A 53,570-nucleotide genomic window follows, 5' to 3' on the forward strand; every position below is an offset into this window, starting at 1 on the left:
ATGCCCGTGTCCCGCAGAGTGCCGGAGGAGACTAGGCTTGGCGATGACCAGTTCCGCCAATTATGCTTAAGCGCGATGCCGCGCTCGTCCTGCCATTACCCAACCAACTGCCATGCCGCGGGCCGCGGCGGTCCCTGCCGCCGCTGCGACGCCAAGGCCATCGCTCAGCGCGCCGTTGAACTGCGTCAGCGCATAATGGCGAACAAAGCCGAAGGCCGCCCCCTCTATGCGCCGCGCAGTACCGAGCGAGGAACCGGACCGAGCAACTGATGTCGTTCGAACCGTCCTGTTGGGTGAGTGGACCTGAACGCAGAACAACGGGACTTTCGCCCCGCCGTCTCCTTGTCATCGGATCGCCCCAACATGAAGAGGCGTGCAACCAGCCTAGAGCCGTGTCCGTTCAGGTTGGATCATAGGCATCGTATCCAGCGGCGGTGAGATAGTTTCGGCATTCGTCAGGTCTGAAAGCCGCGAAGACGTCTCGGATGGCGATGGTCAGGTCGTCGGCGGTTCGCGCTGCGGCGGTCCGGAGCAGGGCTTTCGCTTTGGCGAAGACCTGTTCGATGGGGTTGAAGTCCGGACTGTAGGGGGGAAGGTAGAGCACTCGTGCGCCAACCGTCTCGATGGCTTCGCGCACTCCAGCGACCTTGTGGGCGTTCAGATTGTCAAGGATGACGGTGTCGCCGGGCTTGAGCACAGGAGCCAGGATGTCGGTGACGTAGGCCCGGAAGCGCAATCCATTCGTCGCTCCATCGAAGACGGACCAGGCGATCAGGCCCGTGGCCCGCAGGGCGGCGGTGATGGTGGTGGTCTTGTAATGCCCATGGGGCACGGCGATCCGGCAGCGCTCGCCGCGCGGAGCGCGACCATAGCGGCGGACCATCTTGGTCGTGGCGGCCGTCTCGTCGAGGAAGACCAGACGATCCGGATCGAGGTCGGGTTGGCGTTCGAACCAGTCCTCGCGCGCGGCCCTCACTTCCGGTCGCTCCTGCTCGGCCGCGTGGACAGCCCCTTTTTACGGGTGATCCCATGCCGGGCGAAGAAGCGTGACAGGCTGCTCGTGCTTGCCCGGACGCCGCGTTCCGAGAGCCTGTCGCGCAGTTCCCGCAGGAAGGAGAGCGGTTGCTCTTCGTAGGTTCGAAGGATCAGGGCCGCCTGCGCTTCCAGGCGCTGCGAGTTGCGGTCGCCGCCCATGGGCTTGGGTGCGATCCGTCCTTCCCGTCGGAAGCGCTCGTGCCACCGGATCGCGCTGGCTGCCCCGATACCGAAGCGTTGGGCTGCCTGACGCCGCGATGCGCCCGCTTCAATCGCGGCGACCACGCGCGCGCGCAGATCGACGGACAAGGCTGAAGGCATGCTAATCCTCCCTCACAAGTCCACTCAGTGAATCACACGTAATCCAGACTGCCTACCCCAAGCGATTCAACCCGCTAGGGCACGGCTCTAGTAAGCCGATGCGTCAGCGACGATGCGCCGAGCCGCAGGTGCCCGCGGGGTCAGCGAGGGCGTGGTTGTCAGCTCGGAGGCCGGGCGCACTGCGGCGGTGGCACGGGCCTGCTCGCGATAGAGCGTTGGCGTGATGTTGATGCGCTCATCGGCCATCACGGTGCCCGCCAGAGTAACGGACGCCAAGGCGGCAAGGACGAAGGTACGAACGGTCATGATGTCGGCTCCTCTGGTGGTCCGGGGCCTGCCCCGTTTCATGAAAGAAATATGCTTCGCACTGCACCATCACTCAAACAGATACGATCGATAGCCGTTATCGACGTAATCAATGCTGTTTGCATATTTTATGTGTGAAGGGCGTCAGCGGGGGTCGTTTCCGGTATGTGATTGAGCAAGAATGAGTTTTACCAATCGCAGATGCTACAATCCGTAGGCTTGCCAGCCATGGGGCGTTTTCAGCTACGGACCTTGCGTCGTCCGCTGAACGGCCAAGGTCCGATTGAAACTCAGCATGCGTGGGTCGAGGCAACCTCTGCCGAGCAGGCTATCGCTCAGGGGTCGTTTCTGTCCGAAGCCGCGCTGGAGGGGTGGTCTGGCGTTTCGACACTCACCAACGAGACCGGCGCCATGATCTGGTCGGTCCGCAAGGACATGCCGCGCCTTGATGGACCGGGCTCGATCTGACCGCCCAACGCTCGTTCTGGATGAGTGAGGGCGAAGCCTGTAATTGCGCGTACCGCGGCGGGCGGTCGTTCGATGTGTAGCGTCCACAGTCGCCATGGCGTTACCAAAGGCAGGAAATCAGCCTCGTCGAGAATGTGCTCCGAGTGATCGGCGTGTGCGATGGCCATCCGGAATGGTACGTCTCGGGGCTGTCCGATCAGTACCACCGTGAGGGTGTTGACCCCGTCATGGAGCCACGAGGTCACGTCGTAGATGAATCCGTCCTCAGCCGGGTCCAGGCCCTCCAAAGCGGGCTGCGTCACACCGTAGGTGTTGAGACTGACCATAGCACGGCCCCCCGCGCCCCACAGTGTGAGACGCAGCCGTTCCCCGGCTCGAATGTGCATGATGTGCCCCGCTTCAAGGGTCAAACTGACTGCTTCGCGGGTTTTCCACAACGGGAACATGTTGCGAACGGTTACGTACCGTTAACCATGTTGCAGCGGCGCAAAAGGATTCCCGCTAAGCCGGAGGAAGAGCCATTTGGAGGGTCCGGGGATAACACCCGCTGAGTCCCCGGCCATGCTGTTCGTGCGATGCTGCAACGTTGAGGGGTGGGCGTCGAGCCGGTTTCTCGTCCCTGAGGCGCCCCCGATCCGCCGAGGCCGCGATCTGTCTCTGGAGCAATGATCAGCGGGTGCCTATTTCAACGTGATGCGCCTCGCTATCGTCGTCCCTGCATTGGTTCTCTTCGCTGTCGGGAGCGCTCCATTACGCGCGCAGCCGGCCCCCGATCCGTTTCCCATGGGGGAACTGGAGCGCCTCAAGGCGTGCTTCGACAAGAACCTGGCGGATCTTGTTCCGTCCGGTGAGCCGATCGCCACCATCAGCAAGGCGATTGAGGTGATCTGCGAGGAGGACATTCAGACCGTCGCCAGGAAGATGCTGCGAGACGCCATCGTTGAGCGAGGCAAGCGGATCTCGACGCGCGAGGCCGACGACGGCGAGCGGTTCCTGAAGGACAAGGTTCGATCCCTGTTGCTCGCCTATGGCCTGCGGTTCAAGGCGAAGGGCGGCCCGACGACCCTCACCGACTGAGGGCTACTTGGCTCGCGCGTCCTCGGCCGCCTTGCGGGCCCTCGATTCGTTCTCAGCGTCGATCGTCAGTGCGTCGTTCATCAGGGCGACGTGGGGCAGGTCCAGCGTTCCATCCACCAACGATTCGAATCGGCACACACCGCGCAGGGCCGGGCGAAGGAGCCAGGACCGACCGCCAGGAAGGCTCACCGACTTGAAGGACGGTCCCTTGGCCCCGCGCCGTTCGATCTTCGCTGGCTCGTAGGAGAAGAAAGCTGTCAGGTTGTCCACGAGGATGTGCGGTAAGCCTGCGGTGAAGGCCGCGGTTGTGGCTCTGACGGGGTGTCAGGCGGCGATCTGCCGGGGCTGAAGTTGGGTCCAGTTCCAGGGGAGCAGATCATCGATACGCTTGGCGGGATGGTCGGGTAGCCGCGCGAGTATGTCGGCGAGCCACGCCTGCGGGTCGATGCGACTGAGCTTGGCGGTCTCGATCAGGGGGTAGAGGGCCGCGGCGCGATGGCCGTCTGTGTCGGAGCCGGCGAAGGTCCAGTTGCGGCGGCCTACCGCGATGGGGCGGATCGCGCGTTCGGCGGCATTGTTGGAGAGGCAGACGCGTCCGTCGTCGAGGAATCGGTTGAAGGCGCTCCAACGCTTGAGCATGTAATCGATCGCCGCGGCTGTCGGAGCCTTGGCTGAGAGCTTGGCACGGTTCTCCCGCAGCCAAGCCTCCAGGTCGGCGACGAGGGCAGCCGAGCGGGCTTGGCGGTGCGCCCGGCGTTCATCCAACTCAAGGCCGTTGGCGGCGCGCTCAATGGCGAAGATCGCATCGATCCGCGTGACGGCCTCGATGGCGATCGGAGCTTGTCTCAGATCGGCCAGTTCGAAGAACTTGCGTCTTGCATGCGCCCAGCAGGCTGCCTCGCGGATCGGACCGGGTTTGCGGCCGGGTTCGTACAGCCGGCCGAACCCCGAGAAGGCGTCCGCCTGCACGATGCCGTGGAAGTCGCCGAGCCAGGTCTCGGCATGCGCGCCGGAGCGGTCGGGGGAGTAGAAGTAGGCCGCGGCCGGCGGCTCGGGTCCGCCGAAGGGGCGGTCGTCGCGCACCACCGTCCAGAGCCGGCCGGTGCGGGTCTTCCCCTTGGCCAGGACCGGCACCGGCGTGTCGTCGAGATGGAGGCGCTCGGCCGCCCGGACATGGGCCTCGATCCGGGCGATTAGGGGCGACAGAGCGGTGGTGACGGCCCCGACCCAACCGGCCAGGGTCGAGACGTCGATTGGCACGCCTTCATGGGCGAAGCGCTGGCTCTGGCGATGCAGCGGCAGGTGGAGGCCGAACTTAGCCATCATCACCTCGGCCAGGAGGTTCGGCCCGGCCCGGCCCCGCGGGATCGGATGGAAGGGGGCCGGATGCTGCGCGATAGTTTCGCAGTCGCTGCAGGAGAAGCGCTCGCGCACGTGCTGGATCACCACCCAGCGCGCCGGGATCCGCTCCAGGGTCTCGGTGACGTCCTCGCCGAGAGGGCGCAGGCGTGCCCCGCCGCAGCAGGCGCAGGTCGTCGGGCTGGGATGAACGATGCGCTCGCGCGGCAGATGCTCGGGCAGGGGCCGGCGGGCGGGCTTGCGCCGGGAGGACGTGGTGGCGGCATGCGCCTCGGGCTCGGCGGCCGCCTGCGCGACCGTCTCGGCCAGTGTCTCCTCCAGATCCTCCAGGGTCAGTTCGAGCTGGTCGATCCGGGCGCTGCGTTCCGAGGAGGCCCCGAAGCGCTCCCGTCGCAGCCGGGCGACCTCCAGCTTCAGCCGTTCGACCGCGATCTCGGACACGAGCCGCGCCGCCCGCTCGGCCAGGATCATGGCGTGGGCGGCGGCGAGATCCGTGGGAAGCGGCGGGGGCTCGGGCGCGTTCGACACGCCCGAGAGAAGAGCATATTCATCTGCCTTTGTAACGCGTTATCCTCACCGGAGAGCGCCAGGACGCCAGCTCTCCTGAGGCATCCGCCAATCGATACCCGAGAGCAGGTAACCGAGCTGCGCCGTCGAGATCGTCACGGCTCCGTCCGCCACCGAAGGCCACAGGAAGCGGCCGCGGTCGAGCCGCTTGGTGTACAGGCATGCGCCCTGGCCATCGTGCCAGATCACTTTGATCAGGTCGCCGCGCCGGCCCCGGAACACGAATAGGTGCCCGCCATGGGGATCGCGCTTCAACGTCTCCTGGACGATCAGCCCCAGGCTGAAGAAGCCCTTGCGCATCTATGGACGCCCCTCGCTATGCAACGGCTTTCTGCTCGCGTGCGGATCGGCTTCGGCTGCTGCCATCTATCCGGCCTCGGCGATAACGGTCACGCCTGGCCTTGGTGAGATCCGCCCGTCGACGTCCCATCATATCGTCGGACTCGAAGTCCGATGCGCAAGCCGGGCTTGTCGACGCCGGTCACCGACCGGTCCTGCCACCACAATCAGATTGCCCTCACAGTCTCGTTGGCCGGTCCCTCCTGATCGGTTAGACCGGCTGCCACCGTGTCCCGCGCGCCTGGATGGCCCACACGATCCGCGCCAACTTGTTGGCAACGGCGACGGTGACCACGTCGAACGAGCGTCGGTTCAGCAACGCGTTGATCCAGTCCCAGAGATGCCCTGTCCGACCCGGTGCGATCCGGACGAGTGATCGCGCTCCGTTGACGAGCTGTCGACGCATGTAGGCATCGCCACGCTTGCTAATTCCGAGAAGGCGCTCCTTGCCTCCGCTGGAATGCTGCTTCGGCGTCAACCCAATCCATGCCGCAAAGTGCCGGCCGGACGTGAACCTCTGCTTGTCGGTCACGGCAGCCACGACGGCGGTCGCGATCAGCGGTCCGACGCCGGGCACCTTGGTCAGCCGCCGACAGGCCTCGCTCGCCCGTGCCGCCTGCTTCATCCGACGATCGAGCTCAGCGATGCGCGTATCGACGGCCTGAATCTCCTCGATGAGCATCCGAAGCAGTGGCTTCAGATCGACCGGGATGCCTGCATCATCCTCATCCATCACGCGACCGAACAGCTCTTTGAGCCCCGTCCGTAGCAAGGGTGCAACGATCCCGAACTCGGCCATGTGCCCGCGCAGCGCGTTGATCGTTCCTGTTCTCTGACGGACAAGATGATCGCGCACGCGATGCAAAGCCGATGCGGCCTGCTGCTCGACGGTCTTCGGAGGAACGAACCGCATGCCGGGGCGCTGAACTGCCTCGCAGCAAGCTTCGGCGTCGGCGGCATCGTTCTTGTTGGTCTTCACGTAAGGACGTACGAACTGAGGCGGCATCAGCCGCACCTCATGACCAAGCTCAGAAAGCTGCCTCGCCCAATGATGAGCGCCTGAGCCTGCCTCCAAGCCGATGAGGCACGGCGGCAAATCCTTGACCAGTTTGAGGAACCCATCTCGCGTCACCTTCCGCCGAAGTACGACAGCTCCAGCGGTATTTACTCCGTGAACTTGGAAGTAGCGCTTTGCAATATCGATTCCGATGATTCTGATATCCATCTCGCCCTCCAATGATATCTGAGGCCAGTCATTCTGGACCTGGGGCGCGAGGGGCGTCCATCACATCATGTCGGTGTGGCTGGTCGCCAGCCAGACCCGGGAACCGGAGGGGACCGGGATCATCGTCCCAGCAGCGCCGCGATCACGCCCTGCAGGAGGGCGACCTCAGCGCCCGCCTCGGCGCGCAACCGATGACCGCCGGCCAGCTCGATCTCGATGGCGCCGGAGCGGGGCGGTTCTCCCCGGACGCCGGATGGGGGCGCTGGCAGCGCAAGCGGAATGAAGCTCGGACGAGACGACGTCTCCGGTGCAGAGACGTCTGCCCGCAGGGCACGCCGCCAGCGGAACAGCAGGCTGGAATGAAGCCCGTGCCGGCGTGCCACCTCGGAAGCCGTCGTCGCCGGATCCTCCGCCTCGGCGAGGATCGCGCGCTTCTGCTCGGGCGACCAGGTCCGTCGCGTGCCCGCGACGACGATGTGAGGAGCGCTCGTCATAGGTCCAGACACAGGGCCGATACAGCGCCATCCCGCGCCAGCACCTGTATCCAGACCCAAGCCCTATCCGCACAAGGCAGCCGTCACCGAGCGCTTACGGATCAAGTGAAGAAGGGGTTTAGGTGATGGTCGTCCCCAGCTCGCCAATGCGCTTCAAGGTCGGTTCGGTCTCAGTCAGAGCGCGGCGGCGAACCTCATGCGGTGGCTGGAGGCGGCATGAGCTCGGCGGAGGGTTTTTCCCGTCTATAAAAAAGGACGCGCCGGCATGCCGAAGCCAAGCATGCTGTTCCAATTCCAGCTGCACGCCTTCTCACCCTCGCCGAGGCGGCCTCGTATTGTGTCGTCAGCATGTCGATGTTCGAATGGACGGCCCCTTGGAGCCGATCAGCCTGGTCTCAGACGGTCGCGAGGGCCGCACGCTTATGCGCTGCGTCGTGATCGCATTTGTCTGCCGCTGTTCAGAGTCGATCCCAGCAGCTGAAGTGCGATCATCCGGCCGCGGTTAAACCCTTCATTTCTGCCGAGGCAAGCCCAAGTCCAAAGCGCGTGGCGAACGCGTCCGCTGGCATGGGCTTACCAAACAGGTAGCCTTGTCCCTCCTGACAGCCCTCATTTCGCAACAGCGCATGCTCTTCCTCCGTCTCGATCCCCTCAGCGATCACCGCAAGTTTGAACCCGCATCCAAGTTGAAGGATCGCTTGCACAATTGTCACGTCCTCGTCCGATGCGAGCATCCCGGTCACGAACGAGCGGTCGATCTTCAGTCTGGTTAGCGGGAAGCGCTTGAGCATGCTGAGTGAGGCGTAGCCCGTGCCATAGTCGTCGAAGGCGATCCCTACCCCGTATCCTCGGAGTTCATGTAGCGCCGCGACCAACTCGCCGTCATGATGCAGCGCGATCGTCTCAGTAATCTCCAGTTCCAAGGCGGCGGCAGGCAGACCGGTGTCGCGCAAGATTGCGGCCACTGTCTCGGCGAGATCCCCACGTTGCACCTGTGCACCGCATAGGTTCACACCTATGCGGAAGTCAGAGGCTCCTGCCGCGCGCCAGCGCACCGCTTGGGCACAGGCGGTTTTGAGCACCCAGTCGGCGACCGGCGCGGCATAGCGGCTCGCGTCGAGCACACTGAGGAATGCGATCGGTGCGAGTATGCCGCGCTTGGGGTGCCGCCAACGGATCAGCGCTTCCGCTCCAACCAATACGCCATCACTCAGCCGCACCTGCGGCTGGTAGAACAGCATGAACTCGCCGCGCTCGACTGCCCGACCCAGTTCATCGCGGCAGGTCCGTACGCGGCATGCCTCCTGTCGCAGCACAGGTACGAACAGCCGGTGACAGTGCTTCCCGTCGCTCTTAGCTTGATATAGTGCGAGGTCAGCGCAGGACAGCAGCTCGTCGGCACCCTCCCCGTGAGCCGGCGCCAGGGCGATGCCAATGCTCGATCCCAGTCGCAGTACCTGCCCCTCCTGCTCGAACGGTTCGGCGATCGCAGCGATTACGGTCTCCGCCACCTCGGCGGCCCGCAGCGGGTCACCGAGGTCATGCAAGAGCAGCACGAACTCGTCGCCGCCGAGCCGCGCGGCGGTGTCCGACGGACCAATGCACGCGAGTAGACGGCGGGCTATCGCCCTGAGGGCGGCGTCACCCACTGCATGTCCATAGCTGTCATTGACCTCCTTGAAGCCGTCGAGGTCGAGCATTAGTACCGTTACGGGAGAGGCTACGGCCATGATCTCCGTCAACCGCCGATGCAACACCTTACGGTTTGGAAGTTCGGTTAGCGGGTCGAGGTGAGCCATGCGGAACAGGCGTTCCTCGTCGGCGCGCCGCTTGCGGATATCGCGGACGATGGCGCCGAATGCTGCCGTCCCACCTTCTTTCCACATGGACAATGACAACTCGATCGGAAATTCGGTCCCGTCTCGATGGCGGGCCGAGAGTTCGACGGTGGTGCCCACGAGTCGGGGCTTTCCCCCGGCTGCGATGCGATGAAGTCCGCAGCCGTGGCCGCCGCGGAGGCGCTCGGGGACGATGAGATCGACGGGCTGTCCCGCGGCTTCGGCGGCGCTGTGACCGAAAAGGGCCTCGGCGCTTCCGTTCCAGAATGTGATGAACCCCTGTGCATCAGCGCAGATGATGCCATCTGGAGAGGTCGCGGCAATGTGCCGGAACCGAGATTGGCTGCTTCGATCAGCGACCTCTAAGCGACGGAGTTCCAGGCGATCGAGGGCGAGCTTTGCCAATTCATCCAGCGTCTGCAGATCAATGGCGGAAAAGTATTCTTTCGGCTTCGTATCGACGAGGCAGAGTGTGCCGATTGCATGTCCTGATGGTGTTCGTAAAGGTATACCTGCGTAGAACCGAATAAATGGTGCACCAGTAACTAGAGGGTTGTTGCAGAACCGCGCGTCGATAGTCGCGTCTAGGACGATGAGTGCTTCGAACTGAGCAATCGCATGTGAACAGAACGCGACGTCACGATTGGTCTCGCACACGTCTAGACCGACCTTGGCGTGGAAAACCTGCCGGTCGCGGTCGAGGAGGGAAATGAAGGCAGTTGGAACCTGGAACAGCCGCGCTGCCAGCGAAACGATCTGAGAGAAGGCCGGGGCCGCCTCGGTGTCGATCAGATCGTACTCAGCGAGTGCTGCGATGCGCGCAGTTTCCCCGGCGATGAGAGGTTCGGATCGGACAATGGATGCCATGATTCGTGCTCGTTCGAGAACTTTTCGTCGAATTATTTCGAAATTTTGACTACGTCGTGAGTAGACGAAAGAATGCAGCGGCTATTTGTGGGCTAACTGCTGCGCCGAGCTTGGCATATTCATCCGACGGCACGTGCCGCCTCGCGGACCTGACGGGTGGCTTGGTCAACCCGCTCGCTTGCCTGAGCGATCGTGCCCATGCCGGCGGCGATGGCCATCACTCCATGGGAGGCCGTCTGCATGCTGGCCGACATCTCTTGCGTCACCGCGGACTGTTCCTCGACGGCGGCCGCGATGGCCGCTGAGACGCTATCGAGCGTTCGGATCGTCGCCTGGATCGATCCGATTGCCTCCACCGCCTCGCGGGTCGCCGTTTGCGTCGCCACGATCTGCCCACGGATTTGATCGGTCGCCCGAGCTGTCTGTTCGGCCAGCGCCTTCACCTCGGCTGCGACGACGGCGAATCCCTTGCCGGCAGGGCCGGCGCGCGCCGCCTCGATCGTAGCGTTGAGAGCCAGAAGGTTCGTTTGTGCCGCGATGCCCTGGATCAGAGCTACAACGTCGCCGATCTGTGCCGCCTGACCGCTCAGCCCAGCAACGATGCTGCCTGTGCGCTGCGTCTGCTCGACGGCCTCGCCTGCCATCTGGGCCGCATGGCTCACCTGCTGACTGATCTCCCCTACCGAGGCCGAGAGTTCTTCTGCGCCTGAGGCCACGCTCTGGATGTCGCTAGAGACCCGACCCACCGTGGCCGCGGCCTCGTTCGTCTGCCGGGTAACATCCTCGACCGCATCGCCGATGGCATCGAGATCCGTCCCTATCGTCTGCCGGGCTTCGGCTCGACGGTGGCGCTCGTGCACCTGCGCGGTAATGTCTGTCGCGAACTTGACCACCTTGATGGTTAGTCCATCCGCGTCCGTAATCGGGTTGTAGGTCGCCTGGATCCAGACCTCCCGCCCGCCCCGAGCAAGGCGGCAGTACTCCCCTGACTGGAACTTGCCCCGCGCAAGGGCGGACCAGAAATCCTGGTAGGCCGGGCTCGTGCGATCCGTCTCCGTCACGAACAGGCTATGATGCCGTCCCTGGATCTCCTCCAGCCGATAGCCAAGCGTGTCGAGGAAGTTCGAATTGGCTGTCTGGATGGTGCCATCGGGGGCAAAAGCAATGACTGCTTGCGACCGATGCAGGGCAGCGATTTGGCCTTCGAGGTCCAAGGTACGCAGCGTCTGGGCAGTGATATCACAGGCAAATTTGACGATCTTCATGGGCTTGCCCGCTCGATCGAGTACGGGACTGTAAGAAGCCTGGAGCCAAATCTCGCGGCCTCCCTTGGCGATGCGCCTGAACACCGCTGCCTGAGTCTCGCCGCGGCCGAGGGACTTCCAGAACTCCTCATAAGGCCTACTCAGGCGCTGGGTCGGATCGACGAACAGACCGTGATGCTGGCCTTTGATTTCGTCGAGGGTGTACCCCGTCGTCGAAAGAAACTTCGCATTGGCATCGAGGATCGTGCCGTCGGGGCGAAATTCGATCGTCGCCTGTGCCTGATTCAACACCGCGAGCTTGGCGCGCGAGGCATGGCCTGGAAGGTTGAACATGATGGATCCGGCAGCTGATGATGCGACGTGAAAAGCCGGGCTCAGCGCCGTTAGGCGAATAGCCGAATGGCGGGTCCGTCCAGATGATCTGTGTACGAAACCGAACGAAAAAATAATGAATAGTATAAAATATCACGAAAACGTGATGCAAAATATTTGATGCAGAACAATTTGCAAACCGATCAATTGATGGGCCAGCTTGGGCTGGCCCGTGTTTTGATCATTTGGCGTCTTTGGCAAAGTCTGGTGCAAAATATCAGGGCTGGGCCCTCATTTTGCCCTCTGATACATTTTTAGACGATCAGCTGATACCGAGTATCAAGCGCGATCACACCCAGGACCGCCTCACAAGGGCCGTGACAGCCATTCGACCTCGGCGTCCAACTCCGGCCCGTGACGGTGCCGAGGGGTTCAGGCGGGCCTGCATCACAATTCCAGGCTTGAACACCGGCAGCCGCCTAGTTCCCATTTGCACCGCTTCGCCGCTCATCAGGGTCCTGACGGTTCGCACCATCCGATTTTTTGACCAATGAAGAGCGCGCATTGAGCGGTCATGAGGCAATTAGGACAGCGAACATTCTTCGATAGTTGATTTCGATAAAATAATCGAAATTACGTCTTATGATGATTTTATAGACTCCAATATGTGCATAAACCAGATTGTTGGACGGCAGACGAACGGCGTCTCATCATCGCATCGAGCCTCTCTGATGGATATCTCCTCCCAGATACTTCGCCTCGCAGTCTCAGGACTTGCGAGGCGTTTTTGATACGTCTGCGGGCAAAATCTGGCCCGTATGCCTCATCAACGAGAAGGGCGCAGGAAGAGATCGCCTACGAACGCGAGACGGCGATCAATCGCAAATGGATCGCATACATTATCTTATCGACCGTCGTGTACGAGTTGATTGGTTTCGTCATCCTGGGGTGGTGAATATTTGCAACCAATATCTCGCCGCCTCACATTCATGGGGGGCAGTGATGTTCGAAGATGTGAAGATGTATTCCGAAATTTTGTCTGAGCCGAGATCTCCAATCTACTATGTAATCTTACTGACTGACTGCGGCAAAGTGCATAACGTTTTGTGTCTCAACGCGGACGATGACGAACTGGCCATCGAACGCGCGAAGATGATGGTTGATGGTTCGCCACCGAGTTATGGGACGGCCTGCGCCTCATCGAACATTTCGCACCCGTGATGTGAGGCTGTGGCGATGACACAAAATCAGATAGCCCAAAATCAGGCGACGTCCCTCAGAGTAAGGGTCGAGGCCACGGGCGAAAGGCCGCGCGGGTGGGCGTGGGCGATCTATCGCGACGCGGATCGGCTTCTCATAGCGCGATCACGCTCGCTGTACTGGAGCCACCGCGAAGCCGAAGAGGCCGGAAGCGACGCCGCCGCCACCGTGAAGCGGAACCTCCAACTGCGTGCGTCCCGGCTGGGTCGGCCGCACCCTGGCGAGGAATGATCCGCGCGCCACGCTTCCTCACCGAGAAGGCCCCAACCCCCGCAACGTGTTTACGATCCGCTCGACACCGGCCCCGTCGAGGTGCGGGTTCTCGGCCGCGACGCGGAGGATCAGTTCGGATTTGATCATGGCGGCACCTTTGGCCGCGTGATGGCGCTGGTTTAAGCCGGCATGGAAATGGTACGGCCCGCCAGTCTCCCATCCGAGCCCCGCCATGCCGATCCGGCGCGAGCACCGGTTCTTCTACCCTATCGACTGGGCGCAGCTTTCGGCTGTAATCCGGTTCCGCAGGGCTGGCGGGGCATGTGAGGGCTGTGGTAGGCCGCACGGACGGTTCGTCTACTGTCTCAAGGATGGCCGCTGGTGGGATGCGGTCTGCGGAGCATGGCGAGACCGCCAGGGGCGTTCCGTAGCCGCCCTGCCCCGCCTGGACGAGCTTGAGGGCCTACGGCGCACGAAGGTGGTTCTGGCCGCCGCGCATCGCGACCACGACACCGCAAACAACGCCGACGCCAACCTCGTCGCGCTCTACCAGCGCTGCCACATCCTGCACGACCGTCCCGAGCACAAGCGCAGGCGGAGGCGGACGCTGTTCCGAAGGCGGGCCGATGGTGACCTGTTCGGTTGAAGTCTCGTTTCGGGAGCGGTGCTGGCCGGCACAAGGCTGGGAAGGGTAGGACCGGGCACCTGCGGACACAGCCGGGAAAAGGCTCGACTCGCCGCTCCAGTCCGTGCAGCAATTGCAATCGGCAAAAAGGAGAATGAGCATCCAATGCTCGCGAGGGTTAGTCCGGTTGATTTCGTCCGCGCCACTACGTCAGGCCGGACCCAGCCAGCGCTTCTGAACTGCGAGCGGCCGGACGGTGAGTTCATTGAGGTCATCGCCAAGTTTTCGAGTTTTTGCGATGAAGGAGTCGCCAACCTCGTGCGTGAGGTTATCGCCGCTTGTCTCGCTGGAGATCTCGGGCTTCCAATTCCCTGACCCTGACCCAGCAAACTGGTCCGCGCTGAGCGCAAGTTTTTCGGGCATCCTGAACCCTGAAGGAGGGTGGATGCCATGCCTCGCAAACACTTCACGAACGAACACGCTAATCAGCAGTCGTTGCTGCCCGGCTTCACGACCTGACCCTCGGTCGGCTTCTTCTCACCAGCGCCGATCTGGGTGTTGCCACCGACGTTATTCATGGCGCCGACGGTACCCGGGGACTCGGCCTTGGCGCCAGGGGTGACCTTCGTATCCGAAGCACCATCCGCCTTCGAGCTCTTGTCAGTCGAGGCGCTCTGGCCCTGGGCGTTAGTGGTCGTACCGACCGCACAGGGCGCGGCCATTGATGCCGACCCCGCGGCGATTAGAGCCACGGTGGCGAGGGTGATCGTGCAAAAATTCTTCATTGGTTTTCTCCGGGACGTTTCCTGAAGTTCCCAACGTGACGGGTCTTCCCACTTTCCGACGAAGCGGCCTGATGTGGCACCCGATCCCTAGCCGCATCCACCGTACCCGCCTATCCCGTCCGGCCACCAAGCACCGGACCTCATGTCAGCCGCACCCAAGATCATCCCCGCCGACGCCCAGGCCTGGCGACAGGGCTTCCTGAACCTCCGGCCGAGCGTCGTGCCGTGTCCCGGCCTGACCATGCAGAGTTGGGCTGGCGTCCATGAGAAGTGCGTCGACTTCCTTGACCGCCGGGCCGATGAGGCTGCCGCATTGTGCTGGACCACGCTCGACTTGTTCGGTGTGCACCCGGAGGCGGGGCTGATCCGCCCGGACTTCTGCGGCAGCATCGTCATGTCGGGCGACAAGGTCTCGACGCTGACCGCCAATCGCATCGTATTCGTCAACACCGCACACTACCGGGACACTCCCGGCCGGCCGACCGGCGCTGTGCCGATATGGCTGTTCGGGCGTTAATATATTAAATGACGTGCAACCTTTGACCGCAGATCACTCTTTTGTTAACTCGCGGGCGGGCATGCCGTCCGTCATCGAGCGGGCAAGGCAGCCTGAGACGAGCTCATGTACAGGGTAATGCAAAGAGTATGGGTGCCGAGGCCAGGACGGCTCACGCCCTTCATTGCGGGCATCGTCGCGGCCCTCACCGAGTTCTACCCCTTATCCCCGGCTAACCTACTACCCAATCGGATTGCGGAGGCGTTACAGGCCTTGTCCTAACGAGCAGATGATTGCCATCGTCAGTTTCATCGGTCGTTGAGACGCGCACCGCAGTTTGTGCGAAGCCCTGATGTTTAAACGTCAACTCTCTTCTCATGCATTCAAGTGATTGATCAGCCATAGTGTTGCTTCGTCTAATGTAGTGAACGGATGCGGTCTATGACCCGATAGTCGAACAAATCCAGCTTCCAAAAACGAGCTATCATGATCTTCGTGTTCGCTGCCGAGGCGCACTAAAACCCCAACCAGCAAGCGTCGGCGATCACGAGCATACCCTCCCGATCAGAGCTGGCCGTGTCAATAGCAATAGGCTGGGATACCACCATCACCTCAACAGAGCATTGTTCTACCATTGGCTAGCCCTATTGCTCCCGGTTTATCCAGGACACAGAACGCCGGTCACCCCAGCGCGTGTTCCGCAGGTGGAGATAATTTGGCGTGAAGTGGCAGTAGGCCTTGATCCTATCGACATCGAGGATGGTCAGGGTGCGCTGCTTCAACGTGATCAGGCCGAGAGCCTTGAGCTCGCGGATCGTACGGTTCACGTGGACGTTCGACAGCCCCATTGTGTCGGCGAGGTCGATTTGGGTGAACGGGAACGAGAAACTGTTGTCGGTCACGCAGCCCACCGCTTCAAGGCGCGTGTGAAGTTCGCATAGAAGATGGGCGATGCGCTGGTTCGGCGGCCGGCCACCGATGTTGACCAACCACTCACGCAGGACTGCCTCATCAACGAGGGCACACCACCAAAACGCCTTGGTGATGTTGGGGTAGCGCGCTGTGATTTCATCAATGGATCGCCGGGGGATATCTACGACCCGGCAGGGCGAGATCGTGCCGATGTTGTGGTCCATTTCGTCGAGGATGAAGACGTTCAGATCGCAGAAGTCGCCCGGCACGAAGTAGGCCATGATTTGCCGCTGCCCGTTCGGCAACACCTTATAGCGGCAGGCGAACCCGTCGAGGATCAGGTGGACGTTCTCGGGCGCCTCCCCCTCCCGGATGAGGTCGACATGAGCTCCCACCTGTCGGGTTCGTAGTACAAGGCCGTCCAGCGCCCATCGATCCTGATCGCTCAGAGCCTCGTAGCTATCAAGTTTTTGGGCCAGGGCATGAGTCATGATGCTACTCGCGCGTTCGGATCACAAACGCTGGGTGCGAAAGCGTACCGAGTACGAAACACGCGATAACCGCGTATGTTCAAAAGCAAGCGCTTCACTAAAACGGTGAAAAATTAGGCAGTTCGGCGATATCTCGAATGATTTCGCCGAGAGCCTTCAGGGCGGCTATTATGACCGTGTCGGTCAGACCGAACCCTGCAGCCCCCTTCCTTGCCTGCATGGCATCCGCAATCCTTGTGAATTTCCTAAGCCTAGACGTCGCCATGTGCGGCACGCCAAGCAGCCATGGCATCCGTATGAGCATTAAAGAGCTTACGAAGTTTGCTGCCAGGCTCCCCTCTACCTTCAACGCTATGCGTCATGTCATTGAAGTCGACTGCTAGATGTGTTGTAGATATTTCTGTCATCCAGGCTTTCCTAGATGATACAAGCCGCGCATCGGTTGCAACGCGTATGTGATCCATAAATAGCGCGAATTGATCTTTATCCATCTTGGCGCTGTGCCCTTATCTTCATGGCTTCCAAAAAAGCCGCCCAGTATTGCCTGGGCGGCTATAAGTTGGGGTCCTCGGGAAGATGACAATCACACTAAGCGTACGTTTTTTTTGCTGTGCATCGTCATAAGTTGTGTTTTGCATTGATAGGATGGCATCGAAGCGTGTAAATTGGTTTTCACCATTCGGAAGAGTCGCAATGGTCCAAATGAAATCCGCCTCAGATTGCTCGGGCGGGTGAAAGCTCACATCAGGTTAGGGATCGCCTAATGGCCGGGTGTTACCGGCTCAACTTCGGGCACTGCGAAGCGCTGGACGAGGCCGTCTTCTCCGTAGAGGTCGGTGCGAATGTCCGCGCCTCTCGCCGTTACGATCCGTATCGCTTCCGCGTCGCTGTCGGCTCTTAAGTCCCGTACGTGGATGATGCGGCCATCGGTATGGCGCGTAATGGCACGATAAGATCGCGCCGAGCTAAGGGGATCTGAGGAGGTTTCAAGCACAGGATTAAACAGCGCTGTCGTCCTACAGGGAATATGGACTCCCGCGCCCATGATCGGGCGAAAGAGCATTCTCAGTTTTCGCACAGCCGAAAAACTGGGAACCATCATTTGATCGTTTGCCGATCACATCCATTACTTTGTTTATTGCAGCGTTAATATAGATTTACAGCAAAAATTTAGAGGACGCGTGACGCTCTCTACAGCGCCTACGTTCCAACTTTCATGCGCCTTCCCGCCTCCCCGGTCCATAGAAAACCCGCCGCGGCCGGAGCCGGGCGGGTGAAGGTGGTTCGTGGAGTTCCCACCGGTGAACGGCTGAGCGGTGCCACGGTTCCGACCTACCGCTTGGCCATGCCCCCGATGATCAGCCCGACGAGCAGCACGATCAGGCCGTAGACCGCCCCCAGATCCTGAGGCTCGCCCGGCGGGCAGGTCACGAAGGCGCCTTCGGCAAGATCTCGAACTCCAAGGGCTGGAGCATGGAGATGATCGACCAGCCCAGCGCGCGCTGCAGCGGGTTGCAGTCGTAGGCGACCACGCTGCGCAGGATGCCTTTAGCTGGCATGGCGTCGAGGAGGCTCTCCATCACGGCGAAGGTCACCGTGGGCATCGAAGCGCAGGCTCACTCGCTCCTTACCGTTGACTTAACCGTGCTCCCCGGCCGACATGCCATGTCCGGCCTCATTCGTCTCGTGCGAGTCGTGAGCCGGCGTCAGGAGAGATCACCGCCGCGAGATAGACCCTGAAACGACTACGGCCCCCCTGTCGCCAAACAGGAGGGCCGCGAAATCGAAATGGCCTGTGGTGGCCGGTTGCAGTCCCCCACAAGCCATAGAGCGCCCTCGGGTGTCAAGCGGGAACGCCAATTCCCGCATCGAGAAGTCGTGCCTTGTGCCTGCCGCGGCCCGAAAGGGTTAGGGACGATGTTTCACGCCGCCATGAAGGCCGCGATCGAGGACGCGCGGACGCTTGCCCAGATGGATGAGCTATCGCGTCAGGTGTGGCAGGGGCACGGCTCCGGGGTGTTGGGCGACGATGAGGCTCAGGCGCTCGCCGAACGCCTCCACGGGCGCCGCAGCGCGATCCGTGACGGCATTCGGCCCGTTGGCATCCCCGCAGGCCGGGCGAGCTTCTTCCCACCCCGTGCGCGGTCCGTGAGCCCCGACAGGGCGGCATCGCGGGACCGGCGCCGCCTCCTGGCCTGTTCCGGCCCCATGCCGCCGGCCCTCGCCGCCCGGTTCACCACCGGCCAGCTCGCGGTTCTGCGCATCGTCGGCGACGAGGTGGCCACCAAGGGCGTGTGCGGGCTGTGCATCGACGCCATTGCGGCCCGGGCTGGGGTCTGTCGGCGCCTTGCCCAGACTGCGATCCGGCTCGCCGAGGGCGACGGGCTTCTGACGATCGAGGAACGGCGTCACGAGGGTCGGAAGAACTCGCCCAACCTCGTTCGGGTCATCAGCCGGGAATGGCAGGCCTGGATGCGGCGCGGGGCTGCCCACCACCGGAGGCAGGTAGAGCCAGCGGCAACTATCCAGGGGATAGGGTGCAAACCGATTCACCCCACGGATAAGGGGATAATTACGGGGACAATTCGCCTAGCGGAACCATCAAAGAAGCTGCCAGAACGGCAGAGCCGGACCCGACCGTGAGGCCGAGCTGGAATCGTCGCGAAGGGTGGAGGCGGCAGAGCTATGCCGAGAGCGCATTCGGCCGGGCGGAAGAACGAACGCCGCGGCTATCTATTTTGCGGGGTTACGCGCCATGATCTGGCCATGGCTTACGAAAGGACCCGCGCGCTTTTGCTCAGGGCTGAGGCGACAGATGGGCCAGAGATTAAATGGGCATGGGCGATCCACCGCCTGCCCAGCCGAACGCTGATTCTGCGGTCCATCCCAGCGTATGCGGACTGCTCTCAGGCGCTCGTCGCAGGAGGCATCGTAGCCGCTGATATCGGCCGCCGATTGGGTGTCTTGATCGTTGATGGCGTCGGCTGATTCAGTCCGAGAGATCGCGCTGCAGGCTGTCTCGCGACCTAGACAGGGCGCACACAAGGCGCACCTCTCCCGTCTGGAGCTTGAGGCGGCGAACGAGATCTCGCGCTAAAGAACCAACAACCTCAGCTTGCTCACCCTCTGCCGCCGAGGCGGCGATTTGCTCAAGGGCGACTTCCGGCGACGGGGCGAGCACGGCGTAGACGCAGGTAACTTCACTACTCTGGTGCGTGCCAATCAGGTAAGCCGTTTGCCTGGGGAGTTCATTCGTCAATTGGATGCGCTCCAGACCAACGGGCAAGCGGTGGGCGAGATGGGGGATAACACGGCGTTGTCACCAGCCGTGATATTCCTGCTGCATCTCGAACCTTTGCCGACTGCTATGCGGAGCAGATCCTCAGGATCGTACCCGTGCCCAGAATTCCAACCCTCCTCGCGAGCGCTTGTCTATCCGGCGGCGTTGTTGCAGGCCTGTTCGTGCTCGCCGATGGCTCCGCGCGATTGCAGCTTGAGATGGCGATGGCGTCCTCACGCACCTCACCCGTTGAGGTGAAGCCTGCTACCGCCACTTCGCGCACGAAAGCTGGTTCTTTGGACAGGAATCGTCTCACAGCGACCATCGCGGGGATCTCACGGGGCGGTGTCGAGTAGCGCCTGATCGGGAGCGTGAGCGCCGTGTCGCCGCCGTTAGCCTGGTGCACGATGGCTTCAATTTCGGGGAGCTGGACGTATTCGATCCCGCCATCGTCCGCCCGCCTTGGCACCTTCACCGTAGGCTGACCCCGAAGCTGATCGAACGTCTGCAAAAGCTCGAGACTCGGAGCATCAAGGGCGCGACGGAAGTCCCGCCTGGGCTGATCCCCGTCCTGATGTGGAACATCGCCACGCGCCTCGGCGGATACCCGCAGGCGCAGGATCTCGCCCTTGACCCGCCGCGTCGGGGCGACGCCGTCGGCGATGGGTTCGCTCGTGGCCTCGGATATCGCGACTATGAGGAGATGAATGAGGCCGCCAGCCTGGACCCCGCCGCGTGGGCCGCCCGGGTCGATGAGGGCCTGACGGCCGTCCTCTTGAGCGAGGGCATCGACCGAACCGACGCGAGCGAGACGGCGATCTTCTCCGGCCTGTGCCGCGTGCTGGACGACGCTGCTGCCGCCAAAACGAGCCAGGACCCCGCCTCCGGCTGGTGCGATGTCGGGGAGCGCCTGGACGACTGGATGCGGTCCTGCGTCCTCCCGTCCGCCGTGATCCGCCAGGAGGCCCGAGCCTGATGCAGAACGCTATGGAAAGGCGGCTTGCCGTCCTGGAGGCGGCCAAGGCCACGGCGCGATCGGGTGCGGTCGGCCTCCCCGATCTGCAGCGCCTAATGATTGCGCTCATCGCCTGCCACCTCGGCGAGATCCGCGAGGGCGAGCCCATGGCGCAGGCCATGACGCGCGCGCTCGAGTACGGCCGCTCGCAGGATCTCTCAGCAGCTCTGGAGGCAGAGGACGGCACCACGACGAGCCTCGCCTTCGATGCCCGTTATCGTAGCGCCGTCGAGCGCCTGCTGGCCCTGCGCGGGACGGGGCTCGATGACGCCGGCAACGCCGTGGCGTGCGCTCTTCGTTCCCTGTTCTACGCTATACCTGAGCGAGTCCGGCTCCATCGCTTTCTTGACGGCCTGGACCCCGCCGATATGTTCGATGGGCTTCCCGAGGCCCCGACACATGTGGCGGCGGTGGACTTGGCACTCCTAAGGCCCGACGACACGAATTTGCAGATTGCGGCACACTTTTATCGGGCTACGCTCATAGCGCAGGACGAGGACCCGGGGACAAGCCGAGGTCGCTCGGCAAGCAAGACAGCCCGGCAGGCGGCGGACGAGTATGAGGCTGTCCTCCGGGGCGGAAAGATCCCCCATCCCTGATCGTGCATCTGAATACCGAGGTGATCGGTGGCGCCGAGGAGATCCTTGCCGCAGTGGGTCAGGCCATCGACCAAGCGAGCACGAGAATGCTGCTTAGGAACACCCCGTAGGTGATCACTACGGCGGCAACCTCACGGTTCTGGTGCAAGACGGAGCGGGTGAGCAACATGGGACAGGACCGGGAGCGGATGCGCTCCCTCTCTTGATCCACCAATCCCTTCGACGCGATATCTCGGAGCCCCTCAACGAACGAGAATTCTCCGTCGTAGCGTAGCAGTCACATAGGTCGTTGGATGCGCGGCAGTGGCCAACTCATCGAAATCCCGGTGGCTCAATGGGTGGCCGCTTATCTGGCAGCTGGATCGCTGATTGCGCCGGCTACCGCAGCAGTTAGAGCAGCGGTCATCATGCCGATGAAGGTCACAGTGATCATGTCTTGGGCCTTTTCGATGTGTGGCTCTGGGGCACCAGGGCCTCTGAATTTCGAAATACCTACCAATTCGTTTACAGGCCGTTAACCCTCTCCCTAGCGGAGCAACGACACGCGCGCAGTTTTAGGGCGGGTTGGTTGGGGCAGGTTTGACCGTAGGTGTGGCCGGCGCCGATCCGGTTCGATGGCATGTAACTAGATACATCACCCGGATTTGTAACGGGCCCCTGATGGGATTGCAGGGAGGGAAAGGTTGTAGTGAACTTCCGCGATCCGTGTGGCGTTCTGACTCTGGCCAAAAGTAGCCGGAGGAAACATTCCATGGGTACGAAGATACTCGCTCTCACCACTGCGCTCGTCGTCTCGCTCGGTGGTGCCGCAATGGCTCAAGCGCCAGCGGGCGGTGGAAGCGCCACCGGCAACATGAACAATCCGGGCAGCGTGAAGAGCAGCGGCGAAAAGAGCATGGAGCGCTCCACCGGGTCTGCCACTGGCAGCCCAGGTGCTGTACCGGGCGCCAGCGGCGGTCCTTCAACAGCTACCACGGGTGCGCCGGCTGGGAGCACTGGCGGCAACGCGGTCACTGGTTCGGGCGCGGCTCCAAGCGGTAAATAAAGTTTCGTCCCAAGGCCCGCTGGCCTTTTTGCCAGCGGGTTATAATGAATTTGTGCAATAACGTCGAGACATTAGAAAGATTTCTATCATAACAGGTTATATTATATTCGGAAAATATTAATTGTTAATGCGCAAAATATTTTAAACTAATCTCTCTTGAAGAAAGCTGCTGATTTTTTTTAGGTATAGCTCGAGGCTTCGTGTTCGGGTCTCGGCGTTTACTGCCCGAGCAAGAGTCTTATGTGCCTGTAACTCAGCCTCACGGCGACTAAGTTCGGCCTCACGAATACGAAGGGTCGCTTCAGCGAGGGCTTGTTTCGCTTCCTGTACTTGCTGCCGGTAGGTCGCAGTTTCCTCAAGTGCGCTTTTTAATTGGGCGCGCATTTGAAGGCGTTCGCCTTGGGTCAGGCGGATCAGATCCTGGGACTGGGCGGAGATGAGGTCGGCACGCTCGCGCAACTCCTGCATCGCGTCAACAGCGCGTTCGACAAGTCGAAGGGTCCGGGCACCGTCGCACTCCTGCATGGCCTCCGGTTCATAGAGAACCAGGGCTTGCGACGTGCCGGTATCGCGCATGCCCGAAAGATGGATGACGGAACCCCTATCCGGTCCAGCTGGTAAGGCGAGCAACGACATCGGTCGGCCTAGGCAGCGGCAGGCGGGATAGGCGCCGGCGCCCCCCGCGTGAACCCAGTGACTACGGCCTCGTGAAGCCTAGCCAGCCATTCTTCCGCGTCGCTAGCTCGCTTCTCCGCGAGTATCGCACGAGCCTCGGTTTGGGCGAGTCTGTCTTGAAGAGAGTGTTCGCGCTCAACGGCTTGAGCAACCGTACGTTGAAGTTCCTGTTCCAGTTCGCTTGTCCGCTCTTCGCTGATGCGGATCGCGGTCGTGGCTTCATGAATCAGGTCAAGGGTCGATGACCAATTGCGCTGTTCGGTCGGGGCAGCCTCATCGACCGGGCGGGCCTCAGCAACCTGCTTCAACGGAATCAATGTCTCGACTGGCACTAATACGGTATCCGGCCGTCCCCGCATGAGCCAGGCGGCTGATGAAGCAGTCTCTCGGTCGCGTAGAGCGTTTTCAGTCATGGCCGGCGTTCCTGTAAGATTCTGGTTCTTGCCCATCTCTTGGGAGAGTTGGGCTCCTCAACCCATTGCGAAATTAGATCTTCTCTGCCGGCATGAATGGCCTAACGTTACTTGGCTCGGGCGGAGGGACAGTTGCTGCCTCGGGCCGAGATGCGGTCTCTTCGGTTGTAAATGACCGTGCTGCACGCTTTAATGCTTCGTGCTGCTTTTGGAGAGAGACACGGCTCTCGCGTGCGATGTCGAGGGCGCCCTGAGCCATTTTGCGCTCGGACCGCTCATGTTGAAGCTCCTCGACCAGGCGGTGATTGACCACCTCGAAATCAGAGCGTTCGACCTCCTGGCGATGGATAAGTTGCTCGATCCGATCCGACAGGCTGGCGATGCGGCCCGTTGCCTGTTCGAGAGCAGCGTCTTTGGCAGCAATGGCCTTGGCGAACATATCGCAACGATGATCAAGTTCGGAGCGTGAACGCTGCATCTCCAGGAAACGCTCGGTCTGGCGAGCGAGGTCCGCCTGAACGCTTTCGAGGCGACGCTCCATGGTCACACGCTCGATAGCCGCCTCTTTAAGGCCGCGTTCGGCGGTTCGTCCGACCTCGTCACGTTCACGCAACTGATTGCGCAGTTGCACCAGCATCTGATCCGTTGTTGCTAGCCGCCCTGTTGCTGCTTCGAGCCGCATAGCGAGACTTGCCCGCTCTGTCCGGTGGGTGGAAACTTCCACATCGTAGTGTGCATCTGCTTTCTGACTAGCAGAAAGGGCGTTCGCAAGTTGCTGCTCGAAGTTCCTCGCAACATTGCGAGCTGAATCTGCCTGAACCTCGAAGTCTTGCGAACGCGCCGCAAGTTCCGCGATCTTGACCGCTTGCTCCTCGCTCAGTGCCTGGAGACGTTGATTGTCCTGATCCAGAAGATTGCGGGCTTCACGCACATCCTGCAGCTCGCTCTCGGATCGGACCAAAGCCTGATCGAGGGACTTGGCTTCACTCCGAAGGGCTTTGCTTTCGCCTAGGAGGGCGCGGGTCTGTTCGGTCTCCGCAAAAAGCTGACGCTCAAGGTTCTCAGCGACAAGACTTTTTTCTCGCAGGTTGACGCGCAGCTCTTCACCGGTCGCGTCCCGATCCTGGAGACTGGTCTCCAAGTGGTGCAATTGGATCGCGGTCGCTGAGTAATCGTTCGTGACTTCGGCGAGCCGCTTAGATGCCTCTGCAAGATCGCGCCGCATCGTCGCCGCGCCGGTCTGTTCCAGCGCTAAAAGCGTTTCAACCTCGGAGATCCGTATTCTAGCTTTCGGCAATTCGTCTGTAATTGCAATAATCGGTTCGAGTATGGCAGAGAAGTCGCCCTGAAGAGATTTGAGCTCTTCCAGTCGTTCTGCCATTTCTGCAACGCGAAAACGCACTATCTCATTTTGTTGGCCAACAGAGTCTATCGAAAATTTATCTACCGTGGAAATATTCGAATTATTGCGAGAATGATTAAGATTATTGTATGATAATATTTCGTCAGATGCAAAAGGTAATTCTTGTTTTGAATCAATAGAAGGCGCATCGGAGCTTTTATGCTCGATGGATTTGGATTTTCCAAAAGGCATCCAAGTCATTATTGCGAACCCGTGGCCGCACCGATAGCGACACCTCTAAGGTTGGATTAGTTTCAACTGGAATGATCCGTCAATATGGCACGGCGACCGATTTTCATAATTTATTAAGTTGTGTTCAGATGGTCGCTAATCCACCCGTGGCCAACACAATTTTGTGATCATTTGAGTGAAATTAGGCAATCGATATAATCGCATTTGTTCTCAGGCCATTTTTCTACCCTGATAGAGAGGCGTAGATATGACCGAGATGTCGCGTCAGGCTTCAGATGATGATGCATTTTGATGTGGGTCACAAAAACCCACTCCCCGAGTGGTCCTTGAAGGCGTTGGCCCGTCGAATGTACCCCACGACCGTTCTCGGATCGCGGTGCCCTGACTGATCCATGATGCGCGCGAGATCCGCGCCGCGCTCGGCCGCCGTGGTGATGTAGCCGGCCCGCAATGAGTGAACCCCGAAGGTCGAGGCATCAAGCCCGGCCGCCGCCACGTATTGTTTCATGATGTCAGCCACGGCCCGCGTCGTGAGGCGGGGCGGCAAAACGGCAAAATTTGCCGATTTCTCAGCATGACCGGGAGGAGTCGCCAACTTGGCGAACCCCCGCACCCGCCCCGACCGCGACACTGGCCGGAACACCGGCCCTTCCGTGATACCGGCAGCATCGAGCCAGTCCCGCACCAGAGCAACGGGCCGGATGAACCGCCCATGCGGTATCGCTTTCTCGAACCCCTGCCCTTCCTGATCGGTCTTGGACCGGCGGACCATTACCCGCAGCCCGTCGCGGTCCTCGCGAAGGTCGGCAACATCGAGGGCGACGAGTTCGGACCGCCGGAACGCTCCTGCGAACCCGAGGGCAAGCAGCGCCTTGTCCCGCTTGCCTGCCAGCGTATCGGGCACACGCAGCAGCATCACCATCAGCACATCGACGGTGGCCGCAGCCTTTTGTGTTGGCGCTACGCCTACCGTTCGCCGCACGCCCTTCATGGTCGCGCGCACGTCCTCATGCTGGGTCGGGTCAGGCAGCCCCGCGAGCTTGTGCGCGTACCCGATAGCCGCGCACCGCCGGCCAATGGTTGAGGCCGCTCGCCCCGCCTCGGCTTCGTGCACCAGGAACCCCGCCACAGCCACGGGCGACGCCGGCAGGGACGCAAAGCCGTACCCGGCGCACCACGCCTGAAACAGCACCGCATCGCTTCGATACGCCTTTACCGTCGCGTCGGCCTTGCTCGCCCTCTGGTAGGCCTGAACGATGGAGGCGAGTTCGGCGGGTAAGGGAATTGCCCCGTCCCTTGTCGCGACTTCGAAGCCTTCCGAATTCGATGTCACAGTCGATGCCCCCAGGTCTGTATGACGTAGATGAGGAGCCACATCACTCCGAGCGCGCACACGGCCGCGAGCAGCGCCCGGTTCACTGGCAGGAGATCGTCCAAGGGACCGAAATTAAGGATCAGGACCCCAACTAGCCCCGCGAGTGCCCCAATCCAAATGAGAAGGTGACTACGCCGATCCATTGGCCGCCGCTTCGCTGGAGCAAATTTTATTAACGCCATGGGCGTACTATTCTGTACAAATTTTAAGCCTTGGCGACCCGGAATGCCCCAACCCATACAAGCTTCACCCGAACAGGCACTGGCTGCGTTCGCCGAGCGGGCACCTCGGAGTGAAACGAATTGGATTGCATTAATCCGGACCTCTGAGGGAATGGAAATCCCATGCACGGTAAAGGACGTTTCTAAGACAGGTGCAAAGATTGCGGTATCTGACTCGTACCATCTGCCCGACGACTTCATGCTGAAGGTTGTCGGAAAAGACTATGTGTGCCGAGTAAAACTTGCATGGCGTAGAGGGCATTACGCGGGCTTACGAATTGAACAGATTGCAAAAATTGCTCCCAAACCTGTTGCGGTCGTAGAGGTTTCTCGCACCGGAACGGACCCGTCATACAAAGCCATTGGCGCTCGAAGGTCAAAGGTATCGACTTTCTGATCCCAATCTTCAGGAGGCCATTACGATCTCTTCCGCTGCGGTAGGCGCGGTCGTCTGCATCGCATCCCCTCTCCGCGTCCGTGGCATTAGCGAATACTCCGTCCATGTGTGCGTCAGTCCAATTGGGCAAGCCCATGTAGTGCCTCCGGCCGGCGGATTATTCCGAACGCGAACCGGCCGGCATCGAGCTCCATCGCCAGACATGGGCCGCCGGTCGCGTGATCGGGGATGAACCGGAGGGCGACGCTACATACCGCCGTCACACAGCAGTAGCCGCAGCCGTTGCAGGCCGAGCCGAACTCAGGCTTCGGTGGAAGCCGAGCGCCGGACGTACCGTCAATCAACGGTATAGCCACGGCTTCATTTCTTTCGACCGCTTCCAACCTAAACCGCCTGAAACTTCCGAGAAGAACCATTATCGGAAGTTACACGCAGCATCGATGCATTGCAACGCTTTCATGCTGTAATGCTATAGCGTCATAACGGAAGGGCGCCGTAACGCCTTCTCCTACTGACCGCCCTTGCGACCGACTTTCAGCGCATCTACGGAAGGGTGCCCGTGCTTCTGCAAGGCAGCGTCGATCCCCTCCATAATCACGTCATGCACCTTCACGTCCCGCGTGAACGCGATTTCCCGCAACCGGCGGTGAACCTCGCGCGGCAGATAAACGGACGTATGCACCACCTCTGGACGGGGCTTGCGTCCAGGCACCTTCGGCGGGGCCTCAGGCTCGCCTGTGAATGGGAGATCCGCGATAGCTTCGCGAGTATCGGCGCCCGGCAGGTTCAGGCCGCCAATGATGGAGGGACGCTTCGTCATGCCTTGGTCCCCTTCATCTTACGATCAGCCCAGGCCCAGAGCGCCCGGATCTCGTCGGCCGCCTTACCGTCCGCCGCATACTCCGTGACGCCCTGCCCCGATGCGAGCGCGTCTTGATGGTCGGCCCGCTGAGTAAGCGGTGGCTCGGCTAGTACGCCAAACATGCCAAGACCGTTCGCGGCTTCCGTTGCTCGCGAGCTGCGGCCAGCAGGGCATTGGTTGAGGACGAACGCGAACCGATCCCGCATTTCGAGGCGCATCAAGGCCTCAATGGTCGGCATGGTAGCCTGAAGGTCCAACCGCGACGGGCGCGCCGGTATGAGTGCGAGATCCGCGACCTGCATCGCAAGGTTCCCGCTGGTCGAGGCTACGCCCGCGGTGTCGAGGATGGCGAGGGTGTAGCCCTGACCGGACAGCGCCTTGAGTATTGCTGGCAGGTTAGCGAGATTGTCTGGCCCGATCCGATCAACGGCGGGAGCGTCCGCCGAGCGGGTGTCCCCCCAAGCCGCAAGCGAGCCCTGCGGATCTAGGTCGAGCGCAATCACCTTCTCGCCGGACGCGGCTGCGGCGACCGCGAGTGATGCCGCGATGGTGGTTTTCCCGGCGCCACCCTTCTGAGTGACAAGTGTGATGGTTCGCATGACAGCCCTATGGCGCTTTCCTGCTTCAACGGTAAAGCACGAAAGCGTGAAAGCATCGTCACCTCATGATGCGACAACGCCACAGCACGGCGCTAGTAAAGCATTTTCGTGCTGAGGCGTTACGATGCTGTAGCGCTATCGCGCTACATAATTGCGGCGCTTGGTCCGGCTTTCGAGATCCGCGAGCGCTCTTTCGCCCCGCGAGACCCAGCGGGTGACGGCATGGGCATCCCCTCGGGCGATGGCGCGTTGCAGGCCGGCATTGATCCGGCGCAGGCGCCAAGCATCGAAGCTGACGCCGAGGAGGGCTACGAGATCCCCGAGCGTGCGGACCGGCGGGCGCTGGCGGATGGCGGGAACGGTACGCATCACGAAGCCATGTAGACGGCGAGGAGGATCGCGGCGGTGATGACGTTGCCCCGCCCTGCCTCGTGGCCGGCGCGGGCCAGCAGAACCCGATGCAGGCGGCGCATCCGACCGAGGCCGAGGGCGATGGAGGAGGGGAGGCCGAGGGCCAGAGTAGCGCGCATGGTGGCAGCGGTTTTCATCGGGCGGAGTCCTGTTCACGGTCGGAGGAGGAGCCGAGCAACCACGTGATCTGCGAGGCATGATGGTTCTCAGGGGCAGCGAGGGACGGTTCGGCGTCCCCGCCGTCTTCGTGCTCGTCGTCGCCGTCCATTCGGTCGAGGAGGGCAATCAGCCGGTCGGCAGTGTCGAGAGCGGATTGCGCCGCCTCTTCGATCCGCTGGCGGGTCTCTGTGTCACCGAACGACAGCCGAGGCTTGATCGTCGGAACAGGGCGACGCGGGATGAAGGTGTGAACGTTGGTCACGGCTTAGGCCCGCCCTCTCACATGGTGCTCAATCGCGTCCCGGTGCTCATCAAGCTCCGCAATCAGCCGGGTTGTCTCGGCCCTGAGCGCATCGGCATGTTCGCCCGACGTGCTGCGTGGGCAGTGAAAGTTTGCGGAAAATCCTGGCTCGCCCTGAAGCACTCGGCCGCCGATAGCCTCCCACGCCTGGACGCAGCCTGCCGCGTCATAGCCCGAGAAAGGATCAGCGAGAGCGACGCCGGACACGCTTGCCGCGCTCCGCAGAAGCCCATCCCATGCGCGATCCGCCTTGTACCAATCGCCTCCGACTACTCGGCGCACCTTGACTGCCAGTCCGGCCGGCGTGATCGCCACAGCTTCCGCAATGATGTTGCGGGCCTGGCGCGTCGCCGCTCCTGCTTCTTTCCGCCGCCGCCCCAAATCTACGGTGTGAAACCGATCCTTGGCCTCGGCCATGCGAGCCTCGTAGGCCTCCGCGATAGGAACGAGGGTGCGCAAGGCGCGGATGCGCATCGGGGTAGTGCCGGCCCGCCCGAAGGCCCTCGGCAGCGCCGCGATGGCACGGTTTAGACCTTCGACGGTCCACCGGTAGACGATCTCCTCATCGGCACCGCCCGTTATCTGGAACCGGATGCGATCCCTACCGAGACGCATGCCGGGATGTGCCGTCTCAACCAGAGCCCATTCCGGGGCTACGAGTGGTGCGGGAAGCTCCCCAAGCGCAGCCTCGTAGGCAGCATAGGCGTGGCTATGCTCTGCCTGAGCGGCGTGCTCGGAGTCGCGGGCCGCAAGATAGGCGGTCTCCGCATCGAACAGGGCTTGGTCGGGGTGAGGGGCGGTCGTGCCCACTGGCAGGCAAGCACTGGCCAGTGCCGGCAACGGCACGGTGACGGCAGAGGCCACCGAACCCGCAACCACCATGCGGCGACCCTGATCGGCCCCGGCTTCGCCGGGCTTGCGGCGCATGATGCGCCCGGCAGCCGCCTTGAGGTTCGCGGCCCGCTCTTTCAGGGAGGGGCGATCACCGCCCCGGCGGAAGGGATTAGACAGCTTGAGAGAAGGCACGCGCGACGCTCCTATGGTCGGACAGGGATGGGGGAGGGCGCGGTAGGGGGTTCGCTACCGCACGAGGGGCGGTGGCGTCAGAGAAGAGGCGAACGAGCGATCAGGTCCAGGATGCGAACGTGTTCGTTGCCTTCCTCATCGAGGACGTATCCTTCAGTACGCAAAAACTCGACGGCGTAGCGCCCTAGGGCAGCGCACCCGGCTCCGGTGGTTGGGACTGTCTTAAGCAGCACGTCGTCCACATAAGCCCAGAAGGCGTTCGTCGCTGCCTTCAGCTGGGGCAGCGGCACAAGCATTCCGACCGGTTGGGGCAGGCTCGATGCCGACCGGACGATTTCAAACAGTCGCCGCGTCTCGGTAATGGCCGCCAAGATCGGGTCGTCCTCGCCATCCGCATCGGCCTTGGTCGCAGCCCGCATCGCTTCGGCCGCACAGGTGAAATTGTCGGCATAAGCTACGGCCTGAAGCGCACCGATGTTCGTGGCAAGGGCCGCCGCATCCAGCCTGTGCTGGCGCTCGGCTGCCAGCGGGTACAGCCGAGCGAACTCGGCTGGCGTAATCTCACCATCCTCCATGGCAAGGGTGAGCGAGCGGCGGGTCCAAGATCCACCATCACCACGCTTCAAATCCGGGTAGCCGTGAACAGCGTTGCGTGAGAGGCGGTCATACTCAGTGATGGCCGCATGAAACGCCGCCACGGCCTCTTCGGGATTGGGTTCGGGCAGCACGTCCTTTGGGCGGCGGCGGACCACGCGGGCGGCACTGGCCCGAAGACTGGCGGCGCGCTCGCGCAGGGACGGGCGGGGTGCGTCGCTCTTAGCGACACGGGCGAAGGGATTACGCATAATTGTAGCTCCGTAATGCTATGGCAGGAAAATGCTATGATGCTCAAGCCAGCGTCGCGAGACCGATGAAGAGGGCGCCGGCACAGATCAGCGTGAGGGCGGAGAACGCCTCGCCCATGCCATCCAGCAGGCGCAGGGACCGCACATGGTCTGTATCCGGCCGGATCGGCGCCACTGCCTGCCAGGGCTCGATGCTGCCCGGCTGCGTCTCATCGTCGTCGAGGGTGAAGGGGGGGGGGCCGGCATAGCGCCCTTGCCCCTTTCTGGTGGCGATCCGGAGGACCACCCGCGAGACGGGCACGGACAGCCGCTCGGCCCGAGACGCGACGGCCTCAACGGACGAGATGTCAGAGCCGAGGAACAGCGTGAGATCGTCGGCGCGGGCCTGCGCCAGGGCATAGGCGGGCTGATAGTGGTCCGCGAACTCGGCTTCTTCGGCGAGCCACCAGTTCAGGTGACGGAGGAGGGCGAGACCACCGAACCGTGTGGCGCAGGAAGCGGCCAAGAGGGCGTCCAGGGCGTCGCCCATGGCGATCTCAGCCCGCTCGGACGGCTTGCCTTCAGGGGCGACCTGAAACACCGCGTACGCCTCGGCGTGGGCGTCGATGACGGTCAGGATGGGATCGGCGAAGGCAGGGACGTGATCGACGGTCGAGGTGACGGGCAGGCGGGTGCTGAAATCAGGGATACGGGCGTGCGTCATCGGTCGGGCTCCAGAGGGCTCGTGTGGATCGGTTCGGAGTGGATGGGCGCCAGCTACCCGCCGGCAGGGATGGCGAGGTTAGGCGGCGCGGTGCGCCAGCTTGGCGACGGTCCAGGCGGCGCGGAGGGAGACAGACATCGCCTCGGCCCAGGTCGAGCCGTAACGGGCCTGATGCTTACGGGCGGCGGCAGCGGCGGCGATCATGATCGCGGCGCGGTCGAACTTGCCGGCGACGACGAGGCGGCGATTGTTGATGGCGCTGAACTCGAGGGAGGCGCGGGCCAGGAGGAAGCCGGCCGGCAGGGTGTTGTGCAGCCCCTTGGAGAGAAGGGCGGTAATCGACATCTCGAACACGGAAGCCGGGACGACGACCGGGTTGAGCGCGGCAACGCGGGCCTTGGCTTCGGCGGCACGAATGCTGATCTGGCGGCGGCGGGTCTGCGGGAAGGCGGCGACCAGGGCGTTCGAAGGGACGATGGAGAAGGAGGACATTGGGGCGGCTCGTCTCTGAAAGGCCAGCGTGATACTTATGGCGACAGAGATAGGAGCTTGTCAACAGGGGGATGAAGTTATATTTCTGGCGACAGGTGCGGAGAGCAGCGTTGACCGAATTGACCCCTGAGATGTGCCGGGCTGGCCGGGCGCTGACCCGTCTGGACCAGAAGGGCCTAGCCGAGGCGTCGGGCGTTCCCCTACCGACGATCAAGGCATTCGAGACTGTGCGGAGTGTCGACGGAAAGCCGTCGCGCCGGCTGACGACCATGAACAATCGAGCATTGGTCGAGGCGTTCGAGCGCGCCGGCTTGGAGTTCATTCCCGAGAACGGGGGAGGGGCCGGCATTCGGTTCCGGGAACGGAAGGACGGGACGCGCGAGGAGCATTGAGTTGCTGGAGGGTGGTAGAGCAGGGTAACGAGGCTGACTCACGATAGCCATCTGATCCCACGCTTGCACTGCAGGAAAAGGACCCCTTGGTGCCCTACCCCGTTGTCAACGAGCCGGCGCGTCTGCAAGCTCTGCACGATCTTCAAATCCTGGACACACCGCCTGAAGATGCGTTCCATCGGCTGACGCAGGCCGCCAAGGATTTATTTGATGTTCCCTATGCGTTGATTACATTCGTCGATGAAGATCGAGCTTGGATCAAAACCGGGTGGCCTGTTGATTATTGTGAGTCAAAGCGGGAGCACTCACTTTGCAATTATACCATATTGCATGAAACAGTTTTAGTCGTATCTGATACACTAAAGAGCGAGGAATTTCGTGCCAACCCCTATGTTTGCGGCGAACCTCATCTCAGGTTCTACGCCGGGGCTCCCCTAACGATTGCCCCAGGTATCCGGGTTGGCGCACTTTGCTTACTTGATACGAAACCGCGTAGCCTTAGTGCGTCCCAAGTAGAGGATCTGCAAGGCTTGGCTCAGGTCGTTGTCGGCGAACTTTGGCTTCGCCGGGCACTTGGCAGTGCGAGCGGTGTTTCTGTCGTCATGGGAAAGGGAGGCCCGACAAATCTGCGCTTCTCGGTCGCGACGCACGTTTCGAGTGTGCAGATCCGTGCAGCCCGCGCCCTTCTGGATTGGACCATTGTAGATTTGGCCAAAGCCGCGCAAGTTTCCATCAATACGATCAAGCGCTTGGAGGATAGTGAGAGCGAGAAGACGCCTCGTGCAACGTGTGTCGCACATATTCGCTCAACTTTGGAGGAGGCCGGAGTACGGTTTTTTGACCAGAGCGGGGTCGCTCTATCAACTTCAAGGCGACCAAGATGACCCAATTTTAAACTTGGCTTAACGAATTTGGGGCTTTTTATGTCCCGTGATGCACGCCACATCACACCAGGGACATCCCATGTCGATCTTCACATCCAAACTGCAGGCCTTAATGGCCGCGATCGATCAATCGCGCGGGCGCATCGCGTTCACCCCGGACGGGATTATCCTGGATGCCAATCAGAACTTCCTCGACGTGATCGGCTTCAGCCGCGCCGAACTCCTCGGCAAGTCCCATAGCACCCTGGTACCGGAGGCCGAGCGCGGAGGTGCAGGATACCAGCAATTTTGGTCCGACCTACGTGCCGGCAAGAGCCAGACAGGTGAATTCAAAAGGATCGGCAAAGACGGTCGGGCTATCTGGATTCAGGCCTCGTACAACCCGGTGCTCGGTCGCAGCGGCCGGGTGGCCAAGATCGTCAAGTTTGCCAGCGATGTGACCGCTGCGGTCCAGCGTAGCATCGACTACGAGGGGCAGGTGCAAGCGCTGCACCGCTCGCAAGCCGTCATTGAGTTCACCCTCGACGGTACCATCCTGACAGCCAACGCGAACTTCCTCGATGCAATGGGCTACCGCCTCGACGAGATCCAGGGACGGCATCATAGCCTGTTCGTTGACCCCGAACTGAAGGCGAGCGCGGAGTACCGGCGGTTCTGGGAGGCGCTTGGTCGAGGCGAGTACGCGGCGGGTGAGTACAAGCGCGTGGCCAAGGGCGGCCGTGAGGTTTACATCGACGGATCGTACAATCCGATTTTTGATCGTGACGGCCTACCAATCAAGGTTGTTAAATTCGCCACTGACGTGACAGCGCAGGTGCGTGAGCGACAGTACCATGCCGGTGTCGAGGCGGCGGTCTCCGCCGGACTGGAGACGATCGCCAGGGCTGCAAGAAGTGCTTCTGGGCAGGCAGCTTCTGCCGCGTCGACCTCGACGCAGGTTGCATCCGACATCCAGACTGTGGCCTCAGGTGCCGAACAGCTCGCTGCCTCAGTCTCCGAGATCAGTCAACAGGTCACGCATGCCGCTGAGATGTCCGGGCAGGCCGTAGACCAGGCGCGACAGGCCGGCGACATCATCGCCAGCATGAGTGATGCGGCGCGCCAGATCGGTGATGTGATCAGCCTGATCCAGGGTATCGCCGCACAGACCAACCTTCTGGCACTCAACGCCACTATCGAGGCGGCGCGGGCGGGTGAAGCCGGGCGGGGGTTTGCCGTCGTGGCACAGGAGGTCAAGCTGTTAGCCGAGCAGACAGGCAGGGCGACGCAGCAGATCAGCGCGCAAATCGGTACGACGCAACAGGCGACGCTTGAAGCTGTCGGCGCGATCAACTCGATCCGAGCGACAATCACGACGCTCAACGAGGTTTCCAGCGCGATCTCCGCGGCGGTCGAGGAACAGTCCGCGGTCACCCGGGAGATGTCATCGAGCATGCAGATGGCTGCACAAGGCGTCGGTACGATCACAGTGGGTTTGGGCGAAATTGCTCAGGCGACTCAAGAGGTCGACGCCGCTACGCATCAGGTTCGGCACAGCGCACAGGCCGCAGGTTGAAGCCATGGCAAGCATCCACGCTTTTCCAAGCAATATCGATGGTGAAGCGGTTCCCCGGTTGACGGAAAAACTACTGGTTGCGTTCAAAGCGGGCGAAGATCTTGGTTCACGAGTGACGCATATTCATGCGATTGCTGAAACTCTTGAGCGAACTCTAATAGATCTGGATCGTGAGGTCGAGGGGCTCAATGCAAATTTGACGCGAAGCGAAGTTGATGAAATTTTAAGAGTGTCAGGTTTTCTTGAATTGCGAGATCAAGTTAGAAAAATGATTGCGCTTTCCAGAAACTTTCCAGGTTAGAAAATCTCGTTTTGGGCAAAGCTGGTTATGGTTTCGCCGGTATCAAGTGCCTGAGCGCGGCGGCGAACCTCATGCGATGGCTGGAGGCTGCGTGAGCCTGGCCGTGAGTTTTTCCCGCCTATAAAAAAGGACGCGTGGCAAAGCAGAGGCGAATCACGCAGGGCGGTGCCATTGGAGCATGACTGACGTTCGAGTTACCGCATGGGACGCTGCTGACCTAGCCCGGTGTCGCGACTCGGTCCAGCAGAGGCCTCAAGCTTCCTTCGAGAGCTCCCATTGCTCCTGCCGCAGGTGCGTCAAAGCATCCATCGTTTCCCATAGCGCCCGCTCCAAATAAGTTGGGTCGATGCCAGTCATGAGCATGGCCTTATGGGTGTCCACGAGTGCGATAGCTCGGTTTTCGAGCATCATGATGCGGCGGTTTACATATAGGAGCCTTGTCCGCGGCGTGGGTGTTTCGTGCAAACCCCGCGCCTTCAGTGCGTCAGCAAAACTGACGATTGCAGCAGTCACAGAACGTGGACCGTTTCTCGAAGAAGCTGCCCCTGCATGAGCCGCAATAGATGGAGGGTTCTCTGGTAGGACATGAGCGTTTTCTCAGCTACCAGCGTGCTGTGTCCCTGCTGGCTCATCTCGACTATGCAAATGACCTGCCGATCAAGCCGATTTTCGGCGGCCACTACGCACTCGTTCATGCGCATCACAGCCTCGATCCAGTCTGTGTTCATCGACGCTGCAGCCCTCGGCTTGTAGCGATAAACGATCTAGAACGTCTGAGGCGTGCGGCCGTTCGATGCTTCACAATGGGCACCTATGCGAATGGTCGGCGCGCCGCCGCATGGGGCGTAATAATCAATGTGCAGGAACCACCATGCTACCTAACTTCACCGTTCACGCCATCAAGGGTTCGGAGAAGAAGAAGATCCCGTGCGTGACAGCCATAGATGCCGTGTCAAAGCGGCTGATGCTCATTCGTCAAGGCTGGGGCGTCAGCATGTCCAATCACCTTGGTATGCCAATCTCCGAAGCAAGGGTTGATGCACAAGCCAAAGACGAGGCGGCTCAGAATTCCTGATTATCCGAACTCAGTTGAAAGTGACCGATTTCAACTAAAGGTCGATGCCTTCTCTCAGAACTCGATGCCGAAGCGGACCCGCAGGTTGTGGCGGGCGAACTGGGTCAGGTTGAGCGCCCGGTCGGTGAACGCGGGGTCGCGGTCGTGGCCGATGACCTGAGCCGCGTAGGCGACCGTGAGGAAGCCCTTCTCCGAGACCTGGTAGTGCAGCACCGGTCCGAGGAACACGGCGTGCCCGAGGAACCGGTTGAGGAACGCGCCGTCATAGGCACGCATGGCTCGGATCTCCGGCCCGAGGAACAAGGTCTCCGTCATCCGGGCCATCAGCGTCCCCGACAGGGCGAGGGTGGAGGATCAATCGACCTCGCCCGAACCCTTGAGGCGCGCCACCGACGGATCGTAGATCAGGTTCGCGCCGACCCACAGCCTGTCCGGAATCAGGCGCGCATCCGCCATCAGGCGCGTGTCCATGCTGAACACGTCGGCACCCCGCCCTTCGATGGGCGTCACCCGCGAATACAGGGGCTCCGCCTGCACGGCGAGGCCGAAGGCGTGGTCATCGGTGCGCTTGAGGAACTGATATTTCAGTTCGAGGGAGCCGCCGTTGACGGTGGCGAACGCTTTGTCGGGCACGCCCGCAATGTTGCGGCTCCTCCGCGCGTCGAATTGCAGGCCGGGTTCGATGCTGAAATTGTCGGTGGGATCGACCTGGTAGCTGACGATGGGCTCGGCGGCGCCGTATCCCGAGACCCCCGGCCCGCCGCGCCGTTTGCTGAAGCGGCCGATGGCATCGACGACCACCTCCTGCTCGCCCTTCTTGCCGGTGTCGGTCCCTTCCGTGAACCCGAACAGGTTCTCAGTATCGACCTTGTCCGGCGTGTCGTCCTTTCCCTGTTCGGCCTTGGCAACGCCTATCAGCGTGAGCGTGCCGGCGACGAGCGCGAGTGTTCGGCACCACCGCAGGGAGGTCGAGGGAGGTCGTGGCTGAAGCGGCGGGGGGCGGGACATTCCGGAACGATATCTTTCTTATCCATCCTGTGGCTGATGCCCTGAAACCACAGAGTCCCGCCGTCTCGGGTCGCGACCCGGGCCGGAGGATTTCGCGCAAATCGAACCGGCGAGCTACAAGAGCCCTTGAGCGCGAGAGCACGGTCCGAGGGCGCGGTCCATCGCTCCCTGTTCGCCAAGAGCTTCCATGAGTGGCCATCCCATGATGCACACGGGCTACAATCCGGTCCTCGTCGTTCTGTCCGTGGCCATCGCCATCCTCGCCGCCTACGTCGCCCTCGATCTCGGCGGGCGGGTGCGCGGCGCGGCGCCGGGACAACGCTGGGCCTGGGTCGCCGGGGCTGCCCTGGCCATGGGCGGCGGCATCTGGTCGATGCACTTCATCGGTATGCTCGCCTTCGAGATGGGCCTGCCCATCGCCTATCACCTCGGGCTGACCTTCCTATCCCTGCTGATCGCGGTTGCCGCCACCGGTGTCGCCTTCGCCTGGGTCAGCCGCGCGGCCACGGCACAAGCCGACGTCCTGGTCAGTGGCCCGCTCATGGGACTCGGCGTCGCCGGGATGCACTACACCGGCATGGCGGCGATGCATGTGCCGAGCAACCTCGCCTACAGCCCGGTCATCGTCGCCGCCTCCGTCGCCATCGCGGTCTCGGCGGCGACCGCCGCCCTGTGGCTGACGTTCCGCCAGCACGGTGTCTGGCAGAAGCTTCTGGCCGCCGCCGCGATGGGCGTCTCTGTGGCGGGAATGCACTACACCGGCATGGCGGCGGCGACCTTCACGGCCGAGGGGTCCGGCGCCCACGCCACGCACGTCGCCGCCCTCGGGCAGGGCCAGCAGGATTTAGCTCTCTACGTGGCCGCCGCCACCTTCGCGATCCTGTTCCTGGCGCTTCTCGCCTCCTCCATCGACCAGCAGCGGATCCAGGCGGAGCACCGGGCGAGCGAGGCCCGGTTCCGGGCCGCGATCCAGGCCGTACGCGGCGTGCTCTGGACGAACGACGCCGAGGGGCGGATGGTCGGCGACCAGCCCGGGTGGGCGGCCCTCACCGGCCAGACGCCCGCGGAATACGAGGGCTATGGCTGGGCGAGCGCCGTCCACCCGGACGAAGTCCGGTCGTCCGTCGAGGCCTGGACGGCGACGGTGGCGGCGCGGCGCGACTTTGTGCACGAGCACCGGGTGCGGTCCCGCGACGGAACTTGGCGGCACTTCGCCATCCATGCCGTGCCGATCCTCGATGGCGCCGGCGCCATCCGCGAATGGGTCGGCGTCCACACCGACATCACCGAGCAGCGCGAGGCCGAGGCGGAACTCCGGGACTCGAACGAGGAACTTCAGCGATACGCCTACATCGTCAGCCACGACCTGCGCGCGCCCCTGGTCAACGTGATGGGGTTCACAAGCGAGCTGGAGGAGACGCGCCAGGAGGTCGCCCGGACCATGCGGGATCACCCCGAGGCCACCCGGATCGACGCGGATTTGGGCGAGGCCCTCGGTTTCATCAAGGCCGCCGTCACCCGGATGGAAAGCCTCATCGCCGCCATCCTGCGACTCTCGCGCGAGGGCCGGCGCGCGTTCCAGGCCGAAGCCCTCGACATGACTGCCCTAGTCCAGGGCCTCGCCGACGCCCAGCGCCACCAGACGGATGCGGCCGGGGCGAGCGTCACCATCGCCCGCGACCTGCCGGGGATCGTGGCGGACCGCCTCGCCGTCGAGCAGATCTTCGCCAACCTCCTCGACAACGCCGTGAAGTACCTCGATCCCGCGCGGCCGGGGCGGATCACCGTGGCGGCGACTGGCGTCAGCGGCGGGCGGGTTCGCTTCGACATCGCAGATAACGGCCGGGGCATCGCCGTCCGCGACCATGCCCGGGTGTTCGAGCTGTTCCGGCGCTCCGGCGTCCAGGACCGCCCCGGCGAGGGCATCGGCCTTGCCCACGTGAAGGCCCTCGTGCGCTCGCTCGGCGGCCGCATTGACGTGACGTCGGAACTCGGCGCAGGCACCACCTTCGGCGTGACGCTGCCGCGCAAGGTCGCTACGGATCAGGTTCGACGGGCTGGCCCGGTGAGCCTCGCCGCGGAATAGGTACGGAGCACGCCATGCAACCCGTCTGCATCGTGATGATCGAGGACGACGAGGGCCATGCGCGTCTCATCGAGCGCAACATCCGCCGGGCGGGTGTGAACAACGAGATCATCCCGTTCCGCGATGGCACCTCGGCGCTGGCCTACCTCCTCGGGCCGGACGGCTCGGGCGAGGCGAGCGCGCGGCGTCACCTCCTCATCCTCCTCGACCTCAACTTGCCGGACATGACCGGCATCGACATTCTGGAGAAGGTCAAGTCGAACCCGCACACGCGGCGCTCGCCCGTGGTGGTGCTGACGACCACGGACGACAGCCGCGAGGTCCAGCGCTGCTACGATCTCGGCGCCAACGTCTACATCACCAAGCCGGTGAACTACGAGGGCTTCTCGAACGCGATCAGGCAGCTCGGCCTGTTCTTCTCGGTGATGCAAGTCCCCGAGAACCCATGAGCGCCCGGGTCCCATGACCGGATCGGAGACACATCCGGCCGAGGCCACCGTGTCGGCGCGCATCCTCTACATCGACGACGATCCGGGCCTCGGGCGCCTCGTCCAGCGGGCGCTGCGCACGCGCGGATACGACGTCGAACTCGCCCCCAGCGGCGAGGCGGGGCTGGCGCGCTTGGCGCTAGGCGGCATCGACGTCGTCGCCCTTGACCATCACATGCCAGGGCAGACCGGCCTCGACGTGCTGCCGGCCATCCGCGCCCTGCCCGACGCGCCGCCCGTGGTCTACGTGACCGGCTCCGAGGACAGCCGGGTCGCCGTCGCAGCCCTCAAGGCCGGAGCCGTCGATTACGTCTGGAAGGACGTCCAGGGACATTTCCGGGAGCTGCTCGGCGAAGCCATCGCCACGGCGATCCGTCAGGAGACCTTGCGGCGCGACAAGGAACGAGCGGACGTGGCGGTCCGCGAGGCGCGCGACCGCGCCGAGATCCTGCTTCGCGAGGTGAACCACCGAGTCGCCAACTCCCTCGCCCTCGTCGCAGCCCTCACCCACATGCAGACCAACGCCGTCTCCGACCCAGCGGCGAAGGCGGCGCTCCTCGAAATGCAAGCGCGCATCTCCGCCATCGCCGGCATTCACCGCCGCCTCTACACGTCGGACAACGTCGAGGCCGTCGAACTCGACGCCTACCTGTCGAGCCTCGTCGATGAATTGCAGGCCGCGATGAAGGCCGCCGGCCGGGATCACGCCATTCGGTTGCGCGCGGAGCCGGTGCGGCTCGCCACCGACAAGGCCGTGTCGCTCGGCGTCGTCGTCACCGAACTTGTCACCAACGCCTACAAGTATGCCTATCCGCCGGAGATCCCAGGCGAGATCCGCGTCGTCCTCGGACGGCAGGGCTTGGAAGGCCTGATGCTGACCGTGGAGGATGACGGCGTCGGCTGGACGGGCGTCGGCCAGCCGCGCGGCACCGGCCTCGGCTCCCGCATCGTCAAGGCGATGGCGATGAACCTGCGCTCCGCCGTCGTCTACGGCACCCACGGCCCCGGCACGCGCGTGACGCTCTCGTTCCAAGGTTGAACGCTGCGGGTAATCGCCCAGCCTACAGCGCTGCGAGGTCCCGGGCGACGGCGAGCAGGGTCGCGGACTACGTTCCGTCGTCGTAAAAACGCCGAAACCTCACAACTCCACCCGGTCGCCGGCCACTAGAGCATCCTATAGGGCCGCCGCCGCCTCCGGCTACAGCCACTGCGGAGCGGGGGCTTCTGTCGCAGGCTCTTCAAGACGTGTCCCGCGTTGCCTGCGGCTGATGCAGGAGATCAACATGGCAGCGACCAAAGACGTGACGAGCTACACCTTGAAGCAGGCGGTGGCCGCGAAGGTTGACGACCACGTCGAGATCGCGGTCGAGGCGGAGGATGGCACCAAGTTCAAGATCGTCGCCACGTCCGAGCAGCTCGAAGCGTTGACGGGCGATCTGGAGACGATCCTCGACACGGATGATGCCGAGGCCGACGCTGCTGCGTAGCCGACCGGGGGCTTCATTGAATGTTAACCATGCTGCCCCCATCTAACGATTATACCGGTCGTGACCCAGTCGCCTGATCGGATGCGGCCACGACGCCGAGATAGGGTGACGCCGGATGTACGCGCACTCGCTCTCGGCTTCCGTGGCCGTTGCTGTTTCTCAAGGCCGGCGCAGCTTAACGGTTTGTTGCCGATGTCCGGATAGGAAGCTTCAATCTCTGGAGGTTCTTCCCTATGCGCGTGCTGCTGGTCGAGGACGATGCCTCCGTCGCCGCAAGCATCGAACTGATGCTCAAGTCCGAACGGTTCAACACCTACACCACCGATCTCGGTGAGGAGGGGATCGATCTCGGCAAGCTCTACGATTACGACATCATCCTCCTCGACCTGAACCTGCCCGACATGTCGGGCTACGAGGTGCTCCGGAATCTTCGCGTCGCCAAGGTGAAAACCCCGATTCTCATCCTGTCCGGCATGGCCGGCATCGAGGACAAGGTGAAGGGCCTCGGCTTCGGGGCCGACGACTACCTGACGAAGCCCTTCCACAAGGACGAACTCGTCGCCCGCATCCACGCCATCGTGCGCCGCTCGAAGGGCCACGCCCAGTCGGTGATCACCACTGGCGACCTCAGCGTGAACCTTGATGAGAAGACAATTTCGATTGCCGGCAGCCGGGTTCACCTCACCGGCAAAGAGTACCAGATGCTGGAACTACTCTCACTCCGGAAGGGCACGACGTTGACGAAGGAGATGTTCCTCAACCACCTCTACGGCGGCATGGACGAGCCTGAGGTGAAGATCATCGATGTGTTCATCTGCAAGCTCCGTAGGAAACTTGCCAACGCGTCCGGCGGCCAGAACTACATCGAGACGGTATGGGGACGGGGCTATGCTTTGCGTGAAGGGGCTCCCGAGATGCGCGCCCTTGCAGGCTGATCAGCTACGCATGGTGCACGAGCGCGAAGAGGTCGAGCTGCTGCGGGTGGGACCGGTACGAGCGACGCGGAGTGCGCGATCGAGGCACGCTTTTGGCGGCAGGAAGCGCTATACCCGCCTGCCCATGCAGAACCGCCCCAACGATCCGGCATCCATCGCCGGAGTGGTAAACGTAGGCCCTGAAGGGGCCTGAGCGGAAGATCTCCTGGACCAGTGGCTCGTCGCTGGCGAGCGAACCCAGAGCCTTCAGCAGGCAGCCAAGACCCTGCGTCTCGATTTGCGATGCCCGAAACTCGAAGCTCTGCCCAGCCCAGATATGGCTCTGAGCGCCCGCGCTCGTATGAGGGAACGGGTTGGGGCTCGCGTCCGTCGCGACATCTAAAATGAAGCTCGCAATCGCCTCGCGATCCACGATATGCGAGGTTGCACGGATCGATGCCGCGAGCTGAGTTCGGGCAACCGACATTGATCCTCCCCGATTTATCCGTTGTAGACACTGCTACGCTTGCACAGGATCGGCTCCCCGCAAAGCTGATCCTCAGCGCAGGCAAGTGCCGCGCGAGGCCCGTATCCGAGACCCCTGATGCCGATCCGGCGCGAGCACCGGTTCTTCTACCCCATAGATTGGCCGCAGCTTTCGGCCGTAATCCGGTTTCGCAGGGCTGGCGGGGCGTGTGAGGGCTGCGGTAGGCCGCACGGACGGTTCGTCTACTGTCTCAGGGATGGCCGCTGGTGGGATGCGGCCTGCGGAGCATGGCGAGACCGCCAAGGGCGTTCTGTGCCCGCCCTGCCCCGTCTGGACGAGCTTGAGGACCTACGGCGCACGAAGGTGGTTCTGGCCGCCGCGCATCGCGACCACGACACCGCAAACAACGCCGACACCAACCTCGTCGCGCTCTGCCAACGCTGCCACATCCTGCATGACCACCCCGAGCACAAGCGCAGGCGATGGCGGACCTTGTTCCGTAGGCGGGCGGATGGTGACCTGTTCGACGGCTCCTATCCGAACAGGTGATCTGCCGGGGCCAGATCACGGCCCGAAGAGAGCGAAAAGCTCAAAGACCCCTTCGAACCCATCCGTGAGCGGGTCGGCCTGATCGATCCTCGCGCGCATCCACGCCTGCCACTCAGCGACGGTTCCCAAAGGCGGCGGTAAAGGTCTTCGCGCGTGATGATGACGCTCGCGTCGGTCATGCTGGCTGTCCTGCTCGGCTCGGGCAGGACCATCTCAGGGCGAAATGGATGTGAGGTTCAACCTGCTCTCCGAAGCCATCGACCACCTCGCGGCCCATGCATCCCCCTGGTCATCACAGAACCGCGGGACGCTCTTCGCTACGAGACTGACGGGGATCCCGTCCCCGAGGGTGAGATCGTCGCCAGGGCATTCGCGCTGGGCTTGGCGGGCGCGGAGCGGATGCAGTGACCCTCACCTGGGAGCGCACTTGGCCCGACGACCCCAGCCGCACCCACGATTTCTCGGCGGTCGCCGATGGCGCTCGCATCGGTCGGGTCTACCGAACGCACATGGCCGTGGGGTACGCTTGGTCTTGGAGTGCCTACGGGGTCACGGCTTCGGCCGGCACGGTCGGATGCGCTCTCTCCGGCCATGAAGAGACGAAGCAAGGTGCCGCGGATCGGGTGAAGGCGGCTTGGGCGCGGTGGGTGAGGCAGGCGTGTGATCCCAATGGACATGACTGTGCTTAAACCCCGCCAATTACGCCCAGCGATCACGTGCTGGTTCAAAAAACTTGATAACAGCTTTGTGATCGGTATCTAAGAGTGCAAGGATCTAACCGCCAAAATCAAATAGCGAAGCGGGGCATCATGCATACGATTTCACGTGCAGGGATGATCTTTGTTGCCGGCTCTTACGCAGCCGCATGCTTCTTGGGCCGCTTGTTCATGCTTGAGGGCGAAGGGCCGACGGTGAACGACTGCTTAGTTGCGGCCGTATGTGCTTCAGTAGTTTTACTCATCGTAGTGTACCGGACCGAATGAGTCACCGACCTCGGCTCACGTAACCAACCCCGGCGGCTCGTTGTGAATATGACGCGACTACCGGAGGGGTGGGGGGCGCCTTTGTACCTAGCGCTCTAGCCCCGCACCCCACCCTCGCCTATCCCGTCCGGCCACCAAGCACCGGACCCCATGTCAGCCGCACCCAAGATCATCCCCGCCGACGCCCAGGCCTGGCGCCAGAGCTTCCTGAACCTTCGGCCCAGCGTGTCGCCCTGCCCTGGCCTCACCGGCACGAACTGGACGGCCGTTCATGCCAGGGGGCTCGATTTCCTCGAGCGGTGGGCGGACGAGGCCATCACGCTCGGCTGGACGACGCTGGACGTATGGGGCGTCCACCCTCAGATCGGGACGATCCGAGCGGACTACTGCGGCGGCATGACGATGGGGACCGCCCTGGTGACCGGGATCACGGAGAACCGGATTTTCAGTGGGTACGCGACGTTCTACCGCGACACGCCTGGGCGGCCGACCGGTGCTGTGCCGATCTGGTTGTTCGGGCGGTGACTTTCCCCAGCGACATCGCCACGCGCTTGTCATCATGGGCCGAACGCAAGCCCGCGATCTCCGAGCTATGGCTGTTCGGCAGCCGTGCGCGCGGCGACCACCGTCCGGACAGTGATGTCGACCTCGCGATATGGCTGCCGGGGCACAAAGGACAGGCGCTCGCGCTCTACGTTGCAAAGGGCGACGAATGGCAGTCGGAAATTGAGGCTGTCGCCGGCATGCCCGCCAGCCTTCAGGTCCTCGGATATTCCGACGAGCTGGATAAGATCGTCCACCGAGAGGGCGTTCGACTCTGGGAGAGGCCCTGAAACCGCAATCCTGCCCGCTCCGCCGAAGCCCGTGTGATCCCGTTTCGGGATCAGCCCCAGCCGGAGCGTTGAGCCGAGACTAACCGGCACCGCACATTCTGGCGTGCGAGCCATGTTGCGTACCGGCTCAGCGTGAGATGGACGATCCTCCCCGCCGGCCCGTGATCAGATCGGGCGGCGGGACTTCGCTCTGCTCAAAACAGCAAAGGGTCAGGCAGCGTTTGGTTGCTTTGTCGCTTGTGTGGTCCCAGCCTTGGCGATGGGATCCGTAGAACCTTGGAATTGAACGCTCGGCAGGCGCGCGATAGCGGGCTTCGCGAACAAGTAGCCCTGGAAAAGCTTAATCCCGGCGGCGCGGAGTGCTGTAAGTTCTGCATCCGTTTCGACGCCTTCTGCCAACACTGTGATACCCAGCTCGCGTGCCATAATCGTGAGACATGCGATGATGATTTGCCGCTCCGGCGACGTGGCGATGCCACGGATCAATTCCATGTCGAGCTTGATCAGGTCAGGTCGAAAATTGGCTAGCAGGTTGAGCCCTGCATACCCAGCGCCAAAGTCGTCCAATGCAGTTACAAAGCCCTGCTTTCGGTATTCGGCAATGATCCGCTGCACATGAGCTACATCGACCATGCGCTCATTTTCCGTGAACTCGAACATGATTTGTTCGTGGGCGAAACCAACGCGGTGGGCAGCTTCCAGCGTTGCTCGGATGCAGGCAGCGGGCTCGTAGACTGCATTCGGCATGAAGTTGATGGAGAGTTTTGTATTCCTGTCCGGGAATAGACTTCCAGCCAACTCGATGGCCTTCACACGGCAAGCTTGGTCGAATTTGTAGCGATTGGTCTCATCGACCTGCGAGAGGATTTGGAAAGCTCCCTGGCCTTCCATGCCTCGAACCAAAGCTTCGTAGCCCCATACGGAATGACGCTCGATATCAACGATAGGATGGAATGCCATCGTAAATTCGAAAGCCAACGGAATGCTGTCACGACAGCCGCGGCAACCAGATCGGATCATGATGATAGTCTCTGTTCTATTTCACAATGATTCTCGCGAAATTTCTGAATCATCGGTAAATATTTGAGCTGCCAATGCAGAATATTTCTCTGGAATTGATCATTTGATGCGTTTGTCTAAGATTTTTCCAAGCTGTGTAGAAGACGCTGATGCGCTGCCGACGCTAGCGAAACATTTTCCCGATCATTCTTGATTCCAAGTGTTCCATACTTGACCTGCCCTTGCATCGAGCCCGGCCGCCCGACGGGTGACGTGCCGATCTGGCGGTTCGGGCGATGACATAGGCCGCCACCCGCCTCGTGGAGCGCATGTACTGGTTCGCGCACGGCCTCGGTTTGGACGACGCTCCGCTCCGCGAGATCATCGAAAACGTTTTTGTTGAGATGCTTGAAGCATCCCCAGACGAACGGATCGCCGAGATCCGGCGTCGCCTGAGGAAGGCGGCCGGCGTGAACTAGGCGGGAAAAGAAGCGTGGCTCCCGTACAGGCTAGGATGCCATCTCGGCAGGCGGGTCAGGCGGAGCCACCGACAGCAGCATCAGTGTCTCACCAGCTGCGTCGCGGATGCTCAGCGTCCACCTCTCGTCACTGCCCGAAAGTTCGTTACCGTAACGCATTTCCTGCAGCCCTTCCTCGGCTTGCTTTATCGCCTCATTGAGGTTGTTGACCAAAACACCAATGCCATCACGGATGGTGATCAGCCCATCCGTAAGGTCAAAAAAGAAGCGTTGGGTCACGAGCATTCCTGTTCGTACGAACTATGAGTATCGGCGTGGAAGAAGGACCCGGCTGACGGGCTGATCGGCGTCCAAATGGGACCCACCCCCGGCATTCTCCTTCATGTTCCCACCCAGCTACGGGTGGGAGCCAGCCGGGATGATGATTGTGGAGACCATCGGCAAGATCCGACGGATGTTTCGCGACCAACACAGCATCCGGGAGATCTCCCGCACGCTGCGGCTGTCGCGTAAGGTGGTGCGCAAGGCTTTACGTTCGGACACGACCGCATTCGCCTACAAGCGCCAGCGCCAGCCTCGTCCACAACTCGACAGCCACGTCGCCCCACTGGAGGCGCTGCTGGTTGAGGAGCTGGCCAAACCCAAGCGTCAGCGCCTCAGCTACGTCCGCCTGTTCGAGATCCTGCGCCAGGACGGCTTCACGGGCGGCTACGACAGCGTGCGCCGCTACGCCCAGCGCTGGTTCAAGGACCGCACCGCCATCGCCCAGGGCGTATTCGTCCCGCTCGCCTTCGCCCCGGGGGAGGCCTACCAGTTCGACTGGAGCCACGAGACCGCGCTGATCGATGGGGTGACCACTCAGATCAAGGTCGCCCACGTCCGGCTGTGCCACTCGCGCCTGTTCCTGCTGCGCGCCTACCCGCGCGAGAGCCAGGAGATGGTGTTCGACGCCCACGAACACGCCTTCCGTTTCTTCGGCGGCGCGTGCCGGCGCGGCATCTAGGACAACATGCGCACCGCGGTCGCTACGATCTTCGTGGGCCGCCAGCGCACCTTCAACCGGCGCTTCCAGCAATTCTGCTCGCACCATCTCGTCGAGCCCACCGCTTGCAATCCGAGCGCGGCCTGGGAGAAGGGCCAGGTCGAGAACCAGGTGCGCACCGCGCGCAACCGCTTCTTCAAGCCCACGCCGCGTCACCCATCGCTGGCCGCGCTGAACGGCTGGCTGGAGGAGCAGTGCATCACCTGGGCGATGACCGCGTCTCATCCCGTGCAGCGGGATCGCACCGTCATGGCGGTGTTCGAGACTGAGGACCGGCCCGCCCTTGTCGGCCTGCGTGAACGCTTCGACGGCTTCCACGAGGTCGAGGTCGCCGCCACCCCCACCTGCCTCGTGCGCTTCGACAACAACCGCTACTCCGTCGAGGCGCGCGCCGCTGGCCGGCGCGTGCAGCTGCGCGCCCATGCCGAGCGGATCAGCGTCTTCCTCAACGGCGAGCGCGTGGCCGAGCATGCCCGGTGCTTCGGCCGCCATCAGACGATCTACAATCCCTGGCACTACCTGCCGGTGCTGGCGCGCAAGCCCGGTGCGCTTCGCAACGGCGAGCCGTTCCGCGACTGGGACCTGCCCGTTGCATTGCACGAGGTCCGCCAGCGGCTGACCGCCTTCACTGACGGCGACCGGCAGTTCGTGACCATCCTCTCGGCGGTGCCCGAGGCCGGGCTGGATGCGGTCGAGGCCGCCTGTGCGACGGCGCTGGCCGCACGCCTGCACAGCGCGGACGCCGTGCTCAACCTGCTGGCCCGAGGCCGTGAACCCGAGCCGCCCCCGCCCGTGCTGACGCCATCATCCTTGACGCTCGGCCTGATGCCCGAAGCGGACTGCGCCCGCTACGACGGGCTGCGCACGATGGTGGTGGCGTGATGGAACGGCCCGCCGTCCTGGAACTGATGGTCAAGCTCAAGCTGCGCGGCATGCGTGCGGCCTACGACGAGGTGATTACCCTGGCGGCCAAGCGCCACCACTCACCCGAGCAGGTGGTGGGCCAGCTCCTGGCCCTGCAGCTGGCGGACGTGGAGAACCGGGCCACATCCCACCGGATGGGCAACGCCAAGTTCCCGGTGGTGAAGACGCTGGCCGAGTTCGACTTCGCCGGATCGCCGGTAAACGCGGCGGCAGTGCGCGAGATGCACCGCGGGACCTTCCTCACGGAGAGCCGCAATGCGGTGCTGATCGGCGGCACGGGCTCGGGCAAAACGCACCTGGCCATTGCGGTCGGGGCTAACTGCGTGCGCGAGCGCGAGGCGCGGGTGCGCTTCTTCAACACCGTGGACTTGGTCAACCAGTTGGAGGCGGAGGCGCGGGCGGGCAAGACAGGCCGGCTGGCCACGCAGCTCGCCCGCAGCGACCTCGTGATCCTGGACGAACTGGGCTACCTGCCGTTCCCGCGGGCGGGCGGACAGATGCTGTTCCACCTGATCAGCCGGCTCTACGAGCGCACTTCGGTGATCGTAACGACGAACCTGCCGTTTGCCGAGTGGCCGAGCGTGTTTGGCGACGCCAAGATGACCACGGCGCTGCTCGACCGGCTGACACACCACTGCGAGATCCTGGAGACCGGCAACGCCAGCTGGCGGCTGAAGACGCGCTCCTGAGGAAGCCGGCCGCGGCACGCCGCGACCGGACGGGTGGCAGGCTGGACACGAGATCGACGCCGCTGCGCTCACCCTGACCGGCTCCGCGACGTCGATCTCTGCGTCGGCGATCCCGCCAGCAGGTGGGTCCTTTTTGGACGCCGATCCTGGGTCCCGATTACACGCCGATTGACAAACTAGGCGGATCGTGACCATTCGTACGGTTTCGTACAACAGATTGGCTCGACAACAGTCAAAAGGCCGCATGAAAAAACCCGCTCGGACTACTCCGGGCGGGTGAAGTGAGGATTGGGATGCCCAGCATGGGGCACGGTAGCGGTGCAGAGGTCATGCCAGCCCTATCGCTCCCCGAACGATGAGCCCCACGAGGCCGGCGATCAGCCCCTAGACGACGCAGAGATCATGAGGCTCCGTCGGCGAGCAGGTCACGATGGCGTGCTGCAACGGGGTGCTATCGTGGGCGACAACCCCGCACAGCACGCCCTTCCTCGGCATGGCGTCCAGCAGGGGCGCCTCCTCACGGCTGAGGCCACCGCAGGCGTCAAAGCGCAGGCCTACTCGCTCCTTACCGTTGACTTAACCGTGCTCCCCGGCCGACATGCCATGTCGGGCCCCGTTCACCTCGTGCGAGTCGTGAGCCGGCATCAGGAGAGATCACCGCCGCGAGATAGACCCTGAAACGACTACGGCCCCCCTGTCGCCAAACAGGAGGGCCGCGAAATCGATGGGCTGTGAGGCCTCTTCCAATTCCTCACAAGCCATAGAGCGCCCTCGGGTGTCAAGCGGGAACGCCAATTCCCGCATCGAGAAGTCGTGCCTTGTGCCTGCCGCGGCCCGCGAGGGACCGAGGACGATGTTTCACGCCGCCATGAAGGCCGCGATCGAGGACGCGCGGACGCTTGCCCAGATGGACGAGCTATCGCGCCAGGTGTGGCAGGGGCACGGCTCCGGGGTGTTGGGCGACAACAAGGCCCAGGCGCTCGCCGAACGCCTCCACGGGCGCCGTATGGCGATCCGGGAGGGTATCCGGCCTGTCGGCATCCCCGCCGGCCGGGCGAGTCTGTTCCCGCCGCGCCGGCACGTGGCCTCGCCCGACAAGGTCGCATCTCGAGACCGACGTCGTTTGCTGGCGTGCTCTGGGCCGATGCCACCTGCGTTGGCCGCACGGTTTACCACCGGGCAGATCGCGGTCCTGCGCATCGTGGCCGATGAAGTGACCGCCAAGGGCGTGTGTGGGCTCTGCATCGATGCCATTGCCGCGCGGGCCGGGGTATGCCGCCGGTTGGCCCAGGCCGCCATCCGCCTCGCCGAGGGCGACGGGCTTTTGACGATTGAGGAGCGCCGGCACGAAGGCCGAAAGAACTCGCCCAACCTCGTCCGCATCATCAGTCGGGAATGGCAGGCGTGGATGCGGCGAGGCGGTAGCCAAAAGCGAAACGGTTTCGCAATTGCGCTCCCCGAAACGGGGGACCTCGCTAAGGCGGACGGGAGCAGCGCCCCATCACATCAATCAGGCATAGGGTGCAAACGGATTCACCCCACGGATAAGGGGATAATTACGGGGACAATTCGCCTAGTGGAACCGTCAAAGAAGCTGCCGGAACGGCAGAGCCGGACCCGACCGTGAGGCAAATCTGGAATCCTCGCGATGGGTCCGAACTGCGGAGCCATGTCGCAGGTGCATCCGGCCGGGCGGAAGAACGAACGATGAGCCTCCAGATTGGGCCACCAATACGTGTTCGGATGAGCAAGTTCGGGGCGTCATTTGATGGCCCTGGTTGAGGGGCCGGTGATACGTCATCGCCCAATAGGGTATGCAGGGTTGGCGGAATGACCGAACGGGCGCAGCACGCCGCAGAACTCCTTGCCGTCGTCATCGAGAATACCGAGTTGCGGCAACAGCTTGCCGAGGTGCAGGATCAGTGCGTCGAGCTGGCCGTCGATGCTGGCGAGCTTCACGCAGAGATCGAGATGCTGCGGGCGCAGTTGGTCGCTGCTGAACAGGCCATCAATCAGTGGCGAGCCATGGCCGCGCGGCGCCTTGTTGGGTGAGGCCGCCTTGAAGAAGGCAAAGACCGACCTCCTGACAGGACCTTATCTGGACGCGGCGAATTAGGCCTTTATGGACAAGCACTCGTCATCATCGGCCCCCTACGCTCTGGTCGTTGAGGATGACGGCCTCATCCGAATGGATATCGTCGAGATTCTCAGCGATGCCGGCTTCCGGACCTACGAGGCCGCAACAAGCGACGAAGGTGCGATTCTCCTCGAACGGGAGCGCCAATCCATCGTTCTCCTGTTCTCTGATGTGCAAATGCCAGGCTCCCTCGACGGTTTCGGGCTCGCCCGCAAAGCGGCCCAGTGCTGGCCCCACATCTCGATTGTCGTTGCGTCGGGGCATGTCTGCCCAGGACCGAATGACCTACCCGAAGGCGTGCGCTTCATCGACAAGCCATTCACGGCTGGCATGGTCCATGATCATCTCAAAGAGATCCTTCCGGACGGTCAGAAGCCGGAGCCTTTGAAAGATTGAGCCCATGCAGAAGCGGCGAGGCTTTCGCCCCGCCGTCGTGTCGTGCTGGAAAATGGGCGCTAAAATGGGCGCCGGTGTGACCCTAGAAACCCATCATCGCCTGGTATGCGCCGACGATGGTGTAGATCAGGCCGGCCACGAAGGCACCGGCCATGAGATACGAGAACCCAGTCAACACCATCGAGAAACCCGTTCTCACGCCTTTCAGCAGCGGTTTCCGCCCGAGGTTTGGCCGTACTGCTGCACCGGGAACGCCTGCTGGTTGGCATTGCCCTCGGCGGCCGAGCTCATCGGGCAATTGAACGGCGAACGGGCCTCCGGTGCAGCGTAGATTGAACCGGTGGTCTCAACCTGAGAACCGAACGAGGAGTAGCGGGGCGACAAGCGCTCAGTGGCCATAGCGGACGAGATCGAAGCAACGCCAAGGATAAGAGCTGCGGTGGCGGTGGAGATACGGGTCTTCATGGCTGGTCTATAAACTCCTTCACAGGACTGACCTGGGTTCAGGTCTGTTTCTTTCTGTCTGAACCTAATATGGGAATCCACTTCCATTCTTGACGTGCCGCTACGCACCCGCCATGGAGGATTAAACCGCCGCGTCGAACTCGATCACGAAGGTGCCCAAACCGGCCTGTCATGACGGGCAATCAAGGACAGGTGAGTGGATAAATTAACCTGAGCAATTGTTTTCCAGGCATTCCTATTGATCTTTTTGTGGCTCTGCGTCTTAGAACCGTACCATCGCTAAGTACGAAAGAGCTGCAATGACCGAAGCCGAAACCCACCAAGCATTCGATTACGTGGAGCTGAGCGCTGATATCGTCTCGGCCTACGTCTCCAACAACTCCCTCCCAGCAAGTGAGATCGGCAATCTGCTTACCAGCGTCCACGCTGCTGTCAGCAGCCTTACAAAGGGCGGGAATGCCTCTCCTACGAAGGAGGATGAGGTTGAGAAGGCCACCCCAGCGCAAATCAAGAAGTCGATCACGCCAGATGCCCTCATCAGCTTCGAGGACGGCAAGTCCTACAAGACCCTGCGCCGGCACCTGACGATTCGTGGTCTGACACCAGAGAGTTACCGCGCGAAGTACGGCCTGCCTGCGGACTACCCGATGGTCTCTGCCGGCTACTCGGCTCAGCGATCTGAGCTTGCCAAGGCCCTCGGACTCGGACAGCAGCGGAAGGATTCGGGCAAGGCGGCCGGACCCAAGGTAGCCCAATCGGATGAGACGATTGCCGAGGCGCCGGCTGATGAGAAGCCGAAGCGTGCGGGGCGTCCGCGCAAGGGGGTCGCTGCTAATTGATGCTGACGGCGCGCGGTGGCCAGGTGCCGCCGCGCTCCAGCATTCGTCATGCCCGTGTCCCGCCGAGTGCCGGAGGAGACGAGGCTTGGCGATGACCAGTTCCGCCAATTATGCTTAAGCTCGATGCCGCGCTCGTCCTGCCAGTACCCAACCAACTGCCATGCCGCGGGCCGCGGCGGTCCCTGCCGCCGCTGCGACGCCCAGGCCATCGCTCAGCGCGCCGTTGAACTGCGTCAGCGCATCATGGCGAACAAAGCCGAAGGCCGCCCCCTCTATGCGCCGCGCAGTACC

The 53,570-nt window shown here is 62.4% G+C and carries 58 protein-coding genes and 1 pseudogene; 29 read left to right on the plus strand and 30 right to left on the minus strand.

What is annotated here, in order from left to right; genetic code table 11:
• Positions 1-400: 400 nt before the first annotated feature.
• Positions 401-1,356, minus strand: a protein-coding gene (locus MKK49_RS00880; RefSeq protein ID WP_244026141.1) for an IS630 family transposase whose coding sequence is annotated in 2 segments (ribosomal slippage) — positions 401-1,005 and positions 1,005-1,356 — 957 coding nt in all. Because the reading frame shifts where the segments join, the coding sequence is not laid out codon by codon here.
• An 87-nt stretch (positions 1,357-1,443) separates the two neighbouring features.
• Positions 1,444-1,662 (minus strand): hypothetical protein, encoded by a 219-nt coding sequence (locus MKK49_RS00885; protein WP_244026142.1) that lies wholly within the window; start codon positions 1,660-1,662, stop codon positions 1,444-1,446.
• Between the two features lie 171 nt (positions 1,663-1,833).
• Here MKK49_RS00885 and MKK49_RS00890 point away from each other — a divergent pair, with 171 nt between their 5' ends.
• Positions 1,834-2,130: a hypothetical protein gene (locus tag MKK49_RS00890; protein ID WP_244026143.1), complete on the plus strand. Its 297-nt coding sequence runs from the start codon at positions 1,834-1,836 to the stop codon at positions 2,128-2,130.
• 690 nt (positions 2,131-2,820) lie between these two features.
• Positions 2,821-3,207 (plus strand): hypothetical protein, encoded by a 387-nt coding sequence (locus MKK49_RS00895; protein WP_244026144.1) that lies wholly within the window; start codon positions 2,821-2,823, stop codon positions 3,205-3,207.
• Positions 3,208-3,210: 3 nt separating this feature from the next.
• Here MKK49_RS00895 and MKK49_RS24740 read toward each other — a convergent pair whose 3' ends face one another.
• The 7 genes from MKK49_RS24740 to MKK49_RS00925 form a co-directional block, all read right to left on the minus strand.
• Positions 3,211-3,477: a DUF6889 family protein gene (locus MKK49_RS24740; RefSeq protein WP_409564999.1), complete on the minus strand. Its 267-nt coding sequence runs from the start codon at positions 3,475-3,477 to the stop codon at positions 3,211-3,213.
• 54 nt (positions 3,478-3,531) lie between these two features.
• A complete protein-coding gene (gene tnpC, locus MKK49_RS00900) occupies positions 3,532-5,037 on the minus strand; it encodes an IS66 family transposase (RefSeq protein ID WP_244026218.1) in 1,506 nt (501 codons plus the stop codon).
• Positions 5,038-5,139: 102 nt separating this feature from the next.
• Positions 5,140-5,433 (minus strand): IS66 family insertion sequence element accessory protein TnpB, encoded by a 294-nt coding sequence (tnpB, locus tag MKK49_RS00905; protein ID WP_244026145.1) that lies wholly within the window; start codon positions 5,431-5,433, stop codon positions 5,140-5,142.
• A 250-nt stretch (positions 5,434-5,683) separates the two neighbouring features.
• Complete coding sequence (locus tag MKK49_RS00910) at positions 5,684-6,697, minus strand: IS110 family transposase (protein ID WP_244026146.1); 1,014 nt, start codon at positions 6,695-6,697, stop codon at positions 5,684-5,686.
• 119 nt (positions 6,698-6,816) lie between these two features.
• Positions 6,817-7,191, minus strand: a complete 375-nt coding sequence (tnpA, locus tag MKK49_RS00915) for an IS66-like element accessory protein TnpA (protein WP_244026147.1) — start codon at positions 7,189-7,191, stop codon at positions 6,817-6,819.
• Positions 7,192-7,679: 488 nt separating this feature from the next.
• Positions 7,680-9,896, minus strand: a complete 2,217-nt coding sequence (locus MKK49_RS00920; RefSeq protein WP_244026148.1) for a putative bifunctional diguanylate cyclase/phosphodiesterase — start codon at positions 9,894-9,896, stop codon at positions 7,680-7,682.
• Positions 9,897-10,015: 119 nt separating this feature from the next.
• Positions 10,016-11,494: a methyl-accepting chemotaxis protein gene (locus MKK49_RS00925; protein ID WP_244026149.1), complete on the minus strand. Its 1,479-nt coding sequence runs from the start codon at positions 11,492-11,494 to the stop codon at positions 10,016-10,018.
• 1,684 nt (positions 11,495-13,178) lie between these two features.
• On the opposite strand from MKK49_RS00925, the gene MKK49_RS00930 reads away from it, so the two are divergent.
• A complete protein-coding gene (locus MKK49_RS00930) occupies positions 13,179-13,592 on the plus strand; it encodes a hypothetical protein (protein ID WP_244026150.1) in 414 nt (137 codons plus the stop codon).
• Positions 13,593-14,056: 464 nt separating this feature from the next.
• On the opposite strand, the gene MKK49_RS00935 is transcribed toward MKK49_RS00930, so the two are convergent.
• On the minus strand, positions 14,057-14,356 hold the full coding sequence (locus tag MKK49_RS00935; RefSeq protein WP_244026152.1) for a hypothetical protein: 300 nt from the start codon (positions 14,354-14,356) through the stop codon (positions 14,057-14,059).
• Positions 14,357-14,498: 142 nt separating this feature from the next.
• Here MKK49_RS00935 and MKK49_RS00940 point away from each other — a divergent pair, with 142 nt between their 5' ends.
• Positions 14,499-14,873: a hypothetical protein gene (locus tag MKK49_RS00940; RefSeq protein WP_244026154.1), complete on the plus strand. Its 375-nt coding sequence runs from the start codon at positions 14,499-14,501 to the stop codon at positions 14,871-14,873.
• Positions 14,874-15,496: 623 nt separating this feature from the next.
• On the opposite strand, the gene MKK49_RS00945 is transcribed toward MKK49_RS00940, so the two are convergent.
• The gene (locus MKK49_RS00945; RefSeq protein ID WP_244026157.1) at positions 15,497-16,255 is read right to left on the minus strand and encodes a Crp/Fnr family transcriptional regulator; all 759 of its coding nucleotides are present in this window, start codon (positions 16,253-16,255) and stop codon (positions 15,497-15,499) included.
• 1,427 nt (positions 16,256-17,682) lie between these two features.
• The gene (locus MKK49_RS00950; protein ID WP_244026159.1) at positions 17,683-17,859 is read right to left on the minus strand and encodes a hypothetical protein; all 177 of its coding nucleotides are present in this window, start codon (positions 17,857-17,859) and stop codon (positions 17,683-17,685) included.
• Positions 17,860-18,172: 313 nt separating this feature from the next.
• On the opposite strand from MKK49_RS00950, the gene MKK49_RS00955 reads away from it, so the two are divergent.
• The 3 genes from MKK49_RS00955 to MKK49_RS00965 all read left to right on the plus strand — a co-directional run bounded on the left by MKK49_RS00955 (position 18,173) and on the right by MKK49_RS00965 (position 21,149).
• Entirely contained in the window at positions 18,173-18,898 is a 726-nt protein-coding gene (locus tag MKK49_RS00955) for a hypothetical protein (protein WP_244026161.1), read from the plus strand.
• 1,037 nt (positions 18,899-19,935) lie between these two features.
• Entirely contained in the window at positions 19,936-20,511 is a 576-nt protein-coding gene (locus tag MKK49_RS00960; RefSeq protein WP_244026163.1) for a hypothetical protein, read from the plus strand.
• Positions 20,511-21,149: a hypothetical protein gene (locus MKK49_RS00965; RefSeq protein WP_244026165.1), complete on the plus strand. Its 639-nt coding sequence runs from the start codon at positions 20,511-20,513 to the stop codon at positions 21,147-21,149. The genes MKK49_RS00960 and MKK49_RS00965 overlap by 1 nt, the downstream gene beginning before the upstream one ends.
• A 1,186-nt stretch (positions 21,150-22,335) precedes the next feature.
• Here the strand turns inward: MKK49_RS00965 and MKK49_RS00975 are convergent.
• From MKK49_RS00975 to MKK49_RS00985, 3 genes are all read right to left on the minus strand, one after another.
• Positions 22,336-22,830, minus strand: coding sequence for a hypothetical protein (locus MKK49_RS00975; protein WP_244026168.1), 495 nt, complete (start codon positions 22,828-22,830; stop codon positions 22,336-22,338).
• 525 nt (positions 22,831-23,355) lie between these two features.
• On the minus strand, positions 23,356-24,885 hold the full coding sequence (locus MKK49_RS00980; protein WP_244026170.1) for a chromosome partitioning protein ParA: 1,530 nt from the start codon (positions 24,883-24,885) through the stop codon (positions 23,356-23,358).
• Positions 24,886-25,174: 289 nt separating this feature from the next.
• A complete protein-coding gene (locus tag MKK49_RS00985) occupies positions 25,175-26,209 on the minus strand; it encodes a site-specific integrase (RefSeq protein WP_244026172.1) in 1,035 nt (344 codons plus the stop codon).
• A 267-nt stretch (positions 26,210-26,476) separates the two neighbouring features.
• On the opposite strand from MKK49_RS00985, the gene MKK49_RS24745 reads away from it, so the two are divergent.
• Positions 26,477-26,869 carry a PilZ domain-containing protein gene (locus MKK49_RS24745; RefSeq protein ID WP_409565000.1) on the plus strand — a complete coding sequence of 131 codons (393 nt, stop codon included), beginning with the start codon at positions 26,477-26,479 and terminating at the stop codon, positions 26,867-26,869.
• Positions 26,870-27,377: 508 nt separating this feature from the next.
• Here the strand turns inward: MKK49_RS24745 and MKK49_RS00990 are convergent.
• Both MKK49_RS00990 and MKK49_RS00995 read right to left on the minus strand, forming a co-directional pair.
• On the minus strand, positions 27,378-27,689 hold the full coding sequence (locus MKK49_RS00990; RefSeq protein WP_244026174.1) for a hypothetical protein: 312 nt from the start codon (positions 27,687-27,689) through the stop codon (positions 27,378-27,380).
• On the minus strand, positions 27,686-28,330 hold the full coding sequence (locus MKK49_RS00995) for an AAA family ATPase (RefSeq protein ID WP_244026175.1): 645 nt from the start codon (positions 28,328-28,330) through the stop codon (positions 27,686-27,688). Before MKK49_RS00995 ends, MKK49_RS00990 begins: the two co-directional genes overlap by 4 nt.
• A 222-nt stretch (positions 28,331-28,552) precedes the next feature.
• On the opposite strand from MKK49_RS00995, the gene MKK49_RS01000 reads away from it, so the two are divergent.
• Positions 28,553-28,714 carry a hypothetical protein gene (locus MKK49_RS01000; RefSeq protein ID WP_244026176.1) on the plus strand — a complete coding sequence of 54 codons (162 nt, stop codon included), beginning with the start codon at positions 28,553-28,555 and terminating at the stop codon, positions 28,712-28,714.
• On the opposite strand, the gene MKK49_RS01005 is transcribed toward MKK49_RS01000, so the two are convergent.
• From MKK49_RS01005 to MKK49_RS01030, 6 genes are all read right to left on the minus strand, one after another.
• Positions 28,699-28,878 carry a hypothetical protein gene (locus MKK49_RS01005; RefSeq protein WP_244026177.1) on the minus strand — a complete coding sequence of 60 codons (180 nt, stop codon included), beginning with the start codon at positions 28,876-28,878 and terminating at the stop codon, positions 28,699-28,701. The two genes, MKK49_RS01000 and MKK49_RS01005, sit on opposite strands and share 16 nt — an antisense overlap.
• Positions 28,875-29,162 (minus strand): hypothetical protein, encoded by a 288-nt coding sequence (locus MKK49_RS01010; RefSeq protein WP_244026179.1) that lies wholly within the window; start codon positions 29,160-29,162, stop codon positions 28,875-28,877. The genes MKK49_RS01005 and MKK49_RS01010 overlap by 4 nt, the downstream gene beginning before the upstream one ends.
• A 3-nt stretch (positions 29,163-29,165) precedes the next feature.
• Positions 29,166-30,227, minus strand: a complete 1,062-nt coding sequence (locus MKK49_RS01015; RefSeq protein WP_244026181.1) for a hypothetical protein — start codon at positions 30,225-30,227, stop codon at positions 29,166-29,168.
• A 77-nt stretch (positions 30,228-30,304) separates the two neighbouring features.
• Positions 30,305-31,072: a hypothetical protein gene (locus tag MKK49_RS01020; protein ID WP_244026183.1), complete on the minus strand. Its 768-nt coding sequence runs from the start codon at positions 31,070-31,072 to the stop codon at positions 30,305-30,307.
• A 43-nt stretch (positions 31,073-31,115) separates the two neighbouring features.
• A complete protein-coding gene (locus tag MKK49_RS01025) occupies positions 31,116-31,775 on the minus strand; it encodes a hypothetical protein (RefSeq protein WP_244026184.1) in 660 nt (219 codons plus the stop codon).
• Between the two features lie 78 nt (positions 31,776-31,853).
• Complete coding sequence (locus tag MKK49_RS01030) at positions 31,854-32,267, minus strand: hypothetical protein (RefSeq protein WP_244026185.1); 414 nt, start codon at positions 32,265-32,267, stop codon at positions 31,854-31,856.
• A gap of 110 nt (positions 32,268-32,377) precedes the next feature.
• On the opposite strand from MKK49_RS01030, the gene MKK49_RS01035 reads away from it, so the two are divergent.
• From MKK49_RS01035 to MKK49_RS01050, 4 genes are all read left to right on the plus strand, one after another.
• Positions 32,378-32,659, plus strand: coding sequence for an XRE family transcriptional regulator (locus tag MKK49_RS01035; RefSeq protein WP_244026186.1), 282 nt, complete (start codon positions 32,378-32,380; stop codon positions 32,657-32,659).
• A gap of 89 nt (positions 32,660-32,748) precedes the next feature.
• Complete coding sequence (locus tag MKK49_RS01040; protein ID WP_244026219.1) at positions 32,749-33,543, plus strand: GAF domain-containing protein; 795 nt, start codon at positions 32,749-32,751, stop codon at positions 33,541-33,543.
• A 79-nt stretch (positions 33,544-33,622) separates the two neighbouring features.
• Complete coding sequence (locus MKK49_RS01045; RefSeq protein WP_244026188.1) at positions 33,623-35,098, plus strand: PAS domain S-box protein; 1,476 nt, start codon at positions 33,623-33,625, stop codon at positions 35,096-35,098.
• Positions 35,099-35,102: 4 nt separating this feature from the next.
• Entirely contained in the window at positions 35,103-35,399 is a 297-nt protein-coding gene (locus MKK49_RS01050; protein ID WP_244026189.1) for a hypothetical protein, read from the plus strand.
• Positions 35,400-35,651: 252 nt separating this feature from the next.
• Here the strand turns inward: MKK49_RS01050 and MKK49_RS01055 are convergent, their stop codons facing one another.
• Positions 35,652-35,912: a hypothetical protein gene (locus tag MKK49_RS01055; RefSeq protein WP_244026190.1), complete on the minus strand. Its 261-nt coding sequence runs from the start codon at positions 35,910-35,912 to the stop codon at positions 35,652-35,654.
• Positions 35,913-36,270: 358 nt separating this feature from the next.
• On the opposite strand from MKK49_RS01055, the gene MKK49_RS01060 reads away from it, so the two are divergent.
• Positions 36,271-36,474 carry a hypothetical protein gene (locus MKK49_RS01060; RefSeq protein ID WP_244026191.1) on the plus strand — a complete coding sequence of 68 codons (204 nt, stop codon included), beginning with the start codon at positions 36,271-36,273 and terminating at the stop codon, positions 36,472-36,474.
• A 54-nt stretch (positions 36,475-36,528) separates the two neighbouring features.
• Here MKK49_RS01060 and MKK49_RS01065 read toward each other — a convergent pair whose 3' ends face one another.
• Both MKK49_RS01065 and MKK49_RS01070 read right to left on the minus strand, forming a co-directional pair.
• Positions 36,529-36,789, minus strand: a complete 261-nt coding sequence (locus tag MKK49_RS01065) for a hypothetical protein (RefSeq protein WP_244026192.1) — start codon at positions 36,787-36,789, stop codon at positions 36,529-36,531.
• Positions 36,790-36,828: 39 nt separating this feature from the next.
• Complete coding sequence (locus MKK49_RS01070) at positions 36,829-37,482, minus strand: hypothetical protein (protein ID WP_244026193.1); 654 nt, start codon at positions 37,480-37,482, stop codon at positions 36,829-36,831.
• A 202-nt stretch (positions 37,483-37,684) separates the two neighbouring features.
• On the opposite strand from MKK49_RS01070, the gene MKK49_RS01075 reads away from it, so the two are divergent.
• The 5 genes from MKK49_RS01075 (at position 37,685) to ctrA (ending at position 42,478) form a co-directional block, all read left to right on the plus strand.
• Positions 37,685-39,568, plus strand: a complete 1,884-nt coding sequence (locus MKK49_RS01075) for an MHYT domain-containing protein (RefSeq protein ID WP_244026220.1) — start codon at positions 37,685-37,687, stop codon at positions 39,566-39,568.
• A 14-nt stretch (positions 39,569-39,582) separates the two neighbouring features.
• Entirely contained in the window at positions 39,583-40,017 is a 435-nt protein-coding gene (locus MKK49_RS01080; protein WP_244026194.1) for a response regulator, read from the plus strand.
• 13 nt (positions 40,018-40,030) lie between these two features.
• Entirely contained in the window at positions 40,031-41,095 is a 1,065-nt protein-coding gene (locus MKK49_RS01085; RefSeq protein ID WP_244026196.1) for a sensor histidine kinase, read from the plus strand.
• A 244-nt stretch (positions 41,096-41,339) separates the two neighbouring features.
• Positions 41,340-41,543: a hypothetical protein gene (locus MKK49_RS01090; RefSeq protein WP_244026198.1), complete on the plus strand. Its 204-nt coding sequence runs from the start codon at positions 41,340-41,342 to the stop codon at positions 41,541-41,543.
• 233 nt (positions 41,544-41,776) lie between these two features.
• Positions 41,777-42,478, plus strand: coding sequence for a response regulator transcription factor CtrA (gene ctrA / locus MKK49_RS01095; RefSeq protein ID WP_244026200.1), 702 nt, complete (start codon positions 41,777-41,779; stop codon positions 42,476-42,478).
• 4 nt (positions 42,479-42,482) lie between these two features.
• Here ctrA and MKK49_RS01100 read toward each other — a convergent pair whose 3' ends face one another.
• Positions 42,483-42,944: a hypothetical protein gene (locus tag MKK49_RS01100; protein WP_244026201.1), complete on the minus strand. Its 462-nt coding sequence runs from the start codon at positions 42,942-42,944 to the stop codon at positions 42,483-42,485.
• A 117-nt stretch (positions 42,945-43,061) separates the two neighbouring features.
• Here MKK49_RS01100 and MKK49_RS01105 point away from each other — a divergent pair, with 117 nt between their 5' ends.
• The 3 genes from MKK49_RS01105 to MKK49_RS01115 all read left to right on the plus strand — a co-directional run bounded on the left by MKK49_RS01105 (position 43,062) and on the right by MKK49_RS01115 (position 45,309).
• The gene (locus tag MKK49_RS01105) at positions 43,062-43,493 is read left to right on the plus strand and encodes a hypothetical protein (protein WP_244026202.1); all 432 of its coding nucleotides are present in this window, start codon (positions 43,062-43,064) and stop codon (positions 43,491-43,493) included.
• 1,133 nt (positions 43,494-44,626) lie between these two features.
• Entirely contained in the window at positions 44,627-45,001 is a 375-nt protein-coding gene (locus tag MKK49_RS01110) for a hypothetical protein (RefSeq protein WP_244026203.1), read from the plus strand.
• On the plus strand, positions 44,998-45,309 hold the full coding sequence (locus MKK49_RS01115) for a nucleotidyltransferase family protein (protein WP_244026204.1): 312 nt from the start codon (positions 44,998-45,000) through the stop codon (positions 45,307-45,309). Before MKK49_RS01110 ends, MKK49_RS01115 begins: the two co-directional genes overlap by 4 nt.
• A 210-nt stretch (positions 45,310-45,519) precedes the next feature.
• Here the strand turns inward: MKK49_RS01115 and MKK49_RS01120 are convergent, their stop codons facing one another.
• A complete protein-coding gene (locus MKK49_RS01120; protein WP_244026205.1) occupies positions 45,520-46,329 on the minus strand; it encodes an EAL domain-containing protein in 810 nt (269 codons plus the stop codon).
• A gap of 308 nt (positions 46,330-46,637) precedes the next feature.
• On the opposite strand from MKK49_RS01120, the gene MKK49_RS01125 reads away from it, so the two are divergent.
• Positions 46,638-46,787 carry a hypothetical protein gene (locus MKK49_RS01125; RefSeq protein ID WP_244026206.1) on the plus strand — a complete coding sequence of 50 codons (150 nt, stop codon included), beginning with the start codon at positions 46,638-46,640 and terminating at the stop codon, positions 46,785-46,787.
• Between the two features lie 30 nt (positions 46,788-46,817).
• Here MKK49_RS01125 and MKK49_RS01130 read toward each other — a convergent pair whose 3' ends face one another.
• Entirely contained in the window at positions 46,818-47,066 is a 249-nt protein-coding gene (locus MKK49_RS01130) for a DUF6894 family protein (protein ID WP_409565001.1), read from the minus strand.
• Between the two features lie 139 nt (positions 47,067-47,205).
• Between MKK49_RS01130 and istA the strand changes: the two are divergent.
• The 5 genes and pseudogenes from istA to MKK49_RS01155 all read left to right on the plus strand — a co-directional run.
• Positions 47,206-48,693: pseudogene (istA, locus tag MKK49_RS01135) on the plus strand (IS21 family transposase); the annotation flags it as partial.
• A 17-nt stretch (positions 48,694-48,710) separates the two neighbouring features.
• Positions 48,711-49,442, plus strand: a complete 732-nt coding sequence (gene istB / locus MKK49_RS01140; RefSeq protein ID WP_244026208.1) for an IS21-like element helper ATPase IstB — start codon at positions 48,711-48,713, stop codon at positions 49,440-49,442.
• Positions 49,443-50,295: 853 nt separating this feature from the next.
• The gene (locus MKK49_RS01145) at positions 50,296-51,069 is read left to right on the plus strand and encodes a hypothetical protein (protein WP_244026209.1); all 774 of its coding nucleotides are present in this window, start codon (positions 50,296-50,298) and stop codon (positions 51,067-51,069) included.
• 203 nt (positions 51,070-51,272) lie between these two features.
• Complete coding sequence (locus tag MKK49_RS01150; protein WP_244026210.1) at positions 51,273-51,494, plus strand: hypothetical protein; 222 nt, start codon at positions 51,273-51,275, stop codon at positions 51,492-51,494.
• 70 nt (positions 51,495-51,564) lie between these two features.
• Positions 51,565-51,975, plus strand: a complete 411-nt coding sequence (locus MKK49_RS01155; RefSeq protein WP_244026212.1) for a response regulator — start codon at positions 51,565-51,567, stop codon at positions 51,973-51,975.
• Between the two features lie 204 nt (positions 51,976-52,179).
• On the opposite strand, the gene MKK49_RS01160 is transcribed toward MKK49_RS01155, so the two are convergent.
• Positions 52,180-52,440 (minus strand): hypothetical protein, encoded by a 261-nt coding sequence (locus MKK49_RS01160; RefSeq protein WP_244026214.1) that lies wholly within the window; start codon positions 52,438-52,440, stop codon positions 52,180-52,182.
• 299 nt (positions 52,441-52,739) lie between these two features.
• Here MKK49_RS01160 and MKK49_RS01165 point away from each other — a divergent pair, with 299 nt between their 5' ends.
• On the plus strand, positions 52,740-53,279 hold the full coding sequence (locus MKK49_RS01165; protein ID WP_244026216.1) for a MucR family transcriptional regulator: 540 nt from the start codon (positions 52,740-52,742) through the stop codon (positions 53,277-53,279).
• Positions 53,280-53,570: the final 291 nt, after the last annotated feature.

This window comes from Methylobacterium sp. J-090, assembly GCF_022829345.1.
Taxonomy (GTDB): domain Bacteria; phylum Pseudomonadota; class Alphaproteobacteria; order Rhizobiales; family Beijerinckiaceae; genus Methylobacterium.

Bases quoted from the DNA above. Each gene is read 5' to 3' on its own strand.
- MKK49_RS00885 (WP_244026142.1), bottom strand. From the start codon at position 1,662: ATGACCGTTCGTACCTTCGTCCTTGCCGCCTTGGCGTCCGTTACTCTG.
- tnpC (WP_244026218.1), bottom strand. From the start codon at position 5,037: ATGATCCTGGCCGAGCGGGCGGCGCGGCTCGTGTCCGAGATCGCGGTC.
- tnpB (WP_244026145.1), bottom strand. From the start codon at position 5,433: ATGCGCAAGGGCTTCTTCAGCCTGGGGCTGATCGTCCAGGAGACGTTG.
- MKK49_RS00910 (WP_244026146.1), bottom strand. From the start codon at position 6,697: ATGGATATCAGAATCATCGGAATCGATATTGCAAAGCGCTACTTCCAA.
- tnpA (WP_244026147.1), bottom strand. From the start codon at position 7,191: ATGACGAGCGCTCCTCACATCGTCGTCGCGGGCACGCGACGGACCTGG.
- MKK49_RS00920 (WP_244026148.1), bottom strand. From the start codon at position 9,896: ATGGCATCCATTGTCCGATCCGAACCTCTCATCGCCGGGGAAACTGCG.
- MKK49_RS00925 (WP_244026149.1), bottom strand. From the start codon at position 11,494: ATGTTCAACCTTCCAGGCCATGCCTCGCGCGCCAAGCTCGCGGTGTTG.
- MKK49_RS00930 (WP_244026150.1), top strand. From the start codon at position 13,179: ATGCCGATCCGGCGCGAGCACCGGTTCTTCTACCCTATCGACTGGGCG.
- MKK49_RS00935 (WP_244026152.1), bottom strand. From the start codon at position 14,356: ATGAAGAATTTTTGCACGATCACCCTCGCCACCGTGGCTCTAATCGCC.
- MKK49_RS00940 (WP_244026154.1), top strand. From the start codon at position 14,499: ATGTCAGCCGCACCCAAGATCATCCCCGCCGACGCCCAGGCCTGGCGA.
- MKK49_RS00945 (WP_244026157.1), bottom strand. From the start codon at position 16,255: ATGACTCATGCCCTGGCCCAAAAACTTGATAGCTACGAGGCTCTGAGC.
- MKK49_RS00950 (WP_244026159.1), bottom strand. From the start codon at position 17,859: ATGCCCACGGTGACCTTCGCCGTGATGGAGAGCCTCCTCGACGCCATG.
- MKK49_RS00955 (WP_244026161.1), top strand. From the start codon at position 18,173: ATGTTTCACGCCGCCATGAAGGCCGCGATCGAGGACGCGCGGACGCTT.
- MKK49_RS00965 (WP_244026165.1), top strand. From the start codon at position 20,511: ATGCAGAACGCTATGGAAAGGCGGCTTGCCGTCCTGGAGGCGGCCAAG.
- MKK49_RS00975 (WP_244026168.1), bottom strand. From the start codon at position 22,830: ATGTCGTTGCTCGCCTTACCAGCTGGACCGGATAGGGGTTCCGTCATC.
- MKK49_RS00980 (WP_244026170.1), bottom strand. From the start codon at position 24,885: ATGACTTGGATGCCTTTTGGAAAATCCAAATCCATCGAGCATAAAAGC.
- MKK49_RS24745 (WP_409565000.1), top strand. From the start codon at position 26,477: ATGCCCCAACCCATACAAGCTTCACCCGAACAGGCACTGGCTGCGTTC.
- MKK49_RS00990 (WP_244026174.1), bottom strand. From the start codon at position 27,689: ATGACGAAGCGTCCCTCCATCATTGGCGGCCTGAACCTGCCGGGCGCC.
- MKK49_RS00995 (WP_244026175.1), bottom strand. From the start codon at position 28,330: ATGCGAACCATCACACTTGTCACTCAGAAGGGTGGCGCCGGGAAAACC.
- MKK49_RS01000 (WP_244026176.1), top strand. From the start codon at position 28,553: ATGGGCATCCCCTCGGGCGATGGCGCGTTGCAGGCCGGCATTGATCCG.
- MKK49_RS01005 (WP_244026177.1), bottom strand. From the start codon at position 28,878: ATGAAAACCGCTGCCACCATGCGCGCTACTCTGGCCCTCGGCCTCCCC.
- MKK49_RS01020 (WP_244026183.1), bottom strand. From the start codon at position 31,072: ATGCGTAATCCCTTCGCCCGTGTCGCTAAGAGCGACGCACCCCGCCCG.
- MKK49_RS01025 (WP_244026184.1), bottom strand. From the start codon at position 31,775: ATGACGCACGCCCGTATCCCTGATTTCAGCACCCGCCTGCCCGTCACC.
- MKK49_RS01030 (WP_244026185.1), bottom strand. From the start codon at position 32,267: ATGTCCTCCTTCTCCATCGTCCCTTCGAACGCCCTGGTCGCCGCCTTC.
- MKK49_RS01045 (WP_244026188.1), top strand. From the start codon at position 33,623: ATGTCGATCTTCACATCCAAACTGCAGGCCTTAATGGCCGCGATCGAT.
- MKK49_RS01050 (WP_244026189.1), top strand. From the start codon at position 35,103: ATGGCAAGCATCCACGCTTTTCCAAGCAATATCGATGGTGAAGCGGTT.
- MKK49_RS01060 (WP_244026191.1), top strand. From the start codon at position 36,271: ATGCTACCTAACTTCACCGTTCACGCCATCAAGGGTTCGGAGAAGAAG.
- MKK49_RS01065 (WP_244026192.1), bottom strand. From the start codon at position 36,789: ATGACGGAGACCTTGTTCCTCGGGCCGGAGATCCGAGCCATGCGTGCC.
- MKK49_RS01070 (WP_244026193.1), bottom strand. From the start codon at position 37,482: ATGTCCCGCCCCCCGCCGCTTCAGCCACGACCTCCCTCGACCTCCCTG.
- MKK49_RS01075 (WP_244026220.1), top strand. From the start codon at position 37,685: ATGATGCACACGGGCTACAATCCGGTCCTCGTCGTTCTGTCCGTGGCC.
- MKK49_RS01080 (WP_244026194.1), top strand. From the start codon at position 39,583: ATGCAACCCGTCTGCATCGTGATGATCGAGGACGACGAGGGCCATGCG.
- MKK49_RS01085 (WP_244026196.1), top strand. From the start codon at position 40,031: ATGACCGGATCGGAGACACATCCGGCCGAGGCCACCGTGTCGGCGCGC.
- MKK49_RS01090 (WP_244026198.1), top strand. From the start codon at position 41,340: ATGGCAGCGACCAAAGACGTGACGAGCTACACCTTGAAGCAGGCGGTG.
- ctrA (WP_244026200.1), top strand. From the start codon at position 41,777: ATGCGCGTGCTGCTGGTCGAGGACGATGCCTCCGTCGCCGCAAGCATC.
- MKK49_RS01100 (WP_244026201.1), bottom strand. From the start codon at position 42,944: ATGTCGGTTGCCCGAACTCAGCTCGCGGCATCGATCCGTGCAACCTCG.
- MKK49_RS01105 (WP_244026202.1), top strand. From the start codon at position 43,062: ATGCCGATCCGGCGCGAGCACCGGTTCTTCTACCCCATAGATTGGCCG.
- MKK49_RS01110 (WP_244026203.1), top strand. From the start codon at position 44,627: ATGTCAGCCGCACCCAAGATCATCCCCGCCGACGCCCAGGCCTGGCGC.
- MKK49_RS01120 (WP_244026205.1), bottom strand. From the start codon at position 46,329: ATGATCCGATCTGGTTGCCGCGGCTGTCGTGACAGCATTCCGTTGGCT.
- MKK49_RS01125 (WP_244026206.1), top strand. From the start codon at position 46,638: ATGTACTGGTTCGCGCACGGCCTCGGTTTGGACGACGCTCCGCTCCGC.
- istB (WP_244026208.1), top strand. From the start codon at position 48,711: ATGGAACGGCCCGCCGTCCTGGAACTGATGGTCAAGCTCAAGCTGCGC.
- MKK49_RS01145 (WP_244026209.1), top strand. From the start codon at position 50,296: ATGTTTCACGCCGCCATGAAGGCCGCGATCGAGGACGCGCGGACGCTT.
- MKK49_RS01150 (WP_244026210.1), top strand. From the start codon at position 51,273: ATGACCGAACGGGCGCAGCACGCCGCAGAACTCCTTGCCGTCGTCATC.
- MKK49_RS01155 (WP_244026212.1), top strand. From the start codon at position 51,565: ATGGACAAGCACTCGTCATCATCGGCCCCCTACGCTCTGGTCGTTGAG.
- MKK49_RS01160 (WP_244026214.1), bottom strand. From the start codon at position 52,440: ATGAAGACCCGTATCTCCACCGCCACCGCAGCTCTTATCCTTGGCGTT.
- MKK49_RS01165 (WP_244026216.1), top strand. From the start codon at position 52,740: ATGACCGAAGCCGAAACCCACCAAGCATTCGATTACGTGGAGCTGAGC.